This window comes from Methanobrevibacter millerae, assembly GCF_001477655.1.
Lineage (GTDB): Archaea > Methanobacteriota > Methanobacteria > Methanobacteriales > Methanobacteriaceae > Methanocatella > Methanocatella millerae_A.
On the sequence record NZ_CP011266.1, the window covers coordinates 1,308,193 to 1,365,863 of the forward strand.

The window sequence follows — 57,671 nt, forward strand, 5'->3', positions numbered from 1 at the left end:
ACTGAAGTTTTTTAATAAAATAACTTCTTGTCGTATTGTCAGATATATCATAGGTTACTATTGTCAACATTAATCATCAATGATTTTTTTTACACATCCAAAACCCTGAGATACTCCCTTTCCAAGTCCGAAGTAATCTGGGATATCATAATGTATCTTGAATTCACCCATAAAAGCAGTCATATATACAGATTTGTATTGAACCAGTTTAGGTTCAAAATGAGTTTTTGCATATAATTTCTTATTTACAATTATCCCCAATCCTTTTGACATTGACAATAAGTTTCCCACCAATATTTTATTAATTAATTCTTTTTTTTCTTTCCATGTCTTTAAAGCCATATATTTTGGATAATTTTTAGTATTCAATCCCAGCCATGGTGTAACAAATTTATAATGCATTTCCTCAGAACTAGGTTTAATATCTGCTTTTCTTTCAAATATTATCTTTTCTTTAACATAATATCTTTTGTCTAAATCAAAATAATCAATTTCTGATGAAATTTTTTTAAGAATGTTGGCTCCTTTCCCAATACCTAAAATATGGATGTTATTATCAATTATTTTATATTGAACTAACGGATAGGTAAATAAAAACTTATCATTATTATAATGATTATGTAAAAGACCATATTCACTAAATTTATTTCCAACAAAACCTCTTACTTTTGAAGCATCCACCGACATATCTTCATTAACATCAAATACAATATTTACAACATTATACCTCATCATCATCACATAATTCTAATTTTATCCAACCCATAGATATGTCTTCATTCTTATTTTTATCAATTATTATTCTGGAAATAGGAAAATCATCTTTTGATATTTTTTTATCTTTTTTCTCATCTGATTTATTATTCTCTTTTTCCAAATCCTCTAAAATAATTTTTTTAATATCATTATACAAATTACTATTAGAATTTTTAACCTTTAAAGCCAAAGATGTAGCTAATAATCCTGATCCATATCCTATTTTTAAAACCGGTGATTTTTCATCATTTTTATTTTTTAAATTTCCATAAAATTTCTTTAATTTAGGAAGATTATATTTTTCACAAAATTTAATTTCATGCTCAATTAAATCATTGGAAAAATCATGAATTGCTTTGAGTATCTTATCCATTTTCAACATTTCAATTTTTTTATCATCAAAATTTAATAAATCATAAGTTTTTTCATCATAATTCATTGTAATTGAAAAAGACAATAAATCTTTTGTTAAAGAAATGGATTCTAAATAAATAGGAATTCCTTTTTTAAAGTTAGGTTTAGGTCCAGATTTATCTTTTGAATTTTTTTTCTTGTCTAATGAATATCTTGGTCTAGCTCTTGAAGCTTTATATACTTTTAAATTTTCAGTAGTGCTTGAATCAGAAATTTTTAAAAACTTTAAAATATCCTTTTTTGCATCATCATCCAATTGGAAATATGAATTGACAAGAGACTTATTTATTTCACCATTTACAACTACTTTATTAATGTCTGCATCATTAAAATATTTATAAAGTAATGCAGTTCTAATTGCACCTTTAATAGATGAACCAGGAATATATGATTCATTGAAAACCTTAATATTTTCATTAATCTTATTGTCTTCGTTAAAATCATCAGAACCATTAAGAGTAAAACTATATCTAATACAATCTTCTCTAACTTTATCAAAAACTGCTTTGTTCTCACATAAATCTTCAATGAATTTATTTTGTTTCTCTTCATTGTCTAATGATTTGAAATATTTTAATAAATTTATTCTATTATATTTACTTTTTACTTTAATAAGTTCTGAAACTAAATATTCTTCCCCAGAACCTATATGGACAGGCGTGATTGTTCGTATATTAAAATTATATTTTTCAGAAATCTTCATTCAATCACCTTGTTTATATTTTAATGGAAAAGCATAACCATATTCAAATGCCTTTGTTCCTACTGGAACAAATGAACCATAAATTTCATTATAATTATTAAAAGTGGAGCCCTCCATAAAAAATCTAACTTGTTTTCTTACTTCACCATTTTTATCCCTGCTTCTTTTAAATCCCAATTCATAACATGATTCATTGTCAATGTTTTTTATTTCATCAATTTCAGGAATAAATCTGGAAAGTGTTAAAAAACGGTTTCCTTTTTTACAAATATTTAAATCAGAAATGTTTAAATCTTCAATTCTATAATCAAAATGACCACTTCCTGTTGATATATTACTACCAAAACCACGGTCTTTAAGGAATCTTAATGCTGATTCAACAACTTTTTTATAGTTATCTTCGAAAAATTCTATAAAAAAGAACAATTCCATATTTTCACTATATCTTAATCCTTCACTATAAAATATATCTGTTTTGTTGTTTAATCTATGAACAGCATTATTTGGTCTAATTGTATTTTTAACTTTAAATATTTCATATGATTCCTTAGGCATTAAGAATTTATCATCCATTTGAACATAATCCGAATAATTATTTAATATATCTGACTCTGTAATTTCACCATTAATGCAACTGAAAAATATGCTTTCTTCCAAATATTCAACTTTTTTAAATTTTTTTAAAAAATCTGTATTGAAAGATTTTAGTTCACTGTTCAGAATAATTTTAGGAAAAAATCGTTTAATACCCGCATTTGTTTCGACACATGGAAAAGCTGATGAAAACAAAAATGGAGGATTTTCATTAAATTTATCAATTAATTCTTTTAAAAACTCTTCATCATAAATTTCACTAATAGCCGATAAGATTGCACCAAACAATCTATCAGAATGTAATTTAGGAAAAGTTGATAATGGTTTGATATAAACTAACATTATTTTATCCCTCAATTATAAAAGTAAATCAATGTTTAAAGTTTCAAATGACACATCTTTAAATAATGGATCTTTTTCTTCACCAGTTAAGTAAAATGACCTATCTCTTTCAGTAATATAAATATGATTAAATGAAATTTGACCAGAACCTCTACTTCCAGAACCTCCCAAATAATCATTTTGAAGAAGATACATTGATAATAAAAGTTTTTTAATTATTCTATTTACATCCTCATCTTCATCATATACCGAAATAATTATTTCAAAATTAAATTCAGACCCTTTAGGTACTCTTTCAATATTTCTAGGGACTGCTTTTGATGTAATTCTATTAATAGTATTTTCCCATTTTAATTCAACACCTTTCAACAGTTGATCATTGTCTTTCCACATTTCAATAGTATCATCCGTTGGGTGTGCATCACGAACTAATAATCTTGTTTTAAAATTTATTCTGGATGATTCATCTTTAATATTTTCAGGAGTGGTTCCAAATAATTTTACTGCATCACAATCAATACAAGTTGAAACGATAACATCATTGTCTTCTTTAGCATTGTTGATAATGCTTTGACAAGATTCTGGATCACTTAATTCAAAGAGTGAACGTAGTTTTCCTTTAATTGAAGAACCTGGAATATATGGAAAACCAGTAATACTGTCTCTAACAATAGGACTATCACTTCCCCCAATTTCTACTGTATCACTAGAATCACCTATATGAAGACCCGTTTCACAAGTAATTATCCCTTTAATTATAATATTTTTTCTAAACATGTTTATTCCCCCAAATAGTTATGATAAGCCACAATAGATTCAAATAACTGAACAAAACGTTCAAAATTTTTTTCTTTTATTTCATCATCAGTTCCTTGATTAATTTTTTCAATGCAAAATTCCATAAAATTATAAAATCCATAAGATATTTTTTCCTGTGCTAACTTAGATGCTAATCTAGGTTTTAATAAAAGCAATTGAGGTTTGATTTCACTCCATTCATTAGAATATCTATCAATTTTTTTAATATGCGCATAATAATTTCTTAATTGAGTGTGTGATACATCTTCGATAAATGCCTCGGCTAATTCATAAGCCAAACCATTATCATCTGTAATTTCATCTATGGTAATTTTATAAAAATCTTTATTCTCATTTCTAATTTTAAATTCATCAACTTTCGGTGAAGAAATATTTTTATTTTTCTTGTTTTTAGAGTTATTATCTCTAGCCATAATATCACCTTAATCTTAAACTGCTCCATGAAACCGGAACTCTAATCCATGGCATAAATTCTAATAATTCATCTTTCAATTCTTCTTTTAGTTGTTTGTTTTTTATAATTCTTAATTTATAATATAAACTAGGAACATATGCTTTTTTAGAAAATTTAGATATATTGTATTCCTCCCAAGATTCAGCACTATATTCATTAAGTTCACCAATGTCTGTTTTATGTTCCCACATATGCAATAAAGAATAGACAAAACCCGCTGAAAGTTTGCCCGATTCTCTTAACTCCTCTAATTTTTTTGAAAAATCAAAAATTTTATCAAAACCTGGGTAAACTTCACCATCAGTATGCCAAGCCAATACCTGATTAAATACAGTTATTTTATTCCTACCACATTCTTTTGATTTTTCCAAATCATTATCTGCCATTATTGCAGCTTTTCCTATAGGGAATTTTGAACTATAAATTTTAATTCCAGCTGAAATATTTATTGAGTCATTATTGCATGTCCATTTTTTAAATTTATCTCTAAATAATTGTGCAAATTCAATAATATCATCATATGGTCCAACAACAAGTAAATCATCACCGCCAGAATAATTTATATAAATAGTTGAAATTCCATTTGATTTACTTGAAATATCAGATCTATTTTTTGGTTTGAAAATATCATATGATTTATTGTCATTTTCAAAAGTTATTTTTCCAACATGATTGTAATTATTTGAATCATCACAATCAGTATAAACCTTAAATTCATTGACTATATTATTTATTAAACCTGAAAAGAATAAATCCATATTGAAGCTTAAAGATGAACTTTTAGATATGTTAATTGATTTATCAAATCCCTGTGAGAATATTTTTCCCAAATTATCAACATCCATCTTTAAAACACCAAGTTTTTTTGAGCCTTTACTGCATTGAGCTAAATGTTCAAAATATAGAATATTATCATTAATTGAAGGCACATTATTTCCAAGGAATTTAAAATCAAATGAAACATTATTATTTTCAGTGTTTGCATACTCCAAAAATTCCGTGTTATTCAACTTGTAAACATAAAATTTAACATCAGAGTTTTTATCCAATATTTTGGATATATCTTTCTTAGAGAAAATAAAACCAATTTCTAAATCAGAATTATAAAAACTTGATTCAGGTAATTTTTTACCAGAATATTTAATTAGATATTTGGCATTAGCAACATCACGTCCTAAATTAACATGACTTTCACAAGTATCACAAAAACTCTCGTTAGTTGTTTGATTCCCACAAACATGACATAAATCCTTTACTTTACAGGTTTTAGAAGATAAACTAAACAATTCCTCCAATTTGCCTTGGAATTTATGCTTTTTATTTTCAGATAATTTAGCATTCAATAAAGATAAAATATCATTAAAGTTATTTAAATCTTCATTTGATGCATCAACAGATTCAATAGCAAGATATAATTCAGCATTAAATTCATTAATGAAAAATCTATTTATATCATCATTTATTCTTTTGATACATTCATCAGTTTGATTAGTATTTGGCGCAATTATAGTAAATCTTCCACCACCACAGAATAAAATGTTAGTTGAATCTAAATCTAATGAATGAATAATATTTGAAGTAATAGCTTCAGATAATAAAGTTAAATAAAGTGATCTACCTCTTAAACGTTTACTCATATCTTTTTGAGCATCTTTTGGTGAAGAAACCCTATAAATAAAATTTTGTATCCCTGAAATATCTCCATTTATTATGGTGTATATATTTTTTTCATCATTATCTTCTAAATTAAACAAATAATTACAATTAGCCAATGCAACAGATGTCTTGATATCATCATATAAAGAAACATCATCTTCATCCAAATAAGTTAGAGAAGGTATTGCATAAGTATACTTTTTAACAATAGCTAAAACTGTTTCAAATTCATAAAAATTTGGAATAGATTCAAACTCATTTTTAAATTTTTTCCATAAAGAGTTATAATCTAATTCAGTATTATTTGGTGTAGGATAAATTTCTTCAGACAAGTCCAATTCTTTTAATGGAACAAACATTTCAGAATATGAACTTTTTTTTAGAATATCAATATTTGAAAAAATAGAAGTTAATTGTTTATTCGAGGTTTTTGATTCATCAATACGATTATCTGAATTTGGACGGTAATTAGCGTTTTGAAGTATCCAAAGCATATTATCGTCAATATTATTTAGATGATGATTAAGCACTAAATTTTCAATTTGACTATTATAATAATCTTTTACAAAATCAGCAGACCATTTATTATGTGTACCATAAATTTTATCATCATCTAACTTTTCATATTTAGAATCATATGAAATACTGGGCTCATTTGAATAAGCTCTTTGATAAAATTTACCAATATCCTTAAATAGTGCTGCAAATTTTAAGTTAAGGTATTCTCCCATTTAATGACACCTCCTAAAATCTTATTAATACTTTGTGTATAAATGTATTTAAAATTATCTAAATAATAGGGAATTGGGTTTGATTTAAATACTTATCCAAATCATTAAATAAAATATTTGCCGCTTCCAATACTAATTGTTCAAATTTCAAATAATCATCCTTTGTTTGAAAACTCAAACCATGAGCTAAAATGGATTTATTACGATGGCTTGAACACTCTAAAATTTCATTAGCATTTTCAGCATAAAAAATACCCAAATCATCATCCAGATTTAAAAGCAAATCATAATCTTTTATTAAGCCAATTTTAACATCATCATTTAAATCAGATCTGCATGAATCTAAAGTATTTAAATAATCATCAGTTAATCCGTATTTTTTAAGAGATTCCAAATCCACTTTTGAAGTAATAATGTCATATTTATTTTTAAGTCTAATTTGAGCTACCAATTCAAAAGAACGGTATAACCTTGCAATTGCATCATCATATTTTCCTTCATCAAATCTTCTTTTAGCGTTATTTAAAAGACTTGCTAAAATACATTGGCATCGAAGTTTATGATTTTTATCCACAATTGTTTGCAATGCCATTCTATTCTGTGATAACTGAACTTTTAGCTCCGGAAATTTTGAAATAACCTTATTTTGAAATTCAATAGTGAACAATTTAAAAGCAGCTTCATAATTAATGTTATCAAAATTATAATATATATCAAATAATCCTTCATATACTTCTTTATCATCTGATTCAACTATTTCATTTAACAGTAATTTTCCTGCTTCAAAACGATTTGAATTGAATAATTCTTTAATTTTTACTAACTGCAATTCATCATATACTGGATAAATATTTTGTGTGCGAATTGTTTCAGTTCCAGAACTTACAGTACCTTTATCACGTTTACCTACAACAGAAACCAATTTTTTATGACATACCATTGAAGTGAATGCTGCTGCAACAGACATTGTTTTAGTACCTGAAGTATAATCAATGATAACGTTTTCATCATTAAATTCTTCTGTTTTTACTTTAATTGCATTGAAATAATCTTTAAAGTTATCAACCTCTTCTATATGAATAAAATCAAACCCATTATAGTCTTCATTTAATTCATCTTCAATAAATGAAATTGTTTGTCTAGATTCATCAGATCCAAAGAATATTATTTTTTTGGGATTGTGATGTTCAATTGAAGACATAAGTCCATGAGCCAAACTCTTTTTATGTTCATCACCGCCAACACCTGTTCCAACAGTCATTAACAAAACAGTTTTTTTACGAGCCATATTTAATTCCTCCTTAATAATTATTTTAAGCCTTATTAACTAACTTCATTAAATATTTTTTCATTCAAACTTTGGAAATTTTGTTTTTTCAAGATATATTTCAAAATCATCACAGAACAAATCAATAAATTCGAACACCAAATCATGAAATTTATCATAATTATTTTTAGTTTGTGGATTAATGCCATGTGCTAAAATAGAATGATTTCTAGTGTCCAATATCTTTCGAATATGGCTAATATGATTCATATAATACTTACCCAAAGGGTCATTCAGTTGATTTAATAATCTGTAATCTCTTTCTAAAGATAATTTAATTTTCCCTTTCATTCTTTTATATTTGTCCATATGTTTTTTTGGAATAGAATAATTTTCAAGAATTTTAATATCGACATCCGATGAATCAATTTCATATTCATTTTTCAATTTGCTTTGAGCTATAAATTCAAAAGAGTTATATAATCTGGCTATTGCATCATCATATTTTTTCTCTTCAGCACGTCTTTTCGCATTATTAATGATACTGGCCAATATATATAAATCTTTAATTGTTTTTTCACAGGATTTATTTCCCAAAATTATATCTAAGGAATCTTTATTAAGTTCTAATTGACCTGAAAATTTAGGAAAATTAATTTTAAATAATTGATAATCAAAATTATTAAATGCTTCTTTGAAATTCACTATATCAAAAAAATAATAAAATTTGAATAATTTCAAGTAAGCTTTTTTATTAATGTTTAATCCTGTAATATCGCCCAATATAATTTCTCCAGATTCAAAACGATGATTATTAAATAATTCTTTTAGTTTTCTTATTAAAATAATATCATGATACTTATATAAATTCAAATAATCAATTTTTTCAGTTCCTTCAATGATTAAATTCTTATTTTCCCCATTAGAATATCTTTCTCCAGTTATAGCTACCAATTCTTTATTATATAATGTAGAAATTAATGCTGCAGTCATAGTCATAGTTTTCGTACCTGAAGTATAATTAATAATTACTTCATATTCATCATTAAATTTTAATAATTCATTTTTAAAACTTTCAAAAATTATATCAAAATTATCAACGTCCTTATCATTAAAATTAATACAATGCGAAAAGTCTAATTCTTTGTTTTTTTCTTTCAAATATTTCTCTTTAATTAAATTTACAGTATTTTTTGATGAATCTGAAGTGAAAAATACAACATAAGTTGCTTTAGTTTGCGTAATACATTTAAAAAGCCCATCAACCAATATTTTAACTTCTTTTCCACCCGTTCCCACAGTCATAAATAAAATTCTATCTTCCTTTAGCATTTATTTCACCTAATTTTATTATTAAATCATAAAACCATATCAAATTATTCTTAATCTAATTTTAATTCTTTTTTCTCCATACATCATCCATGATAATTTAAACAGCACCCCCATATTTTTTCTACTAATAAGAATTTCAAAACCATTGATATTTATCAATATAGGACATATTAAATTAAAAATTAATTATTATTTCCTAAAATCTCTTTTTTAAGTTTTTCAACATCTTTTTCATCTTTTTTCAGAATACTGAAACTTTTTGACACTTTTTTCTGATTGAAAAATATATCTTTTCTTTTTATTTCATCATCCTCATCAATATTTCCTTTTACAGTATTGTATAAATCAGAATTTTTATCATCACTTCCCCAGGTATTTTCACTGGATTCATGAGAATATATCTTTGAGTTGTGTGAATCAATAATTGATATTTTTTTGTCTTCATCCGCATCATCATTTAAATCAACAATGACATCTTCAGCATTTATCAGTCCTTCTTTTTGCCATATTTCTAAATCCTTTTCAATGAAGTTAATATCAAATATTTTTAGAATTTTATCCATAGGATGATTTTCACCCAATAGCTTATTTACCCACAATACATTAGGCTCTATGTAATGGTCATAGAAAAACTCTGAAAATTCCTTAAATTCATCATCACTTTTACCTTTATGGTACCAGTCGTATACATCATCAAATGTTACTCCGGCACGTTTTGAAGCAGCATCACTTTTACTGTCATTTAGGATTTCTTTTTTGACTATTTCCATCCTTTCATGCAATAATATTTCATCGATTTTTTGTTTTAATTGAAGGTATTCTTCACTAGATAAATTTGATTTTTTAAGTGACTTTTCATGGGTTCGACCATCAAGTATCCCTTCAACATATCTCTCCATCTTAAATGACAGATATTTGTCATGAAAATCATCATTAGTTTGATAATAATGAATTAACTCATCTTTTGTTAAATCAACATGGTTTAATGCTTTTGCAAAAGGTTTGTTTTTAATTTCCACTAAAAATCTTTGGAGGTGTTTTGGTATGACTTCATTTTCATAGTAATCATATAATTCAGAATATATTTTTGATCCTCTTTCGCCTAAAAGCAAAAAGCGGTTGATTTCATTTACTGAAACTTCAACATTTTGTGAAATCTCTTTTTTAGTTTGGTTATTCTTAAATCCGTCTAAAACCAAATCAACAATAATCTTCAGGTTTTTATCTTTAAATTCATCAAATAGCTTGTTTTTTCTTTTTAACCATTTGTCTACTATTGACTCATCCAAAGCAATGCTTTCACAGACTAAAGATTTTGTTTTTCCTGTTTTTCTCTCATTTAAATATTTGTCCATAAGGATTTTATTTGATTTAATGTAAAAGTCAGAATCGATTTTAGCATCATCTAACCACTGATAAAAGTCATCAACTGTGATTTTTGTTAATAAACATGAATTTATCAAATCATTTGTTGTTAAATGTATAAGAAGCTGCTCTTTTCTGTCATTTACGATTTTTTCATATTCCTCGGCGAACTCGTTTTCCTTGAATTTGGAGTATTTTACCAAATCATCATATTCCTTTTTGGTAATTCCGGCCTCTTCAATAACCTGAGATTTGGATTTTCCTTCATTTAACAATTTTAATATCAAGTTTTTCTTGATTTGTGACAGTTCTGATTCAAATTCAGGATAAAATTTTGGGAAAAATTCAAGCATTTCTTTTGAAATGTTTAATTGTCTTTCAATATTGCTGTCTTTAATTCCTTCTCTTTTAAGACTTAGATAATCTGTTATTAAGAGCCTGTTGAATATTACAAATGATTCATTGATATCATTTTTCTTATAGTTATTTAATTGGATTAGATACCATCTTTTCAAGTCCTTTTGCTGGATGGTGGTGTATTCAATACTGTCCCAGATGTTTTCAGTGGTTAAAAGATCTGTTTCGAACTTGTTTATGATTTCTTCGTTTATTATCTTAAAAAATTGATAGAAAGGTTCCTGTTTGTAAGAACCTTGTCTGTATTCAATGGTTTCTTTTATTTCAGTTGGTGATAATTTGTCTTCCCGAAATTTTGTTATCAATTCACCTATTCTTATGTATTTGTCGATTCTTGACATGTATGATTCAATGTTTAGATTGTTGAATTCATAGAATCTCCCTTTCACTTTCAATAAGTTGTTTTTAACTAAAGAATTGATTAACGGAAGAACATAGCCTTCATGAATACCATATTCTATCAAATCCTCTTTTGTGAATTTGGAATCCTTGCCGAAGCTGTTTCTAATACTTATGAAATTGTTTGCATTGTCAATCTGGCGGTTGCAGTCCTCACAAAAAATTGAGTAATTTGAATGGTTCGGCTCACCGCACACAACACAGTAGTCATATTTGAACTCCACAATCTCATTGAAATCAGGAATCTCCAAAAGCTCGATTTCATCATCACTGAAATCAAGTTTCAAAGGCTTGTATTCAGGAACTCCCTTGTACTGATCATAGCTGTCGCTGTCACGGTAGAACTTCTTGGCAATGTAGAAAAGCCTTTCATGTAATTGCATGGCCACAACATACTCGTTTTTTTCAATATCCTCAAAATTGTCATGGATATGGCTTCTCATGTTATAGGCGTTTTTGATTTTTTCCTTAAATCCATAGGCAATTCCGTCCAGTCTGTAGACTGCATCAATCTGGTCTGAAAAGTTCTTTCTTGAATTGTACTGGATATTTACTGAATTTAAGTATTGCTTTAAGATATATTCTAAAAAAGTGGTTGCATCAGCCTTTACGCCTGAAGGAGAAATATTAACCTGTTTTTCAATACGGTTTCCAAGCTTCCATAATGTAGTATCAAAATCCCTTAAAAAATCAAAATTAGACAAAATTACTCACCTGTTATATATAATATTGGAACAATATAATATTTAAATATTATAATTTTAATAATTATTAATATGAATAAACAATTCAAGGATTTTTACGACACTCTTTTGGAAAATCTTGACAATTACACAGGAGAATATGAATCCTTTATCAACTACGGACCAAATTTATTTAAATTATTATGTGATTTGTTGAATGCAGATATTGATGTTAGTTTAAGACTGCCTATTTGCGGTGCAATAGCTTATTATGTAACGCCTGATGATGTGATATCCGAGCAGATTTACGGTCCTTACGGATATATTGATGACATATATTTAGCAACTCATGTTTTGAAAATGGTTGCGGAGAGGCACGGGTACGAGTTTTTGCAGGAAAATTCCAATTTTGAAGTAGAGCCTATTGTTAAAGAGTGTGAGATGAAATCTTTAGAGATTTTAAATAATGATGAAGTGGAAAGTATTATTGCTTATATTGGTTTATAATTAATACCAGATTTACTCAAATCCTTAGAAAAAATATTTCTATTAAATATATTTTTTCTAATCGATTATTTAGTTTTTAACTTTTTTAATAAATTTATTTTAAGTTTTCATTTAAATAATTAATAATTTTACGTTTATCTGCACAATCACCGTTAATCCGTATATAAAATAATTTTGAATCTATTTTATAGATTTCTTTAGAATTAACTGAAATTCCATTATCATGTTTTATTTGGGATAAATCCATTATTTCAATAGAATAATCAGGAATTCCTTTAATAAAGTTAGTTTCATCTTTTTTAAATATTCTCACCAAATCATTATCATTCGGCACTTCTTTTAAACCATAAGGAATAAAAAAATTTATATCATTTATTGTAACTATGTTAAAAGTAGATATCAGAAATTTTCTAAATATATTGGATAATTCTTTAATAGAGTTAAGAACATCATCATAATCATTATAAAAAGTTTTTCCCCTATGTACAATATTGCAACGTACTTTATAATAATAATTTATTGCCCAATTTGATTCAATATCTCCAGATAAATGAAATTTCTTCAAATTATCTGTTGTATAAATATCTCTCTTCAATATCCAGATTTTTCTAAAGTTTCAATGAAAACTTGCTCATTAGAAAAACGACGATTATTTAGATAAATTTTGTCTTTATTATATTTTAAACTGCTAAATCTATCGATTGCAACCCATAATAACATATAATGCATCTGAAGAATAAAAAAACTTTTTATATCTGAACTAAAACTTGTTTTGGATTAAATATTCGTTTTTTAGTTAAACTATATATTAACTCCAAAGCTTCATTGAATAAAGAATCAAAATGTCCATAAAATTCTCCGGTAGTATCTTCTGGAAGAGAACTTCCCTTTTCAATATCTTTTCCTTTTAAAACTTTACAGTCCTCACCATTACATGTTATTTCCATCCATTCATATAAATCAAACGGTTCTGTTTTGCTTATAACATCATAAGCTTTTTTTTCAGAACCTTTTTTAAATTTAATCAAATAACCATATGTTTTAAAATTGTTGTTCTTTTTTTCATCAATTAAAGGAACTCCATCTCGTATATACATTTGATAATCTATGCTACTGTAAGAAATTTCATCAACATAATCTTCAATTTCCGAAAATGCCAACTGCCCTGGTTTAAAAATACCATATGCAAAAAAGGATATTCAATATTCTTTTTTGGAGTCTGAACACACTTATCATTACTCATATTATCACCACCAATTACATATAAATAAATATAATTTTTTAAAATTTATTATTTTATACAAATTCCAATTAATTTATCATATTTTCTAAAATTAAATAATCGTGTTTACTAAATAATATTTTATTAATCATAAATATCTCTAAATTTTGGGAATTTGGCATTGTCCATACATTCGTCCAGTTCACTGAATGTTTTCTTAGAATAATCAATCAATTTTTCGAATAACAAATTAGCATTTTCGCCATCAGCGGGAATTAATCCATGAGCTAAAATGGAATTATTTCGATTAGACAATAAATTATCAAGTTTTTTATCTTTTAAAAATTTAATAGCTATTTCATCATCAAAACACCATAATAATTCAAAATTTTCCTTTAATGAAAGTTTAAGTGTTTCATTTTTATAATTCTGAAAATCTGGTCTGGGAGAAATAAATTGCGAAGATTTTAAATTACTTTTACTGACCAATTCTTCTTTAGGAATATGAAATACTTTATTATCCTTTAATCGGTTTTTTTCAATGAACCCATGTTCATATAATCGTATTTGTGAAATTAATTCAGCGATTCTATATAATCTTGCTGTTGCATCATCAAATTTTTCTTCTTCTATTCTTCTTTGAGCATTATTCAATAAATCCGGTAAATAATAATAAATATCTTTTTCTATAATTTTTCCTTTATTAGAAATTTTATTTTCTAAAAATTTTATATTTTTATCCATTTGATTCATGAAATCTCTTTCATTTTTATAAAAATATTCTTTAAGGTTTTCATCATCATTTATCTCTTTTTGAATCATAGTTTTTAAATAATAACCCAGTGTTGTTTCTGAATAATCATTCTTATTATTAAAATATGGAATCATATTATCAAATTTATCCCATATCTGATATAATTTGACAATTTTAATATACATATCCATTCTTTCAGCATTATATAATGATTCCTTTGCTTTTTCAAAATAAAATAAAGATTCACTAAACTGATAATTATTAAAATATCTTTTTGCCCTGTTGATTTCAATCGTTGCAAGCTGTTTCATAGGATGGAATTCATCAAAGACTTTTTCATGGCCTTTTTTAACATTACCATTTTCCCTACCATCTTCATCAGATCCCACATATGAAAATTCACATTCATATCCAACTGATGCCAGAGACAGTCCTACAACCATAGCTTTTGTTCCATTAGAAATTCCTACATGAATTTCATATTCTTCATTTTTTAGTTCCTTAAATATTTTTTTTGATTTTTCATATGACTCCAAAATACTTTGAAAATCTTTTATTAGACATTCTCTTTTTTCAAATGAATCATCTGATTCTTCAATTATCTTTTGAATAATATTTTTATATTTTTCATCATAAATAAAATAAACAAGGTTTGGTTTAATTTTTTCTATAGATTTGACAGAACGACCGTATGCATCACCTACATGAATTATTAAAGCTTTCTGCATGATTAATCACCCCATAATTAAATGAATCAATTAATATTATCAATATGAATATTTACTGCCTCAATAGACTCTTTATTTTTTGACCTATCAAATCCTTTTTGAGTATAAAATGAAACATATAATCCCTCACCCAATGACAAAATATCATCTTTAAACTCAGAAACATTAAAATAATATCTTTCATAATCATCAGATGTTATAAAACCTGACCGTCCATTATCATGTAATTTTGTTATCATACCGCGCAGTAATTTTTGGTTTTTGAATTTGTTTTCTAACCAATACTCTTTAATTTGAGTTTCCAATTCATCCACATCCAAATTACTCTCATCAATATCCAATTTATCAATATCATTTGGAAGTGCAACATTATTTTCAAGTTTGATTGCTGAAACAAGTTCTGCATGTTTAAGCGCAATATCCGGTTCATCATCCTTTAAAAGTTTATATGTTAAATGATAAAGATTAACTTTAATATTTGCCGGTTCATCAGTTAAAATTGCATCAGCAACATATTTGATTGCATTTTTTTCATCACCCAAAATAAAATAATTTTCTGCAATTTCCTTTGGAATAAACCAGTCCTTTTTAACCTTTGAAACTTTATCCAAATAGACTAAAGCCTTATCTAATTGATTCAACTCTTTTAATGATTTTGCTATTCTCCAATTAAACCATACATCACTATCATTAGTAAATATATTAAATTCTCTTAAAGCTTTATCAGAAATCAATATACAATTACCATAATCTTTGCATTCGAAATATGCTTTTGAAGCATAATTGAAATATTTTTCTTTTCTAGATGGATATAACCGGCCATTGGTTTTATAAGGTTTATAATCTAAAAGAGTAAAATCAATTTTATCCAACCAATCCAAGAGACATGCATATTCTTCATTTTTATAGAAATAATCTAAAACTTTAAAAACTGATAAAGTGTAGGCACATGTTGAAGTTTTATTTAAATCACTCTGTGTGGTTAGATTCATTATCAATTTTGCCGAATCAATTAATTCTGTTTCATCCTCAAAATTTTTTACATGTAATTGATAAATGGACCAGCTGTAAAAAATTTTATCCCATTTCCCGAATTCCTCCGAATTTTTTAAATAAATTTTTTCATATTTCTCTAAAGCTTCATCATATTTTTTTGATTTATAAAGAGCTTTTGCCTCTGAAAGTTCATCTTTAATTTCATCAGTCATTTTTTTACTCCCATATATAAATTTTAATTTATAAAAAAGTTTCTATCCAATAATTGATTTGAATGTTCACAAGATGTTTCAGATATCAATAAACAATTATGGCAAGCAGAACCATTATATGCACCATCTTCTAATTCTACAGAAGAACATAATGGATCATTGGAACAAACCAATAAAGTATTCATGGCATTTCGCAATACTTTCTTAAATTCAATTTCATCAAATACTAAATCTACAAGACCACCCATTCCACTGTCATCACTAGGAGAAGTATTGTATATCAGTATACCCCCCTGTTCTGATTCTTCATCCAAATAAACCCTTTCACGCAATGAAGCAGATGAATATCCGCATGATAAAGATAAACTCTTAATTATTGCATGTGACAATGTATGCCACCAGATAAATAACGGGTTTTCTGTTTCCGGTCTGTCAGAGAATGCACTAATATTGTATGTCTTCCATTTTTCAATCGTTTCATCCAAACCATAAGCATAATCAAACGGATTCTCATCTGAAGTTATAAAAATTCCTTCACCTACACCCTTGTATGCTGGATACCAGATTTTATGAGGTTCGACATCTTCATCCTCATAGCCTATAGGAATGAAGTTATACTCATCATCAAATTCATCAGGGTTGCTGTTTTTAGATGGATGAGGTTTTCTTTGATATGAAAGTTGGGCAGTTACGGTTGTAAGTTTATATATTGCTGAAACTTTCAATGGAAATTCATAGTCCAAACATTTCAAATAGTATGGAATAAAATCAGACCTTGAAAAATTAGCACTGTCCTTTTTCTCACCTTTTATAGCATGGAACTCTTCATCAACAGCTTTTGTAAATGATGGATCTCTTCGGTCAACGTCACGATACTCTTTAAATAAATCAGAAATTTTATATTTTTCAAGATAATCCTCCAAAATCCAAAATTCATCAGGTTCAAGATACTTTAAAACAGCATCTTTGAATTTTTCTTTTGTGAATAATGACTCTATATCATCAACATTACTCAATGCATCCATATATGCTTTAAACTGAGAAATATTAAATAAATCCAGTATTGACTCATCAAACGTCGGAATTTTAAGAAGTGTTTTTGTATAAGGTAATCTTAAAGATGATGATTGTTTCTGAATAACACTCATCTTCTCATTACATCGTCTTGGACGAACAGGTTTTAGAGATAAAATTTTTGTGCCGAAAAATTCTTCATTTTCCGGAATTCTTCCACTACATTGCACTTTATTCTTATATATTTTTTTCATATTGGTACTTTCACCACAAACCGGACATTCTATGACAATGTCCTCTAAAGCACTTCCGAAAGCTTTCCAATAGAAATGATTTTTATTTAAGCAACTATTTTTTCCACCATGAACTTCAGAATACCAATAAACTTCATCCAGATGGCCATTTGGACATGCTCTAACAAAACGAACATTAGGATTTTTTTCTTTTTCACAACCCACACATAGTTTTTCATCATACGCACTGCAGTGTTCATCATTCATTTTATGAAAATATAATATTGTAGGATTTCTTTTAAAACACAAATGCCACATTGGAAACATTGCTGTAGAATAGATTACACGAGGTTCATCATCATCGATTGAATCGTTAGAAGGAATTGAAAGTAAATGATATTCCACTTTATCATTTTCATGTTCCATGTTTAGCAAATAACTCATACGAACATCTTTAATTTCATATTTAGTAAAAAATGCATCATTACAATTATCTTCACCCAATGCCTTAAGAGAAGGCATTAATCTGGATCCGTTAGGTCCCTCAATTATTGACCCCGGACCATAAACCAGAACAAACTGTGACCTTCTGATTTTTTGTTTATTTAAACTCATATTTACACCCAAAAATCAATTGTTTCTTCAACATCCCTAAGTGATTGGGGTGCATCTTTAAATACAACTTTCAAATTTTTATCGTATTTATGACCTTCATCACCCAAAACAACATGATGCTGAGGTTTTTTAATATAATATTCATTTATTCTCAATAATCTTTTAGATTCAATATTATCTGCGATGAATTCCCAATCATTCCAACATTTATCAAGATTCTTTAAAACCTTTTTAACAGAGTCTTCATTAATGTTATCAATAGAATTTAATCTCATTTTAATAATATTATAAACATCATTATAATCATTTATTGAATTAATATTTTTAATTGGTTCTTTTCCATCATTTTTCTCCCAATTAACCATCAAATGATTAGCATTTCTTAAAAATGATACTAATGATGGACCTAATCCCCTAGACAAACAACCGCTGGAAAACGGTGAAACAGAAACCGGTTCAACATCCATATAGATTCTTGAATGAAATGAAGTAAACATCTCATAGTGATTTAAATCCCGGGATCGACCTGCTTTAAAGAAATCTACAACCAAACCTCCATATTTCCTACCTATACGACCAGTAGCCTGAATATATGATCCCGTCGTTTTAGGCTGACTTGTCATTACCATCAATGACAAATGAGAAATGTCAACCCCAGTTCCAAACATAGATGTTGTAAATATTCCATCATATTTTGGTGGATGATTAAAACTATCCCTTTCAAGATTGTCCAATATCATAGGCAGTTCAGTGGATGACTTACGTCCAGACAATTCTTCCTTATTATCCTCACCCAATTGTTTTAACTCTATATTACCACCAATATTTTCTAAACGACTTTTAATATCATCCCTATATAATGCAAGGACACCACCCAATTCTTTAATGGAATTAAAATATCCTAAAGTAGTCCAATAATTATTAATGTTATCATTATCCGTATTGTCTGAAGATACTTTACTCATTCTTGACCACAATCTGACCTGGGGAGTCATTGGACCTTTACCCGGAGCATAAAATCCTAAATAAACCCTGCCCGCTTTAGATTCATCCCAAATATCATTAAACATATGGTCCCTAACAAAGAAATTATCAGAAATATCCAAACCATGTGGTGGGAATTGGAATAATTTTTTTGAAAATAATAAATCCACCTGTTTGGAAGCATTACTAATAGTAGCTGTTGATGCAATATATTTAGGGTTTCCACCCTGTTTTTGAATTATCCCACTTACCATTGACTCATAAAGACCAAATAAGCTACCTAATGGTCCATCAATAAGATGCAGTTCATCCTGAATAATCAAATCCGGAGGATTTAAAGAATTTACCTCATGATTATATTTTGTCAGGTTTCCGGAAGTATCCGGGAGTAAATTATTTCTATTATACCCATAGTATTTATTAAAATAGTTAATATTACCAAATAGACCTCCAGCTTTAGGTTCGAAAGCCAATCTTGCAATTTTATCAGCAGTACCAATTACAACAGTTGGACATCTGTTATAAACATGATCATCAATCAAATAAGCTGGAATAGGCATTCTAGTATTACTTATAAATGGTGAAACGATTTTACGATTATAGTTTCCATCGGGAAAGTGAGGTTCAGAGGAATTTGGATATGGACATCCTTCAAACCATTCGACATTATTCAAATCACATTTTGGATTGGTACACCAAATTTCAAAATCAAAATCACCTTCGATTTTATTACCATATTTATCAATAGAATTTAAACTAGTGAAATATCCTATATTAAAATCTCCCAAAGAGGCAATTTCAAAACCATTCTCTTTCAGTTTATCAATGATTTCATTTTCAAATTGTATTCTGGAGAATTTACCATGAATTTCAAATGAAATTGTATAAAATCCATCCAAATGATTTTTTGATTCAATTCCAACAAAATTAATTTTTTCATTATTAACAAATATTTCATCCAAAATTTCTTCAACATGAGCCATATATTCTGTTGATTTAATAACAATATGGACATTGTTCAATTCATCATTAAGACCGGATTCCGGAACAGACAACCATGATCCACAAACAGGGCATTTTAAAATTTGTGCTGGTTCGCCGACGGTGTATGGTAATCTTACATCATTTCCTTTCAATAAATCCATTGCACCTCCTTTTTTAAGAAGATGTATAGGAGAAACTCCACCACCAACCCACAGTCCTGTAGAAAATCTTGTAGAACCATAAATCCAGTCACCAATAATTTCTGAATAATTTGGCCTCCATCCAATGCCTTTATCGGAACAATGGGTTCTTAAAAATTCTGCAGCAGTAATCATTTTTAATGTTCTTCTAAATTGCTGAACAGTCAGTAACCTTAATGTATATCTGGATATGATTGAAGTTCCCGCACCAGTTTCATTCTTATCATGAGCTTTTAATCTTCTTAAAGCAATTGTAAAAGCCATAATTCCCAAATAAGCTTCAGTTTTACCCCCACCTGTTGGAATCCATAAAAGATCAAGAATATCTCTATTATCTGAATTTTCATCCCAAATATCTTCTATATTCATTAGGAAAAATGCAATTTGAAATGGCCTCCACTTAAATTCAGCACCATCATATTTACCCCATGTATTTTGCAGAGCAATTGCCTTATTTGCAAAACAAAAAGCTGTATAAATCAAAGGATTAGTTTTAATTAAATTTAAACCTCTTTCCATACGGTTCGATGCATCATATTCAATTTCAAGTATTTCTTTTGCAATATTAAGGTACTTTTCCCCAATAGGTTCGGATTCATTTTCTTCAATCCAATCATTATAAAGCTTCAATAATTTAATTAAAATACCATGAATTTCATTTGGAGAGCAATTAGCCAGGTATTCTGCATTTAATTCATCATTTACTAAAAGTTCATTTTCAATCAGATCCAATTTAGGTAACGCTATAGGATATAATGGAACAAATTCTGTCCTCACATCTGATTTTAAAAATTTTTCATAATCATTATTCTTTAGCAAACGAATAGAATAATCCGGCCATAGAATATCAATGTCAAATTTATCAAAATAGTCTATTTTTTTCCAAACTGCAGAGCACATATGCCCAAAAGCAATAGTTGGTCTATTCCTATATAAAAAATCAAGTTTTCGTTCAGATTCATTAAGCAACTCCATGTGCTGAGCTCGGATTCCATCTTCACATATTATTCTGATTGACGGCTGGAACAGACATTTATCAATATTGGGCTGAGATTCATTACCTTCTACATCATAACTTAAGTCATTAATCATATAAACCGAAATAGAATAGTTATCATCACTAACTTTTAGACGTTTGATGTATATTTTAACATATCCTTCATCATCCAACTCTATTTCAGATTCATAATTTTCCAATGTTTTAGTAATAACCAATTCTCTTCCATCAAATTCTTTGTTTATCGTATCATCATCAACATCTTGTTCATTAACTTCAATTTCAAAGATTTCCCCAAAAGAATGTCTCTGCCATATATCTTTATCAGATGAAACTGAATTTTTTTTACCGTTTAAACCGTAAGCTTCATTATGTTCTGAATCTTTAAGATATCTACCCCAAGTAGAACAAATTTTTAATGTAGGATTCTCAATTTCTATAGAAAATGAAACACCAAAAGATTTAATAAATGATTTAGGAGTTAACTTATTTGAAGGAGTGGCAGTTAATATATCATCAGTTTCAGAGCCATCTTCTTGTGCAACATCATCTGTTTCAATGATAATTTCCTGATCTGGTGATTTATCCGAATCTGTTTCCTCCCAACTTTTTGGAATGATAACACCCGTCAAATATTCAATCCAAGGACTATATGAAATAATTTCATTTTCACCATATCTTGGACCCCTAACCTCTTTGATAAGTTCCTCAATCATCTTTCTTCGAATTTGTGTATCTGAATTCATAAGATAATCCTCTCTAAGTATCTTAATTATATGTATATTGTTTTGATTTAATAAATATTATATATTTGTGAGTATAAAGTTAATAATGTAAAATTAAGCTTTAGGAAAAATTATCTATGAATCATTATTTGGAATATAAAAAAAGAAATGACCTGGAAAAAAAGATATTAAAATATGATGATTCCGACTTAAAAGATATTTTAATTAGAAATAAAAATTTAATAAAGGAATTCAGTTCACTGTCATCTTCAGAAATTGATAAAAAAATAAAAAATATTAATAACACTACCATAACTAATTTATTAATCAATAATATAGACATTAGTGAAATCAATTCTGAATTGGATAAAATAAATAAATATGAAATAAAAGATATTGTTAAAGAGAATTTTCCTTTAGATGAACCAAGAGAATTGCAGCTTGAAACCATTTCAAAGATATATGATGCAATTGAAAAAGGATATAAATATATAATCCTAGAAGCTGTTTCCGGATATGGTAAATCATTAATTGCTGCTACATTATCCAATATTTATTCTGAAGAAAAATCATATTTTCTTACAACTACCAATCAGCTTGCAAATCAATATTTTTATGATTTTAAAAAATATGATTTCGTAAAAATGAACCCAAGATCCAGTTTTTCATGTAAAAAAACACCCATGAAATGCAGTGCATATCTATGCAAATACTCCAAATGTCGTTATTATAAATACAGTGATTTCAATAAAGATTTTGATAAACCATTGTCATGTGAATATCTGTACTCATTAAAAGAAATATTGAAATCAAATTCTATAATTTGTACATATGATTTTTTCATTAACGAAAACTTTTATCACAGTAATTACTTTAATACTCGAAAATTATTAATTTGTGATGAAGCACATAATCTCGATGAAAAAATATCTGAATCCATATCACTAAAAATTAATCCGAAACAGTTTACTGAGGATATGAAACTTAATATTAAAAAAGAATTACAACATATTAATCAAAATAATGATTATTACTTTTACCTTTTAAAATTTAGGACCAACTATAAAAATAGACTCAACAACGTCAAAAAAGGAAGTGCATTATATATAAAACTTAAAAAACGAATAGATGACATATCCAAATTTATGGATAACTTTAAAAATAATGAAAATATGACCTTTGAAGTAGATAGTGATAACTACTGGATTTTTAAACCTTTAAAGATAAATAAAATGGCTGATGATTCATTATTGTCCTATGGAGATGTCTCTATTTTTATGAGTTCTTCAATTTTTGATCTCGAAAATTTCGCTTTTGATTTGGGAATAGATAAAAATAAAATTTACTCTATAAGAGTACCAAATATCTTTGATCTGTCTAAACATAAAGTAGAAATATCTCCTAATTTTGACATGAGCGGAGAACCTATAGAAACTGGCACTGCAGAGGATTGTTTGCCTACAATTAAAAAAATTCTAAAAAAACACAAACATGAAAAAGGTGTTATACACACTTTTAACTATGAACAAATGAAATACATAGTAAGTAATATAAAAAACAATCGTTTCATTACACATGACTCGGAAAATCGTGAAAAGATATTGGAAAATTTTAAAACCAGTGATAAACCACTGGTTTTAGTTAGCCCATCAATGAATGAGGGAATAGATATTCCCGGCGATTTATGTAGGTTCCAAATAATTTTCAAATTACCCTATTTGCCTTATGAAAATACTTGGATTAATAAGCGCAAAAATCTTTATGAAGATGGAAAAGAATGGTACGACTACAAAATGCTTACAAAATTAATTCAAAGTTATGGAAGAGGAATACGCTTTGAAGAAGATTACTGTAAAACATATATTTTAGATAATCGCCTTTTTGATAAGATTAATGAAGATCTTGAAGATAAAGAAATAATTCCAAAGTATTTCATTAATTCAATCGAAAATTTAAATCAAAATATCGAATAATGAATACATATACTTGAGTTTCTAAAAATATTATATCAATCAATTATTAAGGAAAATTCGTATAGTATTAGTTAATTATTATTTTTTTGTATTTCTAAATAGTATCCATAAATATCTTCAACTTCCTCCGTATTAAAATTAGTCTTATACTCCAACATCATATTAATCATATCTACAAAATCATCCCAGTCCACATATTCATCTGTCTCATATTTAACATCATCATTAAGATGATAATTTATATTTGAAGATTCATTATTTATTTCTTTAATTAAATCTTCAGATATGAAAGACTCCATAATAAACATGATATGGCTTGCGAAGGTGTTTCCATATGCAGATATGTCCCCATCATTTAAATTATGCTCCTTTTCCAAACAATTTTTGAAGGAGGTATAATCTTGATGACCCATTGGAACAAATCTTCCCTCAACGGTACATGCACAGTACTCATCAATTAAATAAAAGTCATTAACATCAGTTAAAATGTAAAAAATAAACGCTTCCATCATATCAGTTTTATATGTATCCAATATCTCAGACAAAATCTGCTCCAATATTTCGGAGAATAAAAAGTGAGATAATTCATGAATTATTGTTCTTATTTTTTTATAATCCGATTGCTCTCTCTTATCAATATATATTTCATTAAATTTATAATATCCTAAATCAACACCACCTCTTTTATATTTGGTTATAACAAAAGATTTTGAAAATAAAAACATTTTTTCTAAAATACTTAATTTTTCAAAGCAGATATTATTTTTTTTAATTAATTTTTTAAGAACTTCTTCATGAGTATTTATGATATTTCTTAGGATAGTATTGAAGTCTTCCTCTTCCAAATAACGCACATATTCCAATTTTTCAACATTATCATCAGATAATAATTCATCTAATCGTTTAAATTTATTTGAACGTTTTTTAAAATTATAATATTTATTTGGTTTAAACTCAATTTCAGAAATTTCTATTTTATTATTAAAGTCATTGATGCCTGATTTTTTATTATCTAACTGATTTTCTGAAATAATATTATCTTTATTTAAACTATTACTAGACTCGAGTTGACTTTTATCATTAAACGAATGGTCAAATTTCTTAATATAATTTTTTTTATAATTTTCAATTTCATTATCTTTCTTTTGTTTAGTTGTTTCCAAACTAGAGACATTTTCATCAAGATATTGAACATCATAATTAAGTTCATTCATTATTTTATTATCATCGAAACCTTTATTAGAAATGTGGGTTTTATATGAGTATTTTTCAATTAATGAATCTATTATATCATTTGCAGAAATAATATCATAAATTCTTAATAACATTTTCAGATCTTTCTTTAATTCAATTTCGGATGGCAAATTATCTCTTTGATATTCAATGCTAAATATATTTGCTTTTTCATAATCTAAAGCTCTTATAGTATGACTATTTAAAATAATTGGAGCGTAACTTTTAATTTCCGGGAAAGATTTCTGAATAAATCTTATAATGTAATTGGATACTTTGGATAATACTTCTGGTTGAACATTTTTATAATTTCTTACATCAAACATTAAAGACAAATAAAAACCACTCATATCTTCTTTAAAAAGATAAGATACATAATAACGATCAATGAATTTAGATGAAACTTTTTTATTTAAAAAATAAATCCATGGAACTTTAGCCCAACGACTCATGCCCACAGAACCCCTAATAATATAATTATCAGAATTAAATATTGACTCTTTAAACTGATCAGGCAATTCAGTTCTAATAAATTTAGCTAACGGTGCATTAAGTGGTTCATTTTTAGAAACCTCAAGATAATTATTTAATATATATTCCATTCCATCTACAAGAATTTTAATCCCCTCATAAAATAATATATTTCTCATATTATAAATTAATTTATTCTGTCATTGAAATTATCATAAAAATTGATTTAATTCCATATTAATTTAATTAATAGATTATATATAATTAATATTAATGTTTTAATGGTGGGAATAATGATTACGGAAAAGAAAATAAAAAAGGAAGATTTGGATATAAATGAAAAAATTGATATGTATTTAAAAGAATATAAAACTGAACTTGAATTCATTTTTAATAACAAAAAATACTGTAAAATTATTACAGATGGAACAAATATCATTGAGCTAATGATAAAACTTATTTTAACAAGAGAAAATTATTCCCTAAATGAACAAACATCAATTATTCAACAAGCCATTAAAACAGATTTTATTCCAAGAAAAACAAAAAATAATCTTTTAAAGATTCTTAGAACAAATAATGAGACAACTAGTGAAAATGTCACCTATAAAAATACATATAATTTTTTAAAAAATATTGTGATGTTTTTCCAGTGGTTTGAAAACAATGCTGATGAGTTATATTATAAAAGTATGATTAAATGTATTAAATCTATTGAAAAACTACCTGCCAGTGAACCTTCTGAAAAAGACCAGAAATATGAAACTGAATTTATCAACAATATCAACAGATCAGTGACCATTCTTGAAAAACATGTTGAAATTATTTCAGAAGAAAATTATATTGGTGCAGTTACAGAAAGTTACAATGTATGCAGTTTAATGATTGAACTTCTACTAAAAAAAGAGTCATATATCATAGAGAATGGTCTTGTTATCAAAGATAATGAAAAAATACCTATAATTGCTTTTTGTACACAAAATAATATATTTTCAAAAGAATGTAATGAATTCCTCAATATTATGGAAGAGTACAAAAACAATTATTTTAAATTAAAGAATCCTTATAATTTAGCTGTATCCTTTTTAAAAGGATCAAGTTATTTTATGTTATGGTTTAACAATTTTTATTCAGATAAATATTCAATTGAAAAACCATTTAAAATTAATAATTGTTTTCTTAAAATAGAAAAATTACAGTATTCTTATGATGACAAAGAAAACTTTAAACCTAAAACTTCAAAAACTAAAAAACAAAAAAGTGAAATTGATATAAACAATAATCCTTTGCAAATCAATTATTCCAATAATATGAACAGTATCGATTTTGAAAAATTACTAATAATATTTGCTGATGATATTAAAACTCATCTTTCTAAGGAATTTAATGAAAAGACTGAAACAATAATTTCAAAATTAGATGAAATTAAACAAGAAATTAAAAACATTTCACTGAAAATAACAGATTATCAGTCTCTGATACAAAAGCAAATTAAAAATTTTGATACTGATGAAGAAAAAGACAAGATAATTTCAGCTTTTGCAGATGTGTGTGCTGAAAGAATTATTGAAGAAACAAATTCATTCAAGGAAGATGATTCATATAATCTAGAAAAAACAAATCTTATTACTCTGTTTGGTGAAAATACTTGGAATAAACTATCTGAAGAATCAAAAACCTATTTGATATCATCAAAATTAATGTTCAATAATTTAAATGATATGAAAAATATTGTGGATTATTCTGGAGTATGCATTCTTTTAACAAAAACATTGGAAGTTGAATTGTATAAGAGATTTTTTGAAAATTTTTTTAATTATTTGGAAAATAGACGCTATAAAAAATATGACCATTATCCTACAGGGTTATTATATAAAAAGAGATGGCCGTTAAATGAGGAAAAATTCAATCTTGGAACAGTGGCATATATTTTATGTTTAAAGCAGGACAATTCCATTGACTATTATCATGAAAAAAACAATAAAGAGAAATTAATCGAATATTGTTCGTCTGATCTTTTTAATGAGAATGACCCCTCAAAAATTGAAAGTTTAATAATAAAATTTGGAAAGGAAATCGAAGAAATAAGAAAAGATTATAGAAATCCTTCAGCACATAGAAATGAAATTACACAAAAAAAGGCCCGTGAATGTCTAAATTTAGTATTATATGAAGATAAATTACTTATAAAGATGCTTGATTCATTTAAAAAATAATTAATTTGTAACATAAATGAATCATGTTTATTTTATAAACAATTCTGTACATAAAAAATCTTTTATACAAAAGCTAAAGAAAATAATTGCAATATTAAAAATTTAATGATTAAATTTAAGTAATAACTTAACTAAACATAATATTAGACATAATTTATATATATTTTATTAAATATAAAAAATTGATACCATGGCTTTCGATGAACCACGTTTTTCTGGAAAAAATATTCGACCTCATGAATATTTACCTATTAGAATACCAAAAAGTAAACAAAATAAAAAACCGAAACCATTAGATTCCAATATGAAAATATGTCCTAACTGCAACAAGAAACAACATAAAAATAATGAAAAATGTGAAAGATGTGGATTGGATTTCAACATTGGCAAAAAAATCATAAGAATCATCACTACCCAATGTTCTAATGACGATAAGATACTAGTGATTTCAAGCAATGAAGAAAAGTTAGAAATATTAAAAAATTTATTTAAAGAAAATAAACTTGAAAATTATCTTAGAATTTTACATGAAGGCAACTGTGAAGAATTATCCGAAGATAATATTTCCAATGCCCTTTATGATGAAATTCCTATATTGATAGACATTAATAAATTATTGAATTTATATTATGATATTCCACTTTTCAACAATATTTATTCATCACGATATTTAAAGAATTTACATATTTTAAGAAATAGTGATGTGACATATATAGAATATGATGATTTAAACGAATTGAATGAATTCATCAAAGCATTTCAAGAATATATTTACCTAATTAAATCAGCGCATATAGAATACAATAATATCTCAGATTTAAATAAAATTATTGATAAATTAATTCTTATTAAAAATGATGTCTGCAGATTCAATGAGAATATAAATCTACTATATAATTTTTATAAATTGAATGGAATAACTATTTCAAATTCATTGAATAAAAATATTGAACTGATTGATGATGTAAAAATTCTATTTAATAATCCTTGCATAATTGAAAAAGAAACTGAAATCAAAGATTTTTTAAATAATCTACATGAATATAATGAAATAAACAAAAAAAGCAAAGATTCGTCATATTATATTAACAGTTTTATATCAAAAAACCGATTTTTAAAAGAAATTATTCAAAGATATAATAACTATTTATCAAAATATACTTTAAATATAGAAATTTTAAATGCAAAAAAAGAATTTGAAGATTATGGTTTTATTTTATATAATCTAATTGAATTCGAAAACTTTAAAGAAATCATGTCATCATTTGATAATCCAAAAGTTGTTAATGATGAGAATTATTTTTTGTTAAATGAAAAATTGGAAGAGTATATCGAATACAATGAAAATAATTTTTCTGATAACTTCAATAAATATCGAAAAAAATTGGAAAAAAACATCAAAAAGAAAATTAAAGAAAGACAGAAAAAAATTTCAAAAGATAATGATGAAATTTCCGAATTATTTTATTTGCTAAATAAAAAATTAAATCAAATATCAATTAATATTGATACATTCCAGGGTTTTAAAGATAATATCAATAACATCAACTGTTTAGTGAAATATCCCAAAATTATAGAAAATGATGATTTATATAATGCACTGGATATTCTGAATAATTATAAAAATAAATATGTTGATTTGACATTTGAAGAGTATTTCAACAAAAATTATGAAAAATTATGTGAAATTTTCAATATATTTCTCATAAAAATCAATAAAGAATACAGTATAAAAAAATACAACAAAATTAAAAAAAATACATCCGAAATACAATCTCTTTTTAAAGAATTAAAAATCAATATACACTCTATTAAAGATATGAGTAATGATTTAAAAAAATATAACAAAATTTTCAGTCACAATAATAAAAAAGCCCAAAAATTTAAAAGATTAAAAAGTTTAATCCAATCCAGTTTAGCTAGATTAAATATTAACTCAATGCAAAACATGTCTGTGAAAGAATTACTGGATTGTTCCAACGATAAAATTAATAAATTTGATGAAATTATTAGTTTAAAAAATGACATTTTAAAAATAATCAATGAATCACAAAATACTGATGAAAAATTTGACTATTCCTCTTTTTTAATTAAAAAATGCTATGATTTAAAAAATGAACTGCATATGGATGAATATAAAAAGGATATCGATGACATCTCATACAATAACAGATATTTTAAGGAAATAAATAATTATATGGACATATTCAATATAGACGAAACTATCTCTAAATTATTTAAGAAACATGAATATGACGTTAACTTTACTTCATCATATCATAATAAATTATTTGATGAAAACACAATAAATTCCATTGAATCAGTGGATATTGAAAAAGAAATAGTTGAATTGAACATTATATCTGAAAAATTAGACTATTTACTTGAACAAAAAAATCAAAATGTGCTGAAATATAAAAATCTCAGTGATTTCTCATCAAAATATTATAATACTAATTATTTCTACAAAAATATCATCGAAAAGGTTAAAGAATGTGATATCCATAATTTTAATGAAGTTATCGATGATTTAAAAAATGAATTATTATTTAAATCAAATGATTATAAAATTAATAAAATTATTTACAATATGTCTGCCATTGAGGAAATCATTAATCTTTCTCATATGCTGGAACTTGAAGAAGCTGAAAATCTCTTCAACTATGAATATGATGAAGTGATTATATTCCAACAGCAAATAAAAAAGGACATAGAATTCACAGAATATTATAATAAAGAAATATTCAACAACAACATATTTAAATTTTATCAGTCTTCAAATTATGTTGAAGATTTGAATAATTTGGATTTGAAATTAAGTGAAATAAAAGAATATATCAAAAAGAATAATATAAACAATTCTATTTTCAATAACTCTGAATTGATAAACATTAATAAATTAATTGGTATAAAAGAAATTATTGATAAAACATTATATCTTTTTGAAAAGGAACCTGATGATAAAACAGAAAAAATTGAAAACATTAAAACAATAATTGACAATTTATTTAAACTGTGTGAAAACTATCCAATCAGCGATGAAAATGATAAATATATTGAGGAATTAATCTCAGCCCAAGATAAGGTTAAAAGATATAGTAAAATGAACATATATGAAAATAAAATTGATTACCATAAAGAGTTAATACACAATAACCTTCAAAATATATGGAAAGGATATTCAACAAATATTAATAAGATAAAAGATAAACTGGACCTCGATTTGAAATTTACAAAATTATATAACAGAAAAATATTCAATATGGAAACAATACAAAACATCAATAATCTTTCCAAGTCCGATTTAAAAAAACTAAACAAAATCCAATCAAATTTAACATCTTTTCCGGATATATTCAAAAACAATTTATCCAATGAAGAAATTTTATCCAGCAGCAAAAAATTAATTTTGGAAATCGATAAATTGGATAAATCAAATATTAATGAAGAAACCATCAAAATATTTTCAAATATCAATCAAACCTTAAAAAGCGATGAAGTTGAAAACCTGATCAAAATTTTGGACATTAAAATTAATAAACCAAATTTTTTCAATTCAATGATAGAATTAGAAGAAAAACTAAATAAATACTACCCAAATAAATATAAATACAGTGAAGATTCTTTAAATAGACTAAACAATGACATCACCTATTCTCAGCTGAAAAATTTAGGAATAATAACTGATAACAACGAAATGTTAATAAGAGATGACTTTGAAAACTTCTATAAGATATTAAGTCAATTTGAAGAATATAGAATGTTGATTCTGGAAAGAATAATGGACACTGAAGAAGTTGAATTGACTGAAAATTTTGATATTATACTAAGCGAAAAATGGTTGTTTTTAATAAATGAAAATACAATTCAGAATAAATTATCTAAACAATTTGTAAATCAATTTGACAAATTTCTTGTACTTCATGATGCTGATAAAAGTAAAATTCAGAATGTTCTCAGGAAAACTGATAGATTATATAAAATAATGGGATGAAAATGGTAAAGAGAGACTTGATTAACCTGGAAGATAAACTTTATGTAAATTTAATTAATAATCTAACTCAAAGGAATACTATAAGATTAAACAGCCAATTTATTCCAAAAAATGAAAATAATGGTTTGATTAGATTCTTTGAAGATGATTCAATATGGTTTTCACGATTGAAAAAATCCAATGAAATAATTTATTATTTTGGGTTGATGATCAATTCAGATTCAAATCATCAAGACAAGAACCCTTTATTAATAATGAAATTCAATAAGAATACAAAAAAATCTAATTTACGTATCCATAAAAATAAAATATACTTGATTGTGAAATTACAAGATAAAATTAAACAATATGCTGATTCAAAATTCAAATTCATAAAAGCAAATAAAAAGCCAAATTCAAAATTAAGATACCTTATTTTAGATGAAATCGATTCCCCGAATATGATTCAAACAATAAAAGATTTATTGGAGGAATTTTCTTTTAATTGTGAATTGGATAAACAATTTTTAGAAATAAAAAAAAATCATGATGAAACTCTAATCAAATATACTGTTCACACTTCATCTAAAACTGAAATTGACACCAATCCTAAAACTGAAAATGATAAGAAGAAAATCCCTCTAACAAAAACAGATAAAAATAAAAACAATGAGCAGAAAATATCTAAAAATTATAGCAAACATCAATATAATCCTTCATTTCCTTTTGAAAATGACATTAATATTGATTTGAATGATATTTCATTGCCGGAAAATAATGTCGATATTTCAGATGAGTTAGATACAATAATTTTTAATATTAATGCATTCAATTTAATAAATAAAATAATCTATCTGGAAAACTTAGATTATTCCTCCAAAAATAGTTTAATCCAATATATATTCAATAAAGATGAACATAATAATTATTTATTCAGTTTAGATATTTTAAATCATTTTAATGATAAAATAACAGATGAATCCTATATTTTCAGTATTCTTAATCTAGTTTTTGAAAATGAAAATCTGACATTTGAAGAGTATTATTCTGAAATAGATTCATTGCTAAATTTTAAACTATCTAAAAACTATGATTTGCATAAAAAAGTTTTAAGCAAAACTAAAAATAAAGAACTTGAAATAAATCCTAATCAAGACAGCAATATCCTTACAAGTATATCTCAGAATAAATATGATCCTAAACTTGAAAAAAAACTATTCAAATATGATGAAAAAGATTTAATCAGTATCATAATTAAATATAAAGATTATATTAATCCATTGAAAGATTTGACAACTGAACAAATCATGAATATAAATTTCGATTATAACTTAATATCCAAACTGATAATGAACTATATGTATGATGAAATTTATTCAGAACTGGATAACTTTAATGAATATAAAGTTCCAGATATTGTCAAAGAAAATTTTCCATTTGAAAAACCTAGAGAATTGCAGCTTGAAACAATATCCAAAATTTATGATGCCATCGAAAATGGATATAAATACATTATCCTTGAAGCAGTTTCAGGTTTTGGAAAATCTTTAATTGCAACAACTTTGACCAATATCTATTCAAAAGAAAAATCATACATATTAACTACTACAAATCAACTTATCAATCAGTATATAGATGAATTTGGTGAAAAAATTGTACATTTAAAACCTAGGAATAAAAGTACCTGCAAAAAATTTACAACAAAAAAACATACATACAAATGCAGCGAGTTCAGATGCAGATATTTAAAATGCAAGTACTATCAAAACAGCAAATTTTCAGAGGGTTTTAATGAATCCGAATCATGTGAATATTTATATAAACTTAAAGAGGGAAGAAAATATGATACATTAATTTCAACATATGCATATTTTTTAAAGGAAACATTTTTTCATAAAAATAACCTGAAGACAAGAAAACTAATAATATGTGATGAGGGCCATAACATTGATGATAAAATTTCAGATTCTGTTGCACTGGACATTAAAGAAAAACAATTTGATGAAGAACTGGGACTGAATATGGATTATGAATATAAGTACATATCACAGAATGAAGACTATTATTTTTATCTTTTAAAATTTAAAAAAATATACGAGTCTGAAATCAAAGAAATGGGAAAAAACAATGAAAATTATGGAAAATATAAAAAAAGACTTAAAGATATCGAAAAATTCATGTCATATTTTGACAAGAGCAATGAAAATTTGACTTTTGATAAAACTGCAGATAATCATTTTGGAAAAAAATATCCGAAATTCCAGTTTAAACCCGTGACAGTTAAAAAAATGATTCATGACTGCTTATTTAATTATGGGGACGTCACTATATTTATGAGTTCATCCATTTTTGATTATGAAAACTTTGCATATGACCTTGATATCAATAGAAACGAAGTTTACTCCTTAAGAGTTCCAAATATCTTCGATATAACCAATAATCCCGTAAAAATATATAATGATTTTAATATGGACAATGAACATATTGAAAATGGAATAATGGATGATACATTATCAGTTATTGAAGATATTCTTAAAAAACATAAAAACGAGAAAGGTGTTATACACACTTCAAACAGTGAACAAGTAAACTTTTTAAAAAATAATATTGATGATTCCCGTATATTAAATTATTATTTTAAAAATAGGGAAGAAGAACTGGATTATTTCAAAAGTAGTACCAAGCCACTGGTCCTGATTAGCCCTTCCATGAATGAAGGAACTGATTTGCCGGGTGATTTGTGCAGATTCCAAATAATATTCAAATTACCGTATCTACCTTCAGAAGATCCTAGAATAAAAAAACGTAAAAATGCATATGAAGACGGGAAAGAGTGGTACCGTTTCAAAATGCTTACAAGATTGATTCAAGGATACGGTAGAGGGATAAGATTCGAAGATGATTATTGTAAGACATATATTCTGGATAATCGTCTTTGGGAAATTATCTACGAAGATTTGGATACAAATAATATTATTCCAAAGTACTTCATTAATGCTATTGAAGATTTTAATGAAGATATTTAAATTAATTTAGTTAAAACATTCTTTTTATAAAAAATTAACAATAATATATATTATTTGTAGTTGAAAAAAATTACGAAAATTATCACTCGGATGTAATTTTATTGTATAAATCATCAAGTGTCTTCTCACATTTATCCTTTTTCAATTCACACTCCCATACAGTAATAACAGTCCATCCCATTGCTTCCAGTTCTTTCTGATTTCGCTGATCACGCTCTTTATTTCCATAAAGTTTTTTCTTCCAGAAATCAACATTGGATTTTGGCATTACCGCATATTTACATCCGTCATGGAGATGCCAGAAACATCCATGAACAAACACAACAGTCCGGTATTTAGGTAATACAATATCCGGACTTCCGGGATACCTCTTGTCATTCTTTCGAAATCTAAGCCCTCTTGAAAAAAGATAGCTGCGAACAAGAATTTCTGGCTTGGTGTCTTTACTCCTAATCCGTGACATGTTATAACTGCGAACCTCTTTACTAACTTTATCAACCATATCAATCAACTCCAATAGAATATTATAGCAATTATTCTGAAAAATAATATAAAAACCTAAAATTCATAAAACCGTTTCCTCAAATGCTTCTTCAATAGCATTGGCCAATTGGATAATGTTATCTTTAGAATTAACTTTATAATTTTCCATCAGATAACGGACATCTATCAGAACACACTGGACATGTTCATACTTGTGAGTACTTTTTCCTCGCCATTCACCAATTGCCTCACCTACATTAATTAAATTATTTGTACTGAATTTTTTGGATTCTTTATTGAATGGCAATAGGAACGCATTGTAAATTTCCTTATTATTAGTAATTTCCAAAGTTTTGGCATATTCAGCATAGGTAATTTGTTTATTAATGGAAGTAATTTGAGGCAAATCTTTTGGTTCTGCAGTATCACCATATTTATAATATTTTGAATCAATGACAAAGATTTTATCATCATACTCCATAATAGTGTCCGGCTGTAACGGATATGTCTTTATATTATCATTGAATTTTAAATTCCATTCTGCCTTGGGATAATAATCATCCTTGTGTTCTATTCCAAACATTTTATCCACCATTTTCTCAAAAACATGTTCAAACGTGTTAGTGCCATAATAAAACTGATTTTCAGAATTATCATCCATTGAATTTATCAAGTCAATCATTGATTTGAAAAGTTTCTTTTTATTGTCCACATTAGTATTTGATAATTTATCCTGAAGAATAAATAATGATTTATTTTTATTCAATTTACCTATCGGTTTAGGAGGCATATATGAATTAAATAACCACCCTATCTTTTTAAAACTTTCATAAACACAATATTGGTTGATTCTTGTTATTTCCTTATCATCATTTGGTGTGGAATTTCTAACTGTAAAATTAGCATATATTAATGAATAAGAGGAGTTTTTATTTTTTATTAGAATTGGATTTTGTTTTTTAATAGTCTTTGACCAGTTCACCTTACCTTTATTTTGAGTTCTATAAACCGAATCAGTCTCCCTATAGTAACCATTATTTAGAAAATAATAAATAATTTCCATGTATGCTCCTATAGGAAATTCAACATCCTTTTTTTCACTGTTATTTCTTTGTGAAATATTTCCCTCTTTTTCTTCCTTAAATTCATTTATAATTTCAAATAAATGAAAAATATCTCTACGAATTTCCGAATCTGTTTCAGACAATTCATATCCTAATGGAAAATAAACAAATACTCCATTATCATCTCCGTGAATTCCAACAAATCTATCATTATCCCGATTTGTGGCGATTCTACAGTATTTTTTTAAAATATCAGTTTGAGTCATTTTCTTTTCCATCAGATGAATTTTTTTCTATTTCCTTGGCATTAACTTCTCTAATTTTATTATTTACAGGATATGTAAAAATTTCAAAATTGAAATCTTGATTCTGATTATTCACATATTTATTAATAAAACATTCTAAACTGAACTGGTCCACAGTATTTTTATTAAAGTAATCTTCCCGAGAGAATTTAAAAACATCGTCCCATAAATACATTAAAACTTTTTCAGCAAAAGATTTTGGAGAACTTAAATCTTCCTCATCTATAAAATAAGCTCCCAGTCTTTTATCTTCAGAAGATAAAGTGGAACTTGAATCCTCCAATATAATTTCATTAATGGCAGTTCCAAAAACTTTCCAGGTTATCTTACTATTTGGGACATATGTATCCTTAAATTCCGGTTTGTTGAAATCATTTTCAATCATTTCCATATGCCAACGTCTTTTAAATGCAGTGTCCAATGTAAATACATTCTGGTCTGAAGTATTCATAGTTGCTATAATACTTAAATTTGAAGGAATACGAACCTTATGATTTTCATCATCATAAACCTCTTTAGCTATTTCAGAATTTGTAATACCAAATTCACTGGTTCCTTTCTTAAAACCGTCACTATTTTCTTTTTTTCTATCCAATAATTGGAAAATATCCCCAAAAATTGCTGGAGCATTTCCCCGATTTATTTCTTCAATAATTAAATAGAATTCATCAGAAGGATTTTCATATGCCTTTTTTACAATATTGGTGAAAGGTCCCGGTGTAAATACATAGTTTACATCATTTTCAGAAACTTTTGGAAGAATTTGGCCTATAAAATCAGAATATGTATAATCCGGATGGAATACAACCCTTTCCATGAAAAATTCATCTACATCCATGCAGATTTTATTTTTTATGGTCCAGCTTTTTCCACAACCCGGAACACCATAAAGCAGTCTGTTTTTCCCGTCACTTACTCTATCAAATATAAAATCATCCAAATCTACATTATCTTCACTGATTGGTATTTCAAATTTTTCTAATGGAACTAATGTTTTTATTCCTCTGGCAGTATGATAATAATTAAATTTCAGATTTAAATCTGAAATTTCATCAGTATCATCAGGTAATATACCATAAATCTCATATTTGACTTCTTTTCTTAATTTAAGAATAATTATAAAAGAATTAATGGGCAGCAGCCAACGTAATGCTTCAAATTTTTTATCAGAACTATTAACTTGTGAAATCTCCAAATGGTGACCTTCATCCTTTATACCTCTTAAAAGAGTAGTAAATGAATCAATTTTCGATTCATCATGAAAATCTCCGGATTGCAATATTTCATTCAAAAAAGAAACACTTTCATTCAAATATCTCTTTTTATTTTCATCAAAATACTCCCTAGAATATGTTTCATGTTTTTCCAACAAATATTTTAAATTTAACACATTTAAACAAATCGGCATTTTAAATGTATAAAAGGATTTGAAATCAACATTATTTCTAAAATCATTAAAATATTTATATGAAGCCAGATATGGAAACATTTCCATTTGTTCCCCACTAAATTCAATATGGGTCTGATCTCCACATCCCCTAGTATTGTTGCATTCCAATTTTTTTACAACAACACCGTCATAATCATCAGCACTGACAACAATTCCCTGTTTCTCCAAAGTATCTTTAATAGGTTCAAATTTATTTTTAAAATCCTGTTCATTCATTTTCAAGCCCCACCAAATAATTCTTAATGACCTTTGCAATACCTCGAGCCATTACTGGAGGTACTGCGTTTCCAATCTGCATATATGTCTTAGTATAAGCTCCCCAAAAGAAATAATCATCCGGAAATGACTGTACTCTAGCTGCTTCCCTTGGTGTAATTGACCTTATTTGAAATGGATGAATATGTGAGTGTCCGTCAACCTTCAGATGTGCAGTAATAGTCCTGCAAGGCTTATCATCAAAAAGTTTAAAATATTTGTCTTTGAAAATATGATTTCTATGGGAATAAAGCATTATATCCTTTATTTTTTCATCAGTAGCATCATCACCCTGATTCAATCTTCTGTAAATTTCATAGTTATTATCATTGCAATATCTGGCCTTATGATTATATAAATAAGGTATTTTCCTATTATTATTAATTAAATTCAGATAAGGATTATTATGGTTCTCATCATAATTAACATCAATTTTTTTTCCAGCAGTCTCACTATCAATATTGTTCGAATTCTTGATTCTGTTTGAATCCAATTTCTTAATATCCTTTAACGCATCATGAAGAACATAAACCGGTTTATCCTTATTGTTCTCTTTAATTTTAATAAAAATCTCCTCAGGAGATAAATTCAATTTTTCACAGATATCACTTCTAACCGCAATATAAATTAATCTTTGTCTGTTCTGTGCTACAGAAAACTCGTTAGATTTTAAAACTTCATAAGCAACTTTATATGATAATGTTTCACCATTTTTTTTAATAGTTATTGCAGCATAATCCTCGACAACCTGGTCAGCAACTTTCAGCATTCCTTTAACGTTTTCCATAACCACAAATTTCGGAGCTATTTTTTCAACCATCATCAAAAAATATTTATACAGTTCATTTCTTGGATCATCAATTATCCTTCTTTGATTTGCAGTACTGAAACCCTGACAGGGCGGACCCCCAACAACAATATCAATCTGTTCATCAATATAATCATCAATATAATAAATGAAATCTCTAATATCTTCCTGAATCAATTTTGATGAAGGTAATTCCGGATGGTTATATTTATAAGTTTGAATACAGACATCTTCAATATCACTGGCCAATTTAACATTGAAACCCTCCTGCAGGAAACCTAAACTTAATCCTCCAGCACCACAAAAAAAATCAACTAAAGTCAGATTATGTTTTTCTTTAGCTTTTTCCTGGACTTTTTTCCTTTCTGAATTGTATAACTTCCAGATTGTTCCGTATGTGTCTTCCTTATTATTTACACAGAACTTGACTGCCCTAATAAAAGAATCATAATCTTTTTTCAATACTTTTTTTAATTCATCCAAATCAGAACGAGAATTAATGACTCCAATTTCAATAAGCTCATTATAAACATCAGGAGTTAAAATTGAATCCTCAGTATTTTTTATATTGTTCCTTTCACAGAAAACCTCGATTAAACGTGTAAACACATCAATTTCTTCAAGGAAAAAACGTTTTTCACTTTTGTCTAAACCAGTGACACAATTGAAAATCATAATATTTACTCCAAATATATATTGAATTTTTTAGAATAAATAATTTAATCTTCATTATCTGTAATCAATACAGGATAAGATTCAAAAATTTGAGATAAAATATTAATTAAAACATCAACAACTATTGAATTACCTGCCTGCTGATAGACTGATGTATCAGATACTACAATTTTCCAATTATCTGAAAATCCCATTAACCTCAAACATTCTCTTGGAGTCAGTCTGCGAATTTTTCCATCAGTTGTTACATAATTATCAGTCCCCGCTCTATGCATTTTATGCATTGTAGATAAAAGAGGTAATGCAATTTTCCGGTCGATTTCCGGTTCACCATATAATCCATTAGGTCCTGAAGACAAAATTGTTTTTTTTATTCTTTCAGATAAAAAGTACTTTTCATCAATTTTTTCTTTTTTATCAGTTTGTATAAATTTTAATGTTTTATCCGGTAAAAATGTACCATAAGGAGCATTATCTAATAAAAAATCTTTCATATAATGTTCCAACGGAATAGATTTTGGAAATTCAAAATTTTTAACCAAATCCAAATCTGAACGGAAACCTACAACAAAAATTCTATTCCTTGATTGCGGAATCCCATAATCCACAGCATTCAATACAGATGGTTTATCTTCATGGGTGAAAAAAATATTATAACCTAATTCCTTAAACACTTCTTTCATTTTATCCCATGTCCTGCCGCAGTCATTGCTTAATACTGCCCGCACATTTTCATATATGAATACTTTAGGTTGAATTTCATCCACAAGTCGCGCATATTCATAAAATAATGTTCCGCGGGTATCAGATAATCCTCTTTTTTTACCCAAAGATGAGAATGACTGGCAAGGACTTCCACCAACAAACAAGTCAACTTGATTTCTATATTGTGTACCGTCCAAAAAAGTTACATCCCAATGAAAATTATTATCAGAACACTCATAATTGGCCATATAACTAGTTTTTACTTTATTTCTTTTTTCATTTCCATGATACAAATTGTCGACATATTCTTTCTTTTTGGAATAATCCTCAATTTTATTAATTTCATTCAAATGCTTCAAAGACTCAATTTTTCCATATAATTGACTAACCCTCTGGCTTAAATTTCTTACTCTATTGATTACTCTTCTACCATTGTTGTCCTCTAAAAAAACATGCATATCTTTTAATGACTTACTTATTTGGGACCAATCAATATCATATTGAGATATAAATTTCATATCATCTTTACCAAGATCATCCAAAGAATTATCTCTCTTGAAATCATTAGTAAGTTTTAATATTGCCCGGAGTAAAATTAATTTTTTTTCAGTTAATGAATAATCATCCGAATTAAGAATATATATAAAGGTATTGAATAAATTTAATCTAGTTTTATTTAATTCTGATGAATTAATAATATTTTCTAATATGCTGATAATGATAGCTATTTTATCTTTAACAATTATATTATTCAAAATATCTTTCAATTCATCATATTCGTTTTCTGCCAGATGAAGCATATTTAATAATTGTAACTCATAGGAATCATCTTCAGAAAATTTCATATCTTCAATCAGTGACTTTAAAACTGACAACTCATCATTAATCTGGTCCATATCAACATCTATTTTTTTTGAAAAAATATCTATATCACCATTATCACAAGCAAAGACAATGTCACTGCCAATATTCATACGATTTAGTGCATGTTCAACGGCTCCTATACCACTAAACACAGTTGCTAATTTAATCATTGTTGATTCCTCACAAATACATAGTCATATATTATTCAATAGAATAAAATATAATCTCATATAAAATATTTATTATTTACATTACAATATTATCCAAAAAGTTAATTAAAATTTAAAATCAAATTCAATCATCTGATATTTAAGTAACAATACATCATTTTAATTATAACCAAACTAAAATTTAGTTCTATATTTTTTCTATAAAATAACAATTTTACTTAAATTAAAATATTAATGAAGCCTTAGGGGGGATTCGAACCCCCGACTTCCACCTTACCAAGGTGGCGCTCTACCAGCTGAGCCACTAAGGCAAGACAAATACTAAATTCTAAAAAATATGATGCAAGGGAAGGGATTCGAACCCTCGAAGGCCTATACCAGAGGATCTTAAGTCCTCCCCCTTTGGCCGCTCGGGCACCCTTGCATATAATAATGTATTATTCCATATACTATATATAATTTATTCTAAAATTATTAATAAAAAAAATATTAATCTTCTGAATTGAAATAATCCATATCTATCTTTTTTACATCATATGAATGAACTATTGAAGTACCTAAATTAAATTCAATCATTAATTTTGCAAGTTTTTTTCCATCAATAAGAACAATTGATCTTTCAGAATGATTTTTTACATAATTTTTTGCATTTTTTGAAAAATAAGAAGTAGTAATGAAAACTCCTTTTTTTATTCCCTTACCACTTAATGCCCCAGCAAATCTTTGTAAATCTGGACGACCAATAGAATTTTCATGACGTTTTGCCTGAATAGCTATTTTATCCAAACCTAAAATATCTTCATTTATAATACCATCTATACCTTCATCATTTGATTGTTGAGTAGGTCTTCCAGCATCATCTCTAAAACCACCATAACCCATTTTCAATAATAAATCGACAACTAATTTTTCAAAGAATTTTGAATCCTTAGATTTAATTTCATCAAGGATTGATTCTGACAATTCTTCATTAATTTCATTATATGCAACATCTAATCTTTCAGAAGGAGATTGGTTTTGATTATCACCAACCATATTATCTTTATTTTTTTCTAAATTTCTATATTTTTTAAATGAATCATAATTATTTAAAAAATTTTCATCAATTTGATTTATTTCTTGGTTTAAAACTTTCTTTCCCTCTTCAGATATTAAATATTTGCCTCGTTCTATTCTTTTTAAAAGAGTAGCCCGATATAAATGATTAACTGCCCATTGGGTTCTATCTTCATATTTAAGTTTAGAACCTTTTGAAGTTTTTTCATTCAAATCATTTTCATTCAATTCAAAAAATTTTGCTATATAATTAGATACCTCTTTTTTTGTATGAATATCATTATCCTTAAAAAAAGAAAGCACTGGAAAATAAAATTCTTTAAATTTTGGAATCATTATATCATCCCCATACAATTATAAATATATTAAAATAATTTTTCAATTTTTTCCTTAAAATAACTCTGAAGAGCCATATCCTCACAGTAAATAAAACATCCCTTCATTCCACGAGTCATTAATGTACGATAAGTATTTTTAATAATTTCATCAGCAACTTCTAAAGCTTCATCAGGATTTTCTTTATACAACTTTTTTATTCCTTTCAAAGACTGATCTGTTCGTGCACGTGAATTAAAATCTGTGATAATATGTTCCCCATCAAATTGCATATCTTCACCAATAATTACTCCAACGTAATCAAATTCAAGGCCCTGTGACGTGTGAATACACCCCACTTCATTAACGGAATCCTCATCTATTGCCCATGTATCTGAATTTCCAAGATTCCAGCTCATTGAAAAGTCGCCAATTTCTATATCATGAACATTGGAATCATTTTTACCTTCCTTAATCCAGTTCCAGCAATATCCAGCCAACAATCTTGCATTGTTTTTTTCCTTATTTTTCTCAAAAATCAGTTCTTTCAATTCATTTGCATCATCGATTACTCTAAAATCATAGTCAAATTCAAATCCATCATAGTTTGCCGTGTCTTCAATTTCCAATACATCTGTTAACCATGATAAATAACCGTCTGATCCGTTGCATCTGAACTGTGATTCAAGCTTTACCTGCTCAACTTCACAATCAAACTCCTGGGCAAATATTTTAATCTCTGAAATGCTGCCATAATCCTTTAGAGTAACCTTCTGATGTTTATCAATGAAAAATACTGAAAACTTTGATGCATTTATTATTTCCTTTATCTGGTTTTCACCTAAATTACCAAACAGTCCAGATTTTTCATTTAAACGATGGGCTTCATCAACTATCAGCACGTCAAATTCGTTTTCATTGGATTTGGTAAATGAACCTGATCCTTTAAACAGTGCTTTCAGATAGCTTTGTGTATAGTTGCTTCCCCTTAATTTTTCAAAAAATACGTTTCTTGGAGCGGAGTTTTTCGTAACATACAATGCATTGAGCTCATCATTTATCAAATCAACCAGTAAGTTAATAGCTACAACTGATTTTCCGGTTCCAGGTCCACCTTCAACTATTAATACCCTTTTTTTATCATCACAGTATGAATCACGTGCCATTTTAACTGCAAGCTCATAGGCAACCTTCTGCTCATCAATCATATAAAAGAATCTGTTTCCTTCAAGCATTCCTCGAAGACAATCCTGCAATTTTTTTGAAGGCCTGATTTTACCGTTGTCAATCCTGTATAAAATATCTGTTGAATCACCTGTTTTGATATATTTTTTAATGAACTGCCTTAACTTCAATGCATCACGTTTACCATATAATGGAGCCAAATCATAATATTTCTTATAAATTTCATCTGTTAATGCTTCATCATGTTTAAAATCATAATTATGCAAATATGCACATGGATATAACTCAATTGCATCTTCTTCAACGGTTTCATTAAAGTTTTCTATTAATGAAGCATATGTCCATGCCTGATATGACGGATGGGTGGTCTCACGAACTCCACCACCCAAAAATGTTTTAACAATTGCATCCTTGCCGGTAACTTTTTCAGCAGAATCCCATTGTTTTAACTCAATAATGACAACAGAATCCGTTTTATTATCATCCTGACCTGTCAGTATAAAATCGATTCTTTTAGATGTTGTTGGAATGGTAAACTCAATAGCTACACCACAATCATCAGGGATTTCAGAATCAACCAAAATCTTGTTCATGAATTCCATTGAATTTTCCCAAGATCTAATCTGTGCTTTGGCAGATTTTCCAATTTTTTCCTTATATACATCATATATTTCATCAGAAATTGAACCCAATAGAACTGAATTGCAGAATTCCTCTTTTGTTGCCTCATAAACTATCATACTTAGTTGACACCCCATATGATTTTTCAACAGGATACTTAATGGCATTTTTCTTCATTTTATTTAATATTATTTCCTTAATATCCAAATTTAATGAATCCGCCATATACATTGAATAAATTAAAACATCTGCCAGTTCATCTGCAACTTCATCAATATCATATTCCTTTCCCCATTGAAAATGTTCTAATAATTCTGCTGCTTCAATAGATATTGATTTTGCAAGGTTTTCAGGCGTGTGAAACTTTTTCCAGTCACGTTCCTCTTGAAATTTTATTAATTCTTTTTTTACTTCATCCATGTGAATCATTATTAATTTGATTATAATATTAATATGCCATTTGAAATATTTACTTATTTCCAAAAAATTGATTTAAAATTTAATTGAACTCTGGTTTATTACATTAATACAGTTGGAAGAACAACTATTGTAATCGCATTAACATGACCTTAATCATTATTGATGTTATAATTTTTCACATAATTGATTTAATTCATCATCAGATAAATTTTCTTGATGTAACCATTTTATTAATCATTTCTTTGATTAAATAGATTTAAAAATGTTTCTATAGGTATATTCATATTATACTCAGTGAAGGGATTTATTGCAATTAAAGAATATTTGTCAGTTTGTTTTAACAAATCTGCTAAATCACTCATATATAATACATATGTTGAACTTCTAAAATTTGCAGCTTCCATCATTTCGTTACTTGTAAATAATGGAACAACTTTATTTCCGTTATTATCCGTTAAATATTCAATATTAAAACCAATTTGTCCGGCAGGTTCAATTACATCACCCATTTTTGCATTTTCAATACCTTCAAATATATTTTCACTATAACTAACAGGCATAGATAATCTAGATTCTTTTAGTATATTTAAAAATTCAAATTGCATTATTGGTGTTATTTCTTCTTTCATCAATTCTTCCAATCTTTTATTATCATCAGGGGTTTCATTTTTTAATCCATCAGTATTTTCATCACATATATGATTTAAATAATCATTAAATTCAGAAACTTCATCTAAAATATTTTTAAAGTATTTTGCTGTATTATACATGTTCTGTTGATTGTGTAAATCTATCAAATAGATTAATATTTGAATTATTTTCGGATTAACACCAACTTGTATGTTATTTTCTCTAAAATATATTATATCATCTCTAACTGGTTTTTCTTCTTCACCAGATTTTAAAAATATGAAGAAATTAAATAGATGACCGTATAATTCCATATTTTGCTGGGTGTGGTATAAATAATCTGCAAGTTTGAAATAATTTGAAGTTAATATATCAACATCATATGCATATTTGAAAATTTCACAGGATAATTCTTTTAATTTTTCTTCCTCATGTTTTGATTGATATAATTCACATAATCTAATTAATATTGGTGCTGATACTGGATTAATTTTATTAGCTATTTTTAAATACTTTTCTGCTTCATCTATCTGTCCCAAATTCATATATGCTATTGAATAAATGGTATAAATATCTTCCAATGCTTCATCTAATTCAAGTGTTTTAATTGATTCAATATTTCCAAAATAATAATCAAACAATATTTCTTCCAGAGGATTTGCAAAATGATGATAATCTATAGTTTTATATGATGGATTTTCATCTAAAAAATCATTAATATAGTTTATTATCTCTTGAAATTGCCCTGAATTTAACAAATCTATTATTTTATCCATAAATTCCATATATACCACCTTAATCAAATATTTATAACAACAAATTAATAACAATTACTATATTAAAGAATGATAACTTTATTACACCAAGAATATAATACTATTATAATAAGGAGGGCATGTTTATGGTTCAATATTGTAGAAAATGTGGAGCAGAACTTGATGATGATTCAAAATTCTGTGCGGAATGCGGATTTTTACTTGATGATGATCCGACAAAAGAAAAAACAGAAAATAATGTCAAAAGCATAACTGAGAATCAAAGTATTGAAACAGATGATAAAAATAAATTTTTAAAAAAATTACCTCTGATAATGGCCGCTATAGCAGTTATTATGGCTATTTTTGAGGGATTGGGAACACCTATGCTGATGGGTTGGGACTCTATCTTAATGGCTATTGGAGTAGGTGTTGCTGGAGGACTCGTTGGAATATTTTTAATGGAAAAATTAAACGAACCTCTAATTGCTGCGGTTGAATTTATTGGAGTTGGAGCAATTATTTTCATGCTCATAGGACGTTTTGGAGAAATTTCGGCGATATTTTTTATCATAACTGCAATTATCACATTATATTTCAAAGGATTTAAAGCAATCAATAAAAAGCTATGGATAATTCCAGTAATAACTGTCATAGGAATATTTCTTATTTTAATTTTAGGTGGTGCATTATATCAAATCAATGCTGAAAATTCTGTTACTGTTGGAAATCTGACACAAAACATAACTTATGACGGATATGGATATTATACCGGATATATTACAGGAGACATTAAAGTAGATACGAATTTTGATTATTTATCCGTTAATATAAACTACTATGATAAAGATGGAAAAATAATCAATTCAGGCATTGGCTGGAATGAATTAAATCCTCAAAGCGGACAAACATACAAAATATCTTCTATGTATTTTGAAAAAACACAACCAGTAAAAGCAGAAATCAAGGTAGTTGATTCAGCAAAATCAAATAATCCTCTATATACCGAAAATATAACTATTTAGTGGAGTTTAAAAACTTCACATAATTACTTTTTTTATGAATTGATATTTTAAGTAGCTTTTTTCATATATATTTACGCATGAATGATGTATTACACTCCAACTTATCCAATTGCTCATCAGATAAAACATAAGTCTCTTCCAGACTATATGCAATTTGGAGATACTCGTCGCAGGCATAATACCAATTATCATTATCGACATACATTTCATCATTTAAAACATCAGCAATACAGTCAAGTAATTCAAAAACAACTTCATACTGATGAATTCCCATTAATTCAAAAATTTCATCACATAAAAAGTTATGTATTTCATCGGCCAAGACATCAATGTCATAATATCCGAAATCATAATAATTCTTGCCTTTTGACTTTTCAATGATTTGTTTTAATTTATCAAAATATGGTTTTGAGTCAATTTTAGGTTCCTTTTTAAATTTGCGAATAAAATCTTCTTTAAGTACCGGATCTTCATTTAAAACATTAATGAAATACTCCCTCAAATGATTATCATCCACAGTTTTAATCAAATCCAGAAAATCACTTTCCTTTTCCAGGAGGTTATTTTCTTCAACATATCTTAAAACAGCAGCCTGATGCTTGCAATTGTCTTTTCCACAAGTGCAGAACATGTAAGTGATTTCATTATCTTTTATATGTATACTAACATGAAAATGTGTTGATTTTTGAAGATTTGCATTTATGTAACCTTCACTTATAATAACTTCTACAATAGAGTTCATATACCAAAAGGATTGATTAATAACTTCATTTGAAAATTTATCTTCCCAGTTTAATTTATCTACTATTTTCATAATTATATCTATCACCCTAATATCTATAAATACAACGGATTTTCTTAAAACATGAAAAAGAGTGCCATGACTTTGAATGTGCTTTCTTTCATTTAATAGAATAACCTTTGCAATTTGAAGACATTCAAGAATACATTCAAGCAACAGGCATCACAATCCTTGTTTTAATAGAATAACTTTGCAATAATGAAAAGACATGGACTAACAAAAAACATAACAAAGTCACAATCCTTGTTTTAATAGAATAACCTTTGCAATATAAATTCCACAATTTTGGAGACCTTGAAGAAGTCGTCACAATCCTTGTTTTAATAGAATAACCTTTGCAATACCTAAAAAGAAAACCATCAAGGTTTTGAAAGAGGAGTCACAATCCTTGTTTTAATAGAATAACCTTTGCAATATCAACAACGAATTATGGTCATGTTAAACTAAGGGAGTCACAATCCTTGTTTTAATAGAATAACCTTTGCAATCAGAAGTTCAAAAAGCATTTAAGACAACAGGTCACAATCCTTGTTTTAATAGAATAACCTTTGCAATAACAAGTATGCACATTCATTTAAACAGACAATATCTGTCACAATCCTTGTTTTAATAGAATAACCTTTGCAATGATATTTGATATGATATTTAATGATAATGATAGATTGGTCACAATCCTTGTTTTAATAGAATAACCTTTGCAATAAAGCATAACATCGCAGAATATCCTTTTATGATTGAGTCACAATCCTTGTTTTAATAGAATAACCTTTGCAATTCATCAGCAGGAGTGTAAGCAAGACCACGCTTTAAGTCACAATCCTTGTTTTAATAGAATAACCTTTGCAATCTATACAATTACAAAAAAAGGAAAAGAAGATAATTGGTCACAATCCTTGTTTTAATAGAATAACCTTTGCAATGACAATCTGCCATGATGTCACCATTGCGGAAAGTGTCACAATCCTTGTTTTAATAGAATAACCTTTGCAATTTCAGCAAGAAATAGTATTCATCAAAGGAAAAGAAGGTCACAATCCTTGTTTTAATAGAATAACCTTTGCAATGAATGTATTAAATATCGAAAACAAAGATGCAAAGCAGTCACAATCCTTGTTTTAATAGAATAACCTTTGCAATACAATGAGTCTATAATGTATTTTGAGTTGTCAAATATGTCACAATCCTTGTTTTAATAGAATAACCTTTGCAATGAAGCAACATTCAGATTCTACAGTTTCCTAGATATGTCACAATCCTTGTTTTAATAGAATAACCTTTGCAATTTTAGAATACATATTTGAAGAAAACGGAAAAACAAGTCACAATCCTTGTTTTAATAGAATAACCTTTGCAATCTTATATACTGACAAATTAAGTGAGTCAGAAGAGTTGTCACAATCCTTGTTTTAATAGAATAACCTTTGCAATAAAATTGGAATTAGAAATGATAATAGGCATAAAAGGTCACAATCCTTGTTTTAATAGAATAACCTTTGCAATAAAAGAAATTATAAAAATAATTAAGGAGGAAAATGAGTCACAATCCTTGTTTTAATAGAATAACCTTTGCAATAGGGTGGAAAATTTCCTTTAAATAACCTACAACTTGCAAAAATTACTGCGACATACAGCACTTATGAGCAAACCTAAAAATATAAGTACTATATATAAAGGTTTGCTCACTTAATATAAATAATTATTGAATAGAAATTTTAACACTTTATTCTTAAAAATATTATTTAATTAAAATTATTGTATATAATTACAAATAAAAAACAAATAAACAATATTTTTAAATATAAATGAAAATTTAAAAGAAAATTTTTTCATCAAAAAATTGAATTTTTAAAAAAATCTTTAAAAAAATGGAGGTTTGCTCAAACGACCATTTTTAATAAAAAAGTTTATGTTGATTAAATATATTAAATATCACTTAATATCCTTAAATTAAAAAAAATAAAGTTATAATTATTTATTTTGAATATATTGTTTTTTTAAACAAAATATCCGTTTTTAAATAAAATATTTTAAATTTATAAAAAGTGATTAAAAAATCACTTTCCACAAATCTTTTTATAAGAACAGCCACTGCAGTCTGCACATTCAGCAGCAAATTGATCATTTCTAATCTTTTCAGCAGTTTCTCTCAATTCAACTTTCAGCTCTTCAATATAGTCATCATCTATATCAAAGGAAAACAATTTATTACCTTTCTTATACTTGATTGCATAAATCTGAATTTCATCAATTTTATGGCCGTCAAATTCTTTGTTCTCATCACGTAGTGCCATCACATAGAAATGCAACTGCTTTCTATACTTAGCTAAAAACTCTTTTCCAACAAGTGAAGTGTTCTTATAATCCAAAATACCCAGTTTACCGTCTTTTTCATATATCAAATCGACTATTCCTGAAAATGTATAGTTTTCACCTTTGATATAGAACGGATATTCACTGTTTACTATAAATAAATCGTTTCCGACTTCATGATAGTATCTGATTACGTCTTTAGTAATCGTTTCCAACTTAACATTATATTTATCAGGCTGCTCTTCTTTAAATTTCAAATTGGCCTTTTCAAATAATAACTCAACAGTTCTAGAAACTTCCTCGTCACCAACATATTCATTATCATTTGCCTTGATTTTTTTATTTACAATCTCAAGTGCTGAGTGAATGAATATTCCATCATCGATTTCTTTTTTCTGACCCACATTTAATCCAAGTTCATTGGACAACTTGTATTTAAATGGACACTCATTGTAATTTTCAAGAGCTGTGAAACTTAAGTTTATAATTTCATCTTCCTCATCTACATGACTTGGATTTAAAATGTTAATTTCCATATCACTTAAATCAATTTGCCTGCAGTATTCATTCATAGTGATTACATCACCGACACACTCCGGTGCTTCGCCTATGCTTGAAAGTATCAGTTCGTCTTCTGCACGTGTTTTTGCAACGTATATTACTCTTTCCTCTTCCTCGATATGTGAACTTTCAGCATCACCGTCATACTTGTCAAATCCTAAAAACTCTTCAGGTATATATTCAACGGATTCCACATCCACTTCCTTAAAGGCTGTTGGAAAACCGTTTTCTCTGAGGGATGCCAGTATCACTACCGGAAACTCAAGGCCTTTTGATTTGTGTACGGTCATAATCTGGACTGCATCCTCATCCGGTTTATAAGAGTCAAGTTTTTTAAGTGAGTTTTTAATAAACCAGAACGCTCCTCTTAAACTCCTGTCATACATCACCTCACCGTAAACTGATATTGATGGAATGATGGCTGTTAAGTTATTCACTGTTTCCTCGTCATTTACGACCAAATCATAATCAAGATAACCTGTAATGTCACATAAAAGTTCAAAGTAAACTTCTGAAACTGTTGGTCTCTCATAATATTTCTCGGCATTGACTTTAACTTTCAGTTCGTTCAGTTTCTTAAAAAATACCAAATCATTCTCATCTGTTACACTATATTTAACCAAATTCTCATCCGAAAGTATTGGCTTTTTGACTCGGCTGAATACTTCATCCTTACGCTTATTGTCTTTGGTAAATATTCCATTAAATTTCTTTATTCCTCTTCCCCAGCCATCATTTTCTGAACAAACTGTTTTGTCCATTTCAATGACTTCTTTTTCAAATCTATCCTGCAATTCATTTAAAATACTTTTAGTATCATCAGACAGTTCAAAGAGCGCATTTTCACCTGTTAATGTTTTTAAATTCAGCCAGTCTGAAGTTTCACGGGGAACAAATGTATAGTACGGGTCATCATCCTGAATTAAGTGATACATCAGTGTTAATATATATTTTAAATCGTCATTTTCAGCCAGATCTCCAGTTCCTCGAACCTGATAGTTAATATCATTTTTCTCAAAAAGTTCAATCAGTGTGTTAAAGCATGATGATGAGCTTTTAACTGACCTTAGAAGTATTCCAATATCAGATAGCATCATCTTTTCATCTTCAGTAATATGTCTGATGACATCAAGTATGTTTTGGGCTTCGGCCTTTTTATCTTCGCTTGTCATATAGTAGACTTCATTTGTCTTTCCGCTTCCGCATTTTGCAGTTATAAAATCATCCTCTGATTCATGATGAGGCATGATAAAGTCCTGTGAAAAGTCAATTATCTCAGCAGTTGAGCGGTAATTTGTTGATAAAAACACCTCTAAAAACTTATCTGAGTATTCATCTAAAAGAACCTTGAAATAGTTTTTGTTTGATCCTCTAAATCCGTAGATGCTTTGGTTAATATCCCCGACTACTGTAAATGAATCAGTTTCATCACTTTCAATGAACTTTTTAAATAGCTGCATCTGAACGGGATCAGTATCCTGAAACTCATCAATTAAAATATTGGTGTATGGAGGCATATAACCTTCATCCATTTTTTTAAGCGCCTTTATCTGCATCTGATTGTAGTCAATTGAATTTTCCCTTTCAAGCAAATCCAGATATGTCTTAAATGATTTGGCAATCTGGATTTGTTTTGCATTATTATAGGAATCCTTAAAGACAGTATTTTCATTTGCCTTATCAATTTCTTTTATCTCATCAGCCGGAAATGCACCGTCGTTTTCATCCATATAAGTAGAGACAAACTCAACAAAATCAGAAGAAACAGGAAAATTATCTTCAAGATAATCAGCCAATCTTTCAGTATCTACATTGAATGTTGAGTATTCATCATACTTTCCAATAACTTTGTCAATTTCATAGCTTCGCAAATGTGATTCCTTTTCAAAGCCCAAATCCTTCAGATGCTTTTTAATAAAGAGATTCTGCTTGTCGCCTTCTGCAATGATGTCCAAACCGACAGTACCAGTATCCTCAAGAATTTTCAAACAGAAGGAATGTATTGTTGAAATCTGCATTTTCTGCACATCACTTGCCGGAATCTCACCTTCAATCAGCCTGTCTTTAAGCTCATCAGCAGCTTTTGTTGAAAATGTAATAATGAGAAAGCTTTCAGGCTTTACGCCTAATTCCTTTACCATATATTTAACTTTTTCAACAATTACACGGGTCTTTCCGGAACCAGGTCCTGCCTGAACGCTTAAAAACTTATCACCATCATACTCCACAATTGTCTTTTGTTCCTCATTCAATTCAATTGCCATAATAAAAACTCCATTGATTACTATTAATGATTAATCACTCCAATATGGAAATTTATCTTTTCATATCTCTCCAAATGAAACAGATACTTGGCAGAGCAAACATCAGGGATTTTATCCTGAAGCTGTGATGCAGATGATGATTGTATGTATTTTGTATCAGCACTATTTGCCACATAGCCGATTTTTTTATCATCAGCATATACTGCAATCGCATCACTGTCAAATTCATTATCCCTTTCCTTTACAAGCTTTAAAGGGCTGTAGTAGTGAAGATCCACATCACTTTCATAATACATCATTCCGGTTATTGTAAACAAATCATCCTCATTTTCTTGTTTTAATGATTTAAGTATATCCTGATATGTTTCTTCATAATTGATGTAATAGTCAATTGAATCTTTCAAATCAAGATATTTATTAATATTTTCCTCACTATTCACTTTAGGAATTGAATTTATTGCTCTTTGGATGACTTCTTTTGCCCCTTCCAATAAGAACAGTCCGTTTGACATTTCTTTTGACTCTTCAAGTAACTGATATGCTCAGTCATAAAGCATTCTTGCCTTGTTTTCAAAAACCAATTTATGCGGGGACAGTTCCAGTGATCTGTCATAACAATCCTCAGATTCAGCATACCTATTTAAAGCCTCAAGAATAATTGCTTTTCTATTCCAGTTATTGTAATCTTTGTCATTATGCTCCAATGCCTCATTGATTTTAATAAGTGCAAGCTCCTCCTTAAAATCCAGATATAAATTCCATGCTTCATTACTCAATTCAATAGGCATAGGCTCATCTGATGGTGCATATGAATCATCATCTTCTTCATCATCGTAACTGTAACTGTAACTGCCACCGCAGCTCATACATATGTCTCCTTCATCAACCCAGCTTCCGCAATTTGGACAAATTCCCATTAATTATCACCTATCTTTTTTTATTTCATTTAATCGTTTGGACAAGTTGGAGAATGTTCCGTCCTGCACGCATCTATCTGAAACCTCACCGTCACCGCCATGGTGGTCTGCTCTTTCAATGTAAGTGTAGATTGTTATGATTTCTTCAAAAGTTAATTTTTCACGAGATAAGTCCAAAAGAGAGACTTTGGAATACTTTTTTCCATCTTATCCATATTTTCAAAATAATCAAAATCCATTACTCCACACCGGCAATGGGGACATCGCATATCTCCTTCAATCAGATTTTCACCGCAAAATGGACATTTCATTTAAACACTCCCAAATAGTTCATCCGTTAATACATGTTTTTGTTTTATGTGATATTAAATATTGTAGTTATTAAATAATATTTACTTTGTTGTTAACTTAATAAAAAGATTTAGATTATATGAAAAGTTATTTTTTCTAAAAAATAATTTCTATAGCATGTTCTCACATGTCTGAGAGATTTAATGTATAAATAATCAACATTATTATTCTAAAATAAGTAGGAGAAGTAATAAATACTTCTCCAAGAATTATTTTAATAAAATTTCATGTATGGCCAAAAGAAAATAAAATTCCAACAATGATTGGCTGAAAATCATGTTTTGAAAACTTAATACCTATCAATCAATTTCAATAAAACAACCCTTTTTCTCTATCTAAATAGAGATATGAAGTATGCTAGATAACTAATAGCTAAAAAAACTATGCTATCCAGCAATACTTGTGCCATTTTACCTCCCGATGGAAGTTTAAAAATAATATTGAAAAAATGAAAAGCATTTAAAATCCCACCATTAATTTTTATAAAATTTTTTAAGGCCAGTACAATTTTATTTTAAATCTAAGCCATATAAAAATAACTTATTTTATATCATAATATTGATTTGAAGTAATAATTAAAAAATAAGAAAGTAAAATTGATTTAATCAAATAATAGAATAATTTAAATACTAAAAAAGATTAATATTTATATGATAATGTTGGAATATGAAAAGTCATATGTTAATAATTAAGATAGGCTGACTTTATTTTTCTTAATTATTAACCATCCATCTTTATTTCATTCTGGTTATTTACACCATCAATACTTTTTTTCATGCTTGATTCGGGAGTTAATCGAATTTCTCAAATCAAAATATTTTCTAAGACTTTCCAACACTATCACGGGGAATTGAACCTATTGCTCTTCTGATGACTTGTTTTGCCTCATCCGGTTTATCCTCTTCAAGTAACTGAGATGCCCAGTCATAAAGCATTCTTGCCTTGTTTTCATAAATCACTTTATGCGGGGACAGCTCCAGTGATTAGTCATAACACTCCTCCGATTCGGCATACCTATTTAAAGCCTCAAGAATAATTGCTTTTCTATTCCAGTTATTGTAATCTTTGTCATTATGCTCCAATGCCTCATTAATTTTTATAAGTGCAAGATTCTCCTTAAAATCCAGATATAAATTCCAAGCTTCATTACTCAATTCAATAGGCATAGGCTCATCTGATGGTGCATATGAATCATCATCTTCTTCATCATCACAGCTGTAACTGTAACTGCCACCGCAGCTCATACATATGTCTCCTTCATCAACCCAGCTTCCGCAATTTGGACAAATTCCCATTAATTATCACCCATCCGTTTTTTATTTCATTTAATCGTTTGGACAAGTTGGAGAATGTTCCGTCCTGCACGCATCTATCTGAAACCTCACCGTCACCGCCATGGTGGTCTGCTCTTTCAATGTAAGTGTAGATTGTTATAATTTCTTCAAAGGTTAATTTTTCATGAGACAAATCCAAAAGACTAAATGCAGAATACTTTTCTCTCATCCTATCCATGTTTTTAAAATAATCAAAATCAATAACTCTACGCCGACAATGGGGACATACCATATCTCCTTCAATCAGATTTTCACTGCAAAATGGACATTTCATATAAACGCTTCCTAAATAGTTCATTCGTTAATATAAATTTTTGTTTTATGGGATATTAAATATTGTGGTTATAAGTTGTGAATAAAAAAATTGAATTAATGATTATAGTTAATTCCACATATCCCAATATTAATGAATTACTTCTTTAAATTTCTCCCATATCTTTACCATTGCATAGGTATCTAACTTACAATATTCAAGCAAGGCTTTTCTGATTTTAGCCTGCTCATCAGGTGTCTTTTCATTTAAGCTTAAAAATGCATTTGATGCCTCATCACCCTTATGAATCAAAGACAATTCAGAATAGTCAAGTTCCTCATCATCGGGATAAAGTGCAGGTAGGACATATTTGATTGAATATGACCCTTTCATTTCTTTTGTATAGTAATCCCTGTTTTTAAAGGGTATCATCAAGTCAACCATATTGTCATTGAATCTGTCCATTTCATCTTTCAGCTCAGGATACATTTTTGCAATTTCCCTGTTTCTTGATGCTTCAAAGGCCTTGTTGTATACGATTACACTTCCGTTTTCGGGCATGTCACGAATCATGCTTAAAGCAAAGTTTCTGATTAGGTTCATATCATCGGCTTCAGCGAGAAATTCTTTATGCTCCAGTGGTCCTCCCTTTTCGTGAATAATATGCAATGAATACTGGAAAGGAATCTGCTGATACGGTTTTGTTCCGACGTATTCCGGAATTGCATACTGACATGATTCATAGTCAATAAAATAAAGAGGATATTTAAGAGAATCTAAAACTTCTCCAATAGCTTTCCTGTTGATTTTAGACTCACGGTTATTTAATTCAAAATCAATCTGCTCAAGATATTTCGGATTTAGCTTTTCATTTTTTAAATCTTCAAATGAAATTTTGCCGTCATAATACTTTTCAAGCTTTTTGGATTTAAACATTCCTGCAATGTCAAAGACATTAGGTTTTGGCAAATCCCTTGTACAGTAGTCCCAGAAAACGCAGTCATATGGCTTAAAGCAGTGCATTCCAATATCTTTTACAGGTTCGCTGTCATTAGCTTCCATAAACTCATTGAAAAATTCAATATTATTTTTTATTTC

General features: G+C 27.6%; 42 protein-coding genes, 2 tRNA genes and 1 CRISPR repeat array (2 of these 45 only partly in view). Of the genes, 6 read left to right on the forward strand and 38 right to left on the reverse strand.

Translation table 11 applies throughout. The annotated features are described in order from the left end of the window. From cas2 to SM9_RS05840, 10 genes are all read right to left on the reverse strand, one after another. Positions 1 to 70, reverse strand: the 5' portion of a protein-coding gene (cas2, locus tag SM9_RS05795) for a CRISPR-associated endonuclease Cas2 (RefSeq protein WP_058739237.1). The gene continues 212 nt to the left of window position 1, outside the view; the window shows 70 of its 282 coding nt (coding positions 1-70); its start codon is at positions 68 to 70; its stop codon lies beyond the left edge, outside the window. After that, a complete protein-coding gene (locus SM9_RS05800; protein WP_058739238.1) occupies positions 70 to 732 on the reverse strand; it encodes a CRISPR-associated endonuclease Cas6 in 663 nt (220 codons plus the stop codon). The genes cas2 and SM9_RS05800 overlap by 1 nt, the downstream gene beginning before the upstream one ends. Continuing rightward, positions 722 to 1,873: a type III-A CRISPR-associated RAMP protein Csm5 gene (gene csm5 / locus SM9_RS05805; RefSeq protein ID WP_058739239.1), complete on the reverse strand. Its 1,152-nt coding sequence runs from the start codon at positions 1,871 to 1,873 to the stop codon at positions 722 to 724. The genes SM9_RS05800 and csm5 overlap by 11 nt, the downstream gene beginning before the upstream one ends. Then, positions 1,874 to 2,809 (reverse strand): type III-A CRISPR-associated RAMP protein Csm4, encoded by a 936-nt coding sequence (gene csm4, locus SM9_RS05810; protein ID WP_058739240.1) that lies wholly within the window; start codon positions 2,807 to 2,809, stop codon positions 1,874 to 1,876. It abuts the gene before it with no gap. A gap of 15 nt (positions 2,810 to 2,824) precedes the next feature. Then, on the reverse strand, positions 2,825 to 3,586 hold the full coding sequence (csm3, locus tag SM9_RS05815) for a type III-A CRISPR-associated RAMP protein Csm3 (RefSeq protein ID WP_058739241.1): 762 nt from the start codon (positions 3,584 to 3,586) through the stop codon (positions 2,825 to 2,827). Positions 3,587 to 3,588: 2 nt separating this feature from the next. Further along, on the reverse strand, positions 3,589 to 4,041 hold the full coding sequence (gene csm2 / locus SM9_RS05820) for a type III-A CRISPR-associated protein Csm2 (protein WP_058739242.1): 453 nt from the start codon (positions 4,039 to 4,041) through the stop codon (positions 3,589 to 3,591). Positions 4,042 to 4,045: 4 nt separating this feature from the next. Next, the gene (cas10, locus tag SM9_RS05825) at positions 4,046 to 6,469 is read right to left on the reverse strand and encodes a type III-A CRISPR-associated protein Cas10/Csm1 (RefSeq protein WP_058739243.1); all 2,424 of its coding nucleotides are present in this window, start codon (positions 6,467 to 6,469) and stop codon (positions 4,046 to 4,048) included. Between the two features lie 58 nt (positions 6,470 to 6,527). After that, positions 6,528 to 7,757: a TIGR02710 family CRISPR-associated CARF protein gene (locus SM9_RS05830; RefSeq protein ID WP_058739244.1), complete on the reverse strand. Its 1,230-nt coding sequence runs from the start codon at positions 7,755 to 7,757 to the stop codon at positions 6,528 to 6,530. A gap of 60 nt (positions 7,758 to 7,817) precedes the next feature. Beyond that, the gene (locus tag SM9_RS05835) at positions 7,818 to 9,068 is read right to left on the reverse strand and encodes a TIGR02710 family CRISPR-associated CARF protein (RefSeq protein ID WP_058739245.1); all 1,251 of its coding nucleotides are present in this window, start codon (positions 9,066 to 9,068) and stop codon (positions 7,818 to 7,820) included. Between the two features lie 182 nt (positions 9,069 to 9,250). Further along, entirely contained in the window at positions 9,251 to 11,953 is a 2,703-nt protein-coding gene (locus SM9_RS05840; RefSeq protein ID WP_058739246.1) for a PHD finger domain-containing protein, read from the reverse strand. A 72-nt stretch (positions 11,954 to 12,025) separates the two neighbouring features. Here SM9_RS05840 and SM9_RS05845 point away from each other — a divergent pair, with 72 nt between their 5' ends. Further along, positions 12,026 to 12,439 carry a DUF1232 domain-containing protein gene (locus tag SM9_RS05845; RefSeq protein WP_058739247.1) on the forward strand — a complete coding sequence of 138 codons (414 nt, stop codon included), beginning with the start codon at positions 12,026 to 12,028 and terminating at the stop codon, positions 12,437 to 12,439. 94 nt (positions 12,440 to 12,533) lie between these two features. Here the strand turns inward: SM9_RS05845 and SM9_RS05850 are convergent, their stop codons facing one another. The 6 genes from SM9_RS05850 to drmA all read right to left on the reverse strand — a co-directional run bounded on the left by SM9_RS05850 (position 12,534) and on the right by drmA (position 22,124). Continuing rightward, on the reverse strand, positions 12,534 to 13,034 hold the full coding sequence (locus tag SM9_RS05850; protein WP_157064675.1) for a hypothetical protein: 501 nt from the start codon (positions 13,032 to 13,034) through the stop codon (positions 12,534 to 12,536). 154 nt (positions 13,035 to 13,188) lie between these two features. Beyond that, entirely contained in the window at positions 13,189 to 13,599 is a 411-nt protein-coding gene (locus SM9_RS05855; RefSeq protein WP_157064676.1) for a hypothetical protein, read from the reverse strand. A 206-nt stretch (positions 13,600 to 13,805) separates the two neighbouring features. Beyond that, complete coding sequence (locus SM9_RS05860) at positions 13,806 to 15,143, reverse strand: TIGR02710 family CRISPR-associated CARF protein (protein ID WP_058739250.1); 1,338 nt, start codon at positions 15,141 to 15,143, stop codon at positions 13,806 to 13,808. A 26-nt stretch (positions 15,144 to 15,169) separates the two neighbouring features. Beyond that, on the reverse strand, positions 15,170 to 16,351 hold the full coding sequence (locus tag SM9_RS05865) for a hypothetical protein (protein WP_058739251.1): 1,182 nt from the start codon (positions 16,349 to 16,351) through the stop codon (positions 15,170 to 15,172). A 23-nt stretch (positions 16,352 to 16,374) separates the two neighbouring features. Continuing rightward, positions 16,375 to 18,213 (reverse strand): DUF1998 domain-containing protein, encoded by a 1,839-nt coding sequence (gene drmB / locus SM9_RS05870; RefSeq protein ID WP_058739252.1) that lies wholly within the window; start codon positions 18,211 to 18,213, stop codon positions 16,375 to 16,377. Between the two features lie 2 nt (positions 18,214 to 18,215). Further along, a complete protein-coding gene (gene drmA / locus SM9_RS05875; RefSeq protein ID WP_058739253.1) occupies positions 18,216 to 22,124 on the reverse strand; it encodes a DISARM system helicase DrmA in 3,909 nt (1,302 codons plus the stop codon). A 116-nt stretch (positions 22,125 to 22,240) separates the two neighbouring features. Here drmA and SM9_RS05880 point away from each other — a divergent pair, with 116 nt between their 5' ends. Beyond that, positions 22,241 to 24,076 (forward strand): helicase C-terminal domain-containing protein, encoded by a 1,836-nt coding sequence (locus tag SM9_RS05880; RefSeq protein WP_058739254.1) that lies wholly within the window; start codon positions 22,241 to 22,243, stop codon positions 24,074 to 24,076. Between the two features lie 71 nt (positions 24,077 to 24,147). Here SM9_RS05880 and SM9_RS05885 read toward each other — a convergent pair whose 3' ends face one another. Continuing rightward, the gene (locus SM9_RS05885) at positions 24,148 to 25,911 is read right to left on the reverse strand and encodes an MrcB family domain-containing protein (RefSeq protein WP_058739255.1); all 1,764 of its coding nucleotides are present in this window, start codon (positions 25,909 to 25,911) and stop codon (positions 24,148 to 24,150) included. Between the two features lie 162 nt (positions 25,912 to 26,073). Between SM9_RS05885 and SM9_RS05890 the strand changes: the two genes are divergently transcribed. From SM9_RS05890 to SM9_RS05900, 3 genes are all read left to right on the forward strand, one after another. Then, on the forward strand, positions 26,074 to 27,996 hold the full coding sequence (locus SM9_RS05890; protein WP_058739256.1) for a hypothetical protein: 1,923 nt from the start codon (positions 26,074 to 26,076) through the stop codon (positions 27,994 to 27,996). 190 nt (positions 27,997 to 28,186) lie between these two features. Next, positions 28,187 to 31,990 carry a transcriptional regulator gene (locus SM9_RS05895; RefSeq protein WP_058739257.1) on the forward strand — a complete coding sequence of 1,268 codons (3,804 nt, stop codon included), beginning with the start codon at positions 28,187 to 28,189 and terminating at the stop codon, positions 31,988 to 31,990. Positions 31,991 to 31,992: 2 nt separating this feature from the next. Further along, a complete protein-coding gene (locus SM9_RS05900) occupies positions 31,993 to 34,995 on the forward strand; it encodes a helicase C-terminal domain-containing protein (RefSeq protein ID WP_058739258.1) in 3,003 nt (1,000 codons plus the stop codon). Between the two features lie 82 nt (positions 34,996 to 35,077). On the opposite strand, the gene SM9_RS05905 is transcribed toward SM9_RS05900, so the two are convergent. The 11 genes from SM9_RS05905 to SM9_RS05955 form a co-directional block, all read right to left on the reverse strand. Further along, a complete protein-coding gene (locus SM9_RS05905; protein WP_058739259.1) occupies positions 35,078 to 35,497 on the reverse strand; it encodes a very short patch repair endonuclease in 420 nt (139 codons plus the stop codon). A 63-nt stretch (positions 35,498 to 35,560) separates the two neighbouring features. Then, on the reverse strand, positions 35,561 to 36,808 hold the full coding sequence (locus tag SM9_RS05910) for an LlaJI family restriction endonuclease (RefSeq protein WP_232299095.1): 1,248 nt from the start codon (positions 36,806 to 36,808) through the stop codon (positions 35,561 to 35,563). Next, positions 36,795 to 38,513 carry an McrB family protein gene (locus tag SM9_RS05915; protein ID WP_058739261.1) on the reverse strand — a complete coding sequence of 573 codons (1,719 nt, stop codon included), beginning with the start codon at positions 38,511 to 38,513 and terminating at the stop codon, positions 36,795 to 36,797. The genes SM9_RS05910 and SM9_RS05915 overlap by 14 nt, the downstream gene beginning before the upstream one ends. Then, positions 38,506 to 40,035 carry a DNA cytosine methyltransferase gene (locus tag SM9_RS05920; RefSeq protein ID WP_058739262.1) on the reverse strand — a complete coding sequence of 510 codons (1,530 nt, stop codon included), beginning with the start codon at positions 40,033 to 40,035 and terminating at the stop codon, positions 38,506 to 38,508. The genes SM9_RS05915 and SM9_RS05920 overlap by 8 nt, the downstream gene beginning before the upstream one ends. A 44-nt stretch (positions 40,036 to 40,079) precedes the next feature. Next, complete coding sequence (locus SM9_RS05925; RefSeq protein ID WP_058739263.1) at positions 40,080 to 41,774, reverse strand: DNA cytosine methyltransferase; 1,695 nt, start codon at positions 41,772 to 41,774, stop codon at positions 40,080 to 40,082. A gap of 238 nt (positions 41,775 to 42,012) precedes the next feature. Continuing rightward, positions 42,013 to 42,085 (reverse strand) — tRNA-Thr (locus SM9_RS05930). A gap of 30 nt (positions 42,086 to 42,115) precedes the next feature. Next, a tRNA-Leu gene (locus tag SM9_RS05935) sits at positions 42,116 to 42,198 on the reverse strand. A gap of 65 nt (positions 42,199 to 42,263) precedes the next feature. Then, the gene (locus tag SM9_RS05940) at positions 42,264 to 43,166 is read right to left on the reverse strand and encodes a restriction endonuclease (RefSeq protein WP_058739264.1); all 903 of its coding nucleotides are present in this window, start codon (positions 43,164 to 43,166) and stop codon (positions 42,264 to 42,266) included. A 29-nt stretch (positions 43,167 to 43,195) separates the two neighbouring features. Then, on the reverse strand, positions 43,196 to 45,070 hold the full coding sequence (locus tag SM9_RS05945; protein ID WP_058739265.1) for a DUF2075 domain-containing protein: 1,875 nt from the start codon (positions 45,068 to 45,070) through the stop codon (positions 43,196 to 43,198). Beyond that, the gene (locus SM9_RS05950; RefSeq protein ID WP_058739266.1) at positions 45,057 to 45,371 is read right to left on the reverse strand and encodes a nucleotide pyrophosphohydrolase; all 315 of its coding nucleotides are present in this window, start codon (positions 45,369 to 45,371) and stop codon (positions 45,057 to 45,059) included. The genes SM9_RS05945 and SM9_RS05950 overlap by 14 nt, the downstream gene beginning before the upstream one ends. A 230-nt stretch (positions 45,372 to 45,601) precedes the next feature. After that, positions 45,602 to 46,786 (reverse strand): SseB family protein, encoded by a 1,185-nt coding sequence (locus tag SM9_RS05955; protein WP_058739267.1) that lies wholly within the window; start codon positions 46,784 to 46,786, stop codon positions 45,602 to 45,604. 116 nt (positions 46,787 to 46,902) lie between these two features. Here SM9_RS05955 and SM9_RS05960 point away from each other — a divergent pair, with 116 nt between their 5' ends. Next, positions 46,903 to 47,781 carry a zinc ribbon domain-containing protein gene (locus SM9_RS05960; RefSeq protein ID WP_058739268.1) on the forward strand — a complete coding sequence of 293 codons (879 nt, stop codon included), beginning with the start codon at positions 46,903 to 46,905 and terminating at the stop codon, positions 47,779 to 47,781. Positions 47,782 to 47,842: 61 nt separating this feature from the next. Here the strand turns inward: SM9_RS05960 and SM9_RS11975 are convergent, their stop codons facing one another. The 10 genes from SM9_RS11975 to SM9_RS05990 form a co-directional block, all read right to left on the reverse strand. Beyond that, complete coding sequence (locus SM9_RS11975) at positions 47,843 to 48,739, reverse strand: hypothetical protein (RefSeq protein ID WP_463508169.1); 897 nt, start codon at positions 48,737 to 48,739, stop codon at positions 47,843 to 47,845. A gap of 5 nt (positions 48,740 to 48,744) precedes the next feature. Further along, positions 48,745 to 50,156: a CRISPR direct-repeat array (repeat unit 37 nt; unit sequence GTCACAATCCTTGTTTTAATAGAATAACCTTTGCAAT). Positions 50,157 to 50,637: 481 nt separating this feature from the next. After that, positions 50,638 to 53,718 (reverse strand): ATP-dependent DNA helicase, encoded by a 3,081-nt coding sequence (locus SM9_RS05965; protein WP_058739269.1) that lies wholly within the window; start codon positions 53,716 to 53,718, stop codon positions 50,638 to 50,640. 23 nt (positions 53,719 to 53,741) lie between these two features. Continuing rightward, a complete protein-coding gene (locus tag SM9_RS12365) occupies positions 53,742 to 54,230 on the reverse strand; it encodes an HIRAN domain-containing protein (protein ID WP_232299096.1) in 489 nt (162 codons plus the stop codon). 30 nt (positions 54,231 to 54,260) lie between these two features. Beyond that, on the reverse strand, positions 54,261 to 54,635 hold the full coding sequence (locus SM9_RS12370; protein WP_058739270.1) for a tetratricopeptide repeat protein: 375 nt from the start codon (positions 54,633 to 54,635) through the stop codon (positions 54,261 to 54,263). A gap of 6 nt (positions 54,636 to 54,641) precedes the next feature. After that, on the reverse strand, positions 54,642 to 54,812 hold the full coding sequence (locus SM9_RS11980; RefSeq protein ID WP_157064678.1) for a hypothetical protein: 171 nt from the start codon (positions 54,810 to 54,812) through the stop codon (positions 54,642 to 54,644). Further along, the gene (locus SM9_RS11985) at positions 54,788 to 54,946 is read right to left on the reverse strand and encodes a hypothetical protein (protein ID WP_157064679.1); all 159 of its coding nucleotides are present in this window, start codon (positions 54,944 to 54,946) and stop codon (positions 54,788 to 54,790) included. Before SM9_RS11985 ends, SM9_RS11980 begins: the two co-directional genes overlap by 25 nt. Positions 54,947 to 55,807: 861 nt before the next feature. Beyond that, positions 55,808 to 55,945 (reverse strand): hypothetical protein, encoded by a 138-nt coding sequence (locus SM9_RS11990; RefSeq protein ID WP_157064680.1) that lies wholly within the window; start codon positions 55,943 to 55,945, stop codon positions 55,808 to 55,810. A gap of 24 nt (positions 55,946 to 55,969) precedes the next feature. Further along, a complete protein-coding gene (locus tag SM9_RS05980) occupies positions 55,970 to 56,281 on the reverse strand; it encodes a hypothetical protein (protein WP_058739271.1) in 312 nt (103 codons plus the stop codon). Further along, positions 56,247 to 56,594, reverse strand: a complete 348-nt coding sequence (locus tag SM9_RS05985; protein ID WP_058739272.1) for a hypothetical protein — start codon at positions 56,592 to 56,594, stop codon at positions 56,247 to 56,249. Before SM9_RS05985 ends, SM9_RS05980 begins: the two co-directional genes overlap by 35 nt. A gap of 129 nt (positions 56,595 to 56,723) precedes the next feature. Continuing rightward, positions 56,724 to 57,671: the 3' portion of a DUF2779 domain-containing protein gene (locus SM9_RS05990; RefSeq protein WP_058739273.1), read on the reverse strand. It continues 534 nt past the right edge of the window; only the last 948 of its 1,482 coding nucleotides appear in the window; its start codon lies off the right edge, out of view — the gene reads right to left on this strand; the stop codon is at positions 56,724 to 56,726.

Coding starts and splice junctions, on each gene's coding strand:
- SM9_RS05800 (WP_058739238.1), bottom strand. CDS start 732: ATGAGGTATAATGTTGTAAATATTGTATTTGATGTTAATGAAGATATG.
- csm5 (WP_058739239.1), bottom strand. CDS start 1,873: ATGAAGATTTCTGAAAAATATAATTTTAATATACGAACAATCACGCCT.
- csm4 (WP_058739240.1), bottom strand. CDS start 2,809: ATGTTAGTTTATATCAAACCATTATCAACTTTTCCTAAATTACATTCT.
- csm3 (WP_058739241.1), bottom strand. CDS start 3,586: ATGTTTAGAAAAAATATTATAATTAAAGGGATAATTACTTGTGAAACG.
- csm2 (WP_058739242.1), bottom strand. CDS start 4,041: ATGGCTAGAGATAATAACTCTAAAAACAAGAAAAATAAAAATATTTCT.
- cas10 (WP_058739243.1), bottom strand. CDS start 6,469: ATGGGAGAATACCTTAACTTAAAATTTGCAGCACTATTTAAGGATATT.
- SM9_RS05830 (WP_058739244.1), bottom strand. CDS start 7,757: ATGGCTCGTAAAAAAACTGTTTTGTTAATGACTGTTGGAACAGGTGTT.
- SM9_RS05835 (WP_058739245.1), bottom strand. CDS start 9,068: ATGCTAAAGGAAGATAGAATTTTATTTATGACTGTGGGAACGGGTGGA.
- SM9_RS05845 (WP_058739247.1), top strand. CDS start 12,026: ATGAATAAACAATTCAAGGATTTTTACGACACTCTTTTGGAAAATCTT.
- SM9_RS05860 (WP_058739250.1), bottom strand. CDS start 15,143: ATGCAGAAAGCTTTAATAATTCATGTAGGTGATGCATACGGTCGTTCT.
- SM9_RS05865 (WP_058739251.1), bottom strand. CDS start 16,351: ATGACTGATGAAATTAAAGATGAACTTTCAGAGGCAAAAGCTCTTTAT.
- drmB (WP_058739252.1), bottom strand. CDS start 18,213: ATGAGTTTAAATAAACAAAAAATCAGAAGGTCACAGTTTGTTCTGGTT.
- drmA (WP_058739253.1), bottom strand. CDS start 22,124: ATGAATTCAGATACACAAATTCGAAGAAAGATGATTGAGGAACTTATC.
- SM9_RS05880 (WP_058739254.1), top strand. CDS start 22,241: ATGAATCATTATTTGGAATATAAAAAAAGAAATGACCTGGAAAAAAAG.
- SM9_RS05885 (WP_058739255.1), bottom strand. CDS start 25,911: ATGGAATATATATTAAATAATTATCTTGAGGTTTCTAAAAATGAACCA.
- SM9_RS05890 (WP_058739256.1), top strand. CDS start 26,074: ATGATTACGGAAAAGAAAATAAAAAAGGAAGATTTGGATATAAATGAA.
- SM9_RS05895 (WP_058739257.1), top strand. CDS start 28,187: ATGGCTTTCGATGAACCACGTTTTTCTGGAAAAAATATTCGACCTCAT.
- SM9_RS05900 (WP_058739258.1), top strand. CDS start 31,993: ATGGTAAAGAGAGACTTGATTAACCTGGAAGATAAACTTTATGTAAAT.
- SM9_RS05905 (WP_058739259.1), bottom strand. CDS start 35,497: ATGGTTGATAAAGTTAGTAAAGAGGTTCGCAGTTATAACATGTCACGG.
- SM9_RS05910 (WP_232299095.1), bottom strand. CDS start 36,808: ATGACTCAAACTGATATTTTAAAAAAATACTGTAGAATCGCCACAAAT.
- SM9_RS05915 (WP_058739261.1), bottom strand. CDS start 38,513: ATGAATGAACAGGATTTTAAAAATAAATTTGAACCTATTAAAGATACT.
- SM9_RS05920 (WP_058739262.1), bottom strand. CDS start 40,035: ATGATTTTCAATTGTGTCACTGGTTTAGACAAAAGTGAAAAACGTTTT.
- SM9_RS05925 (WP_058739263.1), bottom strand. CDS start 41,774: ATGATTAAATTAGCAACTGTGTTTAGTGGTATAGGAGCCGTTGAACAT.
- SM9_RS05940 (WP_058739264.1), bottom strand. CDS start 43,166: ATGATTCCAAAATTTAAAGAATTTTATTTTCCAGTGCTTTCTTTTTTT.
- SM9_RS05945 (WP_058739265.1), bottom strand. CDS start 45,070: ATGATAGTTTATGAGGCAACAAAAGAGGAATTCTGCAATTCAGTTCTA.
- SM9_RS05950 (WP_058739266.1), bottom strand. CDS start 45,371: ATGGATGAAGTAAAAAAAGAATTAATAAAATTTCAAGAGGAACGTGAC.
- SM9_RS05955 (WP_058739267.1), bottom strand. CDS start 46,786: ATGGAATTTATGGATAAAATAATAGATTTGTTAAATTCAGGGCAATTT.
- SM9_RS05960 (WP_058739268.1), top strand. CDS start 46,903: ATGGTTCAATATTGTAGAAAATGTGGAGCAGAACTTGATGATGATTCA.
- SM9_RS05965 (WP_058739269.1), bottom strand. CDS start 53,718: ATGGCAATTGAATTGAATGAGGAACAAAAGACAATTGTGGAGTATGAT.
- SM9_RS12365 (WP_232299096.1), bottom strand. CDS start 54,230: ATGTCAAACGGACTGTTCTTATTGGAAGGGGCAAAAGAAGTCATCCAA.
- SM9_RS12370 (WP_058739270.1), bottom strand. CDS start 54,635: ATGGGAATTTGTCCAAATTGCGGAAGCTGGGTTGATGAAGGAGACATA.
- SM9_RS11985 (WP_157064679.1), bottom strand. CDS start 54,946: ATGAAATGTCCATTTTGCGGTGAAAATCTGATTGAAGGAGATATGCGA.
- SM9_RS05980 (WP_058739271.1), bottom strand. CDS start 56,281: ATGGGAATTTGTCCAAATTGCGGAAGCTGGGTTGATGAAGGAGACATA.
- SM9_RS05985 (WP_058739272.1), bottom strand. CDS start 56,594: ATGAAATGTCCATTTTGCAGTGAAAATCTGATTGAAGGAGATATGGTA.